The organism is Methanohalophilus sp. RSK (genome assembly GCF_003722075.1).
GTDB lineage: Archaea > Halobacteriota > Methanosarcinia > Methanosarcinales > Methanosarcinaceae > Methanohalophilus.
Map to the genome: position 1 here is coordinate 1 of NZ_RDSK01000014.1, position 57,671 is coordinate 57,671.

The 57,671-nt window shown below is 44.1% G+C and carries 53 protein-coding genes, 2 tRNA genes and 4 pseudogenes (1 of these 59 running past the window's edge); 45 read left to right on the forward strand and 14 right to left on the reverse strand.

The annotated features are described in order from the left end of the window. From EFE42_RS07115 to EFE42_RS07130, 4 genes and pseudogenes are all read left to right on the forward strand, one after another. Positions 1 to 507, forward strand: a 507-nt coding sequence (locus EFE42_RS07115) for a B12-binding domain-containing protein (protein WP_233564770.1), incomplete at its 5' end; no start/stop codon positions are given. 11 nt (positions 508 to 518) lie between these two features. Continuing rightward, positions 519 to 1,922: pseudogene (gene mtbB, locus EFE42_RS07120) on the forward strand ([dimethylamine--corrinoid protein] Co-methyltransferase). Between the two features lie 97 nt (positions 1,923 to 2,019). Continuing rightward, entirely contained in the window at positions 2,020 to 3,639 is a 1,620-nt protein-coding gene (locus EFE42_RS07125; RefSeq protein WP_123136596.1) for an APC family permease, read from the forward strand. Between the two features lie 14 nt (positions 3,640 to 3,653). After that, positions 3,654 to 4,094 carry a universal stress protein gene (locus EFE42_RS07130; protein WP_123136597.1) on the forward strand — a complete coding sequence of 147 codons (441 nt, stop codon included), beginning with the start codon at positions 3,654 to 3,656 and terminating at the stop codon, positions 4,092 to 4,094. Between the two features lie 279 nt (positions 4,095 to 4,373). On the opposite strand, the pseudogene EFE42_RS11005 reads toward EFE42_RS07130, so the two are convergent. After that, positions 4,374 to 4,496 (reverse strand): annotated as a pseudogene (locus EFE42_RS11005) (IS5/IS1182 family transposase); the annotation flags it as partial. 193 nt (positions 4,497 to 4,689) lie between these two features. Between EFE42_RS11005 and EFE42_RS07135 the strand changes: the two are divergent. The 4 genes from EFE42_RS07135 (at position 4,690) to EFE42_RS07150 (ending at position 9,413) form a co-directional block, all read left to right on the forward strand. Then, a complete protein-coding gene (locus tag EFE42_RS07135) occupies positions 4,690 to 5,922 on the forward strand; it encodes a peptidase U32 family protein (protein WP_123136598.1) in 1,233 nt (410 codons plus the stop codon). A 1-nt stretch (position 5,923) separates the two neighbouring features. After that, on the forward strand, positions 5,924 to 6,367 hold the full coding sequence (locus tag EFE42_RS07140; protein ID WP_123136599.1) for a nucleoside deaminase: 444 nt from the start codon (positions 5,924 to 5,926) through the stop codon (positions 6,365 to 6,367). Between the two features lie 89 nt (positions 6,368 to 6,456). After that, the gene (locus EFE42_RS07145) at positions 6,457 to 8,310 is read left to right on the forward strand and encodes a DNA topoisomerase VI subunit B (RefSeq protein ID WP_123136600.1); all 1,854 of its coding nucleotides are present in this window, start codon (positions 6,457 to 6,459) and stop codon (positions 8,308 to 8,310) included. Continuing rightward, positions 8,310 to 9,413, forward strand: coding sequence for a DNA topoisomerase IV subunit A (locus EFE42_RS07150; protein ID WP_123136601.1), 1,104 nt, complete (start codon positions 8,310 to 8,312; stop codon positions 9,411 to 9,413). The genes EFE42_RS07145 and EFE42_RS07150 overlap by 1 nt, the downstream gene beginning before the upstream one ends. A 5-nt stretch (positions 9,414 to 9,418) precedes the next feature. Here the strand turns inward: EFE42_RS07150 and EFE42_RS07155 are convergent, their stop codons facing one another. Next, entirely contained in the window at positions 9,419 to 9,667 is a 249-nt protein-coding gene (locus tag EFE42_RS07155; protein WP_148039265.1) for a hypothetical protein, read from the reverse strand. A 101-nt stretch (positions 9,668 to 9,768) separates the two neighbouring features. Here EFE42_RS07155 and EFE42_RS07160 point away from each other — a divergent pair, with 101 nt between their 5' ends. From EFE42_RS07160 to EFE42_RS07170, 3 genes are all read left to right on the forward strand, one after another. Next, positions 9,769 to 10,761, forward strand: coding sequence for a bifunctional N(6)-L-threonylcarbamoyladenine synthase/serine/threonine protein kinase (locus tag EFE42_RS07160; RefSeq protein ID WP_123136603.1), 993 nt, complete (start codon positions 9,769 to 9,771; stop codon positions 10,759 to 10,761). Beyond that, positions 10,746 to 11,336: a Kae1-associated kinase Bud32 gene (locus EFE42_RS07165; protein ID WP_233564771.1), complete on the forward strand. Its 591-nt coding sequence runs from the start codon at positions 10,746 to 10,748 to the stop codon at positions 11,334 to 11,336. The genes EFE42_RS07160 and EFE42_RS07165 overlap by 16 nt, the downstream gene beginning before the upstream one ends. A gap of 71 nt (positions 11,337 to 11,407) precedes the next feature. Then, positions 11,408 to 11,962: an XTP/dITP diphosphatase gene (locus EFE42_RS07170; protein ID WP_123136604.1), complete on the forward strand. Its 555-nt coding sequence runs from the start codon at positions 11,408 to 11,410 to the stop codon at positions 11,960 to 11,962. On the opposite strand, the gene EFE42_RS07175 is transcribed toward EFE42_RS07170, so the two are convergent. Further along, the gene (locus EFE42_RS07175) at positions 11,951 to 12,553 is read right to left on the reverse strand and encodes a cyclase family protein (RefSeq protein ID WP_123136605.1); all 603 of its coding nucleotides are present in this window, start codon (positions 12,551 to 12,553) and stop codon (positions 11,951 to 11,953) included. The genes EFE42_RS07170 and EFE42_RS07175 overlap by 12 nt on opposite strands. A 14-nt stretch (positions 12,554 to 12,567) precedes the next feature. After that, complete coding sequence (locus EFE42_RS07180) at positions 12,568 to 13,203, reverse strand: histidinol phosphate phosphatase domain-containing protein (RefSeq protein WP_123136606.1); 636 nt, start codon at positions 13,201 to 13,203, stop codon at positions 12,568 to 12,570. A 133-nt stretch (positions 13,204 to 13,336) separates the two neighbouring features. Here EFE42_RS07180 and EFE42_RS07185 point away from each other — a divergent pair, with 133 nt between their 5' ends. Then, positions 13,337 to 13,639: a DUF211 domain-containing protein gene (locus EFE42_RS07185; RefSeq protein ID WP_123136607.1), complete on the forward strand. Its 303-nt coding sequence runs from the start codon at positions 13,337 to 13,339 to the stop codon at positions 13,637 to 13,639. A 3-nt stretch (positions 13,640 to 13,642) separates the two neighbouring features. On the opposite strand, the gene EFE42_RS07190 is transcribed toward EFE42_RS07185, so the two are convergent. Together EFE42_RS07190 and EFE42_RS07195 are read right to left on the reverse strand one after the other, a co-directional pair. Then, positions 13,643 to 14,437 carry a 23S rRNA (uridine(2552)-2'-O)-methyltransferase gene (locus tag EFE42_RS07190; RefSeq protein WP_123136608.1) on the reverse strand — a complete coding sequence of 265 codons (795 nt, stop codon included), beginning with the start codon at positions 14,435 to 14,437 and terminating at the stop codon, positions 13,643 to 13,645. Between the two features lie 34 nt (positions 14,438 to 14,471). After that, complete coding sequence (locus tag EFE42_RS07195) at positions 14,472 to 15,029, reverse strand: hypothetical protein (protein ID WP_123136609.1); 558 nt, start codon at positions 15,027 to 15,029, stop codon at positions 14,472 to 14,474. Between the two features lie 116 nt (positions 15,030 to 15,145). Between EFE42_RS07195 and coaBC the strand changes: the two genes are divergently transcribed. Together coaBC and EFE42_RS07205 are read left to right on the forward strand one after the other, a co-directional pair. Continuing rightward, positions 15,146 to 16,354 carry a bifunctional phosphopantothenoylcysteine decarboxylase/phosphopantothenate--cysteine ligase CoaBC gene (gene coaBC / locus EFE42_RS07200; protein WP_123136610.1) on the forward strand — a complete coding sequence of 403 codons (1,209 nt, stop codon included), beginning with the start codon at positions 15,146 to 15,148 and terminating at the stop codon, positions 16,352 to 16,354. 8 nt (positions 16,355 to 16,362) lie between these two features. Further along, on the forward strand, positions 16,363 to 17,238 hold the full coding sequence (locus tag EFE42_RS07205) for a pantoate kinase (protein ID WP_123136611.1): 876 nt from the start codon (positions 16,363 to 16,365) through the stop codon (positions 17,236 to 17,238). Between the two features lie 25 nt (positions 17,239 to 17,263). On the opposite strand, the gene EFE42_RS07210 is transcribed toward EFE42_RS07205, so the two are convergent. Beyond that, a complete protein-coding gene (locus EFE42_RS07210; protein WP_123136612.1) occupies positions 17,264 to 18,115 on the reverse strand; it encodes a DMT family transporter in 852 nt (283 codons plus the stop codon). A gap of 199 nt (positions 18,116 to 18,314) precedes the next feature. Between EFE42_RS07210 and mtaA the strand changes: the two genes are divergently transcribed. From mtaA to EFE42_RS07255, 9 genes are all read left to right on the forward strand, one after another. Beyond that, a complete protein-coding gene (gene mtaA / locus EFE42_RS07215; protein WP_123136613.1) occupies positions 18,315 to 19,355 on the forward strand; it encodes a methylcobamide:CoM methyltransferase MtaA in 1,041 nt (346 codons plus the stop codon). An 83-nt stretch (positions 19,356 to 19,438) separates the two neighbouring features. Further along, on the forward strand, positions 19,439 to 20,182 hold the full coding sequence (locus tag EFE42_RS07220; RefSeq protein ID WP_123136614.1) for a 4-phosphopantoate--beta-alanine ligase: 744 nt from the start codon (positions 19,439 to 19,441) through the stop codon (positions 20,180 to 20,182). Positions 20,183 to 20,193: 11 nt separating this feature from the next. After that, positions 20,194 to 20,826 carry an HD domain-containing protein gene (locus EFE42_RS07225; protein ID WP_199724105.1) on the forward strand — a complete coding sequence of 211 codons (633 nt, stop codon included), beginning with the start codon at positions 20,194 to 20,196 and terminating at the stop codon, positions 20,824 to 20,826. Positions 20,827 to 20,841: 15 nt separating this feature from the next. Continuing rightward, positions 20,842 to 22,176: an amidohydrolase family protein gene (locus tag EFE42_RS07230; protein ID WP_123136616.1), complete on the forward strand. Its 1,335-nt coding sequence runs from the start codon at positions 20,842 to 20,844 to the stop codon at positions 22,174 to 22,176. A gap of 447 nt (positions 22,177 to 22,623) precedes the next feature. Next, positions 22,624 to 23,823 (forward strand): methionine adenosyltransferase, encoded by a 1,200-nt coding sequence (gene metK / locus EFE42_RS07235; RefSeq protein ID WP_123136617.1) that lies wholly within the window; start codon positions 22,624 to 22,626, stop codon positions 23,821 to 23,823. Between the two features lie 106 nt (positions 23,824 to 23,929). Further along, positions 23,930 to 25,336 carry an adenosylhomocysteinase gene (gene ahcY, locus EFE42_RS07240; RefSeq protein ID WP_123136618.1) on the forward strand — a complete coding sequence of 469 codons (1,407 nt, stop codon included), beginning with the start codon at positions 23,930 to 23,932 and terminating at the stop codon, positions 25,334 to 25,336. Positions 25,337 to 25,498: 162 nt separating this feature from the next. Next, the gene (locus tag EFE42_RS07245) at positions 25,499 to 26,290 is read left to right on the forward strand and encodes a class I SAM-dependent methyltransferase (protein WP_123136619.1); all 792 of its coding nucleotides are present in this window, start codon (positions 25,499 to 25,501) and stop codon (positions 26,288 to 26,290) included. A 24-nt stretch (positions 26,291 to 26,314) separates the two neighbouring features. After that, the gene (locus EFE42_RS07250; protein WP_123136620.1) at positions 26,315 to 27,151 is read left to right on the forward strand and encodes a class I SAM-dependent methyltransferase; all 837 of its coding nucleotides are present in this window, start codon (positions 26,315 to 26,317) and stop codon (positions 27,149 to 27,151) included. A gap of 78 nt (positions 27,152 to 27,229) precedes the next feature. Beyond that, the gene (locus tag EFE42_RS07255; RefSeq protein ID WP_123136621.1) at positions 27,230 to 28,165 is read left to right on the forward strand and encodes a carbohydrate kinase family protein; all 936 of its coding nucleotides are present in this window, start codon (positions 27,230 to 27,232) and stop codon (positions 28,163 to 28,165) included. 181 nt (positions 28,166 to 28,346) lie between these two features. Here EFE42_RS07255 and EFE42_RS07260 read toward each other — a convergent pair. Beyond that, a pseudogene (locus EFE42_RS07260) lies at positions 28,347 to 29,358 on the reverse strand (IS1634 family transposase). A gap of 252 nt (positions 29,359 to 29,610) precedes the next feature. Next, a pseudogene (locus EFE42_RS11010) lies at positions 29,611 to 29,751 on the reverse strand (IS110 family transposase); the annotation flags it as partial. Positions 29,752 to 30,170: 419 nt separating this feature from the next. Here EFE42_RS11010 and EFE42_RS11015 point away from each other — a divergent pair. Then, positions 30,171 to 30,434, forward strand: a complete 264-nt coding sequence (locus EFE42_RS11015) for a GyrI-like domain-containing protein (RefSeq protein ID WP_123136622.1) — start codon at positions 30,171 to 30,173, stop codon at positions 30,432 to 30,434. 180 nt (positions 30,435 to 30,614) lie between these two features. On the opposite strand, the gene EFE42_RS07270 is transcribed toward EFE42_RS11015, so the two are convergent. Together EFE42_RS07270 and EFE42_RS07275 are read right to left on the reverse strand one after the other, a co-directional pair. After that, the gene (locus EFE42_RS07270; RefSeq protein ID WP_123136751.1) at positions 30,615 to 32,447 is read right to left on the reverse strand and encodes an ethylbenzene dehydrogenase-related protein; all 1,833 of its coding nucleotides are present in this window, start codon (positions 32,445 to 32,447) and stop codon (positions 30,615 to 30,617) included. A gap of 194 nt (positions 32,448 to 32,641) precedes the next feature. Further along, complete coding sequence (locus EFE42_RS07275; RefSeq protein WP_123136623.1) at positions 32,642 to 32,845, reverse strand: hypothetical protein; 204 nt, start codon at positions 32,843 to 32,845, stop codon at positions 32,642 to 32,644. A 626-nt stretch (positions 32,846 to 33,471) separates the two neighbouring features. Here EFE42_RS07275 and EFE42_RS07280 point away from each other — a divergent pair. The 16 genes from EFE42_RS07280 to EFE42_RS07355 all read left to right on the forward strand — a co-directional run bounded on the left by EFE42_RS07280 (position 33,472) and on the right by EFE42_RS07355 (position 48,983). Then, complete coding sequence (locus EFE42_RS07280) at positions 33,472 to 34,707, forward strand: adenosylhomocysteinase (protein WP_123136624.1); 1,236 nt, start codon at positions 33,472 to 33,474, stop codon at positions 34,705 to 34,707. A 219-nt stretch (positions 34,708 to 34,926) separates the two neighbouring features. Beyond that, positions 34,927 to 35,003: transfer RNA gene (locus EFE42_RS07285), tRNA-Lys, on the forward strand. A 48-nt stretch (positions 35,004 to 35,051) separates the two neighbouring features. Continuing rightward, positions 35,052 to 35,288 carry a DNA-directed RNA polymerase subunit H gene (locus tag EFE42_RS07290; protein WP_123136625.1) on the forward strand — a complete coding sequence of 79 codons (237 nt, stop codon included), beginning with the start codon at positions 35,052 to 35,054 and terminating at the stop codon, positions 35,286 to 35,288. Positions 35,289 to 35,415: 127 nt separating this feature from the next. Next, complete coding sequence (locus EFE42_RS07295) at positions 35,416 to 37,056, forward strand: DNA-directed RNA polymerase subunit B'' (protein WP_123136626.1); 1,641 nt, start codon at positions 35,416 to 35,418, stop codon at positions 37,054 to 37,056. Next, positions 37,049 to 38,863 (forward strand): DNA-directed RNA polymerase subunit B, encoded by a 1,815-nt coding sequence (gene rpoB / locus EFE42_RS07300; protein ID WP_123136752.1) that lies wholly within the window; start codon positions 37,049 to 37,051, stop codon positions 38,861 to 38,863. The genes EFE42_RS07295 and rpoB overlap by 8 nt, the downstream gene beginning before the upstream one ends. An 11-nt stretch (positions 38,864 to 38,874) precedes the next feature. Then, the gene (locus EFE42_RS07305; RefSeq protein WP_123136753.1) at positions 38,875 to 41,520 is read left to right on the forward strand and encodes a DNA-directed RNA polymerase subunit A'; all 2,646 of its coding nucleotides are present in this window, start codon (positions 38,875 to 38,877) and stop codon (positions 41,518 to 41,520) included. 30 nt (positions 41,521 to 41,550) lie between these two features. Then, entirely contained in the window at positions 41,551 to 42,678 is a 1,128-nt protein-coding gene (gene rpoA2 / locus EFE42_RS07310; RefSeq protein ID WP_370448681.1) for a DNA-directed RNA polymerase subunit A'', read from the forward strand. Between the two features lie 74 nt (positions 42,679 to 42,752). Then, on the forward strand, positions 42,753 to 43,040 hold the full coding sequence (locus EFE42_RS07315; RefSeq protein ID WP_123136628.1) for a 50S ribosomal protein L30e: 288 nt from the start codon (positions 42,753 to 42,755) through the stop codon (positions 43,038 to 43,040). Between the two features lie 19 nt (positions 43,041 to 43,059). Further along, complete coding sequence (locus tag EFE42_RS07320) at positions 43,060 to 43,485, forward strand: NusA-like transcription termination signal-binding factor (RefSeq protein WP_123136629.1); 426 nt, start codon at positions 43,060 to 43,062, stop codon at positions 43,483 to 43,485. 42 nt (positions 43,486 to 43,527) lie between these two features. Further along, positions 43,528 to 43,956: a 30S ribosomal protein S12 gene (locus tag EFE42_RS07325; protein ID WP_123136630.1), complete on the forward strand. Its 429-nt coding sequence runs from the start codon at positions 43,528 to 43,530 to the stop codon at positions 43,954 to 43,956. Positions 43,957 to 43,961: 5 nt separating this feature from the next. Then, the gene (locus tag EFE42_RS07330; RefSeq protein WP_370448679.1) at positions 43,962 to 44,522 is read left to right on the forward strand and encodes a 30S ribosomal protein S7; all 561 of its coding nucleotides are present in this window, start codon (positions 43,962 to 43,964) and stop codon (positions 44,520 to 44,522) included. Between the two features lie 37 nt (positions 44,523 to 44,559). Continuing rightward, positions 44,560 to 46,752 carry an elongation factor EF-2 gene (locus EFE42_RS07335; protein ID WP_123136632.1) on the forward strand — a complete coding sequence of 731 codons (2,193 nt, stop codon included), beginning with the start codon at positions 44,560 to 44,562 and terminating at the stop codon, positions 46,750 to 46,752. Positions 46,753 to 46,864: 112 nt separating this feature from the next. Then, positions 46,865 to 48,133 carry a translation elongation factor EF-1 subunit alpha gene (gene tuf / locus EFE42_RS07340; RefSeq protein ID WP_123136633.1) on the forward strand — a complete coding sequence of 423 codons (1,269 nt, stop codon included), beginning with the start codon at positions 46,865 to 46,867 and terminating at the stop codon, positions 48,131 to 48,133. A gap of 36 nt (positions 48,134 to 48,169) precedes the next feature. Continuing rightward, positions 48,170 to 48,481 carry a 30S ribosomal protein S10 gene (rpsJ, locus tag EFE42_RS07345; RefSeq protein ID WP_096712932.1) on the forward strand — a complete coding sequence of 104 codons (312 nt, stop codon included), beginning with the start codon at positions 48,170 to 48,172 and terminating at the stop codon, positions 48,479 to 48,481. 113 nt (positions 48,482 to 48,594) lie between these two features. Further along, positions 48,595 to 48,795 (forward strand): helix-turn-helix domain-containing protein, encoded by a 201-nt coding sequence (locus tag EFE42_RS07350; RefSeq protein WP_123136634.1) that lies wholly within the window; start codon positions 48,595 to 48,597, stop codon positions 48,793 to 48,795. Positions 48,796 to 48,911: 116 nt separating this feature from the next. Continuing rightward, a tRNA-Arg gene (locus EFE42_RS07355) sits at positions 48,912 to 48,983 on the forward strand. 20 nt (positions 48,984 to 49,003) lie between these two features. On the opposite strand, the gene EFE42_RS07360 is transcribed toward EFE42_RS07355, so the two are convergent. Continuing rightward, positions 49,004 to 49,435, reverse strand: a complete 432-nt coding sequence (locus EFE42_RS07360; RefSeq protein WP_148039266.1) for a hypothetical protein — start codon at positions 49,433 to 49,435, stop codon at positions 49,004 to 49,006. 431 nt (positions 49,436 to 49,866) lie between these two features. Between EFE42_RS07360 and EFE42_RS07365 the strand changes: the two genes are divergently transcribed. The 3 genes from EFE42_RS07365 to EFE42_RS07375 are packed head-to-tail and all read left to right on the forward strand — an operon-like array spanning position 49,867 to position 54,498. Next, the gene (locus tag EFE42_RS07365; protein ID WP_233564772.1) at positions 49,867 to 51,609 is read left to right on the forward strand and encodes a 2-oxoacid:acceptor oxidoreductase subunit alpha; all 1,743 of its coding nucleotides are present in this window, start codon (positions 49,867 to 49,869) and stop codon (positions 51,607 to 51,609) included. 1 nt (position 51,610) lies between these two features. Continuing rightward, positions 51,611 to 52,465 carry a 2-oxoacid:ferredoxin oxidoreductase subunit beta gene (locus tag EFE42_RS07370; protein ID WP_123136636.1) on the forward strand — a complete coding sequence of 285 codons (855 nt, stop codon included), beginning with the start codon at positions 51,611 to 51,613 and terminating at the stop codon, positions 52,463 to 52,465. A gap of 8 nt (positions 52,466 to 52,473) precedes the next feature. Continuing rightward, the gene (locus EFE42_RS07375) at positions 52,474 to 54,498 is read left to right on the forward strand and encodes a thioredoxin domain-containing protein (protein ID WP_123136637.1); all 2,025 of its coding nucleotides are present in this window, start codon (positions 52,474 to 52,476) and stop codon (positions 54,496 to 54,498) included. 4 nt (positions 54,499 to 54,502) lie between these two features. On the opposite strand, the gene EFE42_RS07380 is transcribed toward EFE42_RS07375, so the two are convergent. Together EFE42_RS07380 and EFE42_RS07385 are read right to left on the reverse strand one after the other, a co-directional pair. Continuing rightward, positions 54,503 to 55,120 carry a 4Fe-4S binding protein gene (locus tag EFE42_RS07380; RefSeq protein WP_123136638.1) on the reverse strand — a complete coding sequence of 206 codons (618 nt, stop codon included), beginning with the start codon at positions 55,118 to 55,120 and terminating at the stop codon, positions 54,503 to 54,505. A gap of 2 nt (positions 55,121 to 55,122) precedes the next feature. After that, entirely contained in the window at positions 55,123 to 55,470 is a 348-nt protein-coding gene (locus tag EFE42_RS07385) for a helix-turn-helix domain-containing protein (RefSeq protein WP_123136639.1), read from the reverse strand. Positions 55,471 to 55,625: 155 nt separating this feature from the next. Between EFE42_RS07385 and iorA the strand changes: the two genes are divergently transcribed. Both iorA and EFE42_RS07395 read left to right on the forward strand, forming a co-directional pair. Then, on the forward strand, positions 55,626 to 57,431 hold the full coding sequence (gene iorA / locus EFE42_RS07390; protein ID WP_123136640.1) for an indolepyruvate ferredoxin oxidoreductase subunit alpha: 1,806 nt from the start codon (positions 55,626 to 55,628) through the stop codon (positions 57,429 to 57,431). After that, positions 57,428 to 57,671: the 5' portion of an indolepyruvate oxidoreductase subunit beta gene (locus tag EFE42_RS07395; RefSeq protein ID WP_123136641.1), read on the forward strand. It continues 350 nt past the right edge of the window; only the first 244 of its 594 coding nucleotides appear in the window; the start codon lies at positions 57,428 to 57,430; its stop codon lies beyond the right edge, outside the window. Before iorA ends, EFE42_RS07395 begins: the two co-directional genes overlap by 4 nt.

Sequence of the window (57,671 nt, forward strand, 5' to 3'; positions counted from 1 at the left end):
GCAGGTATGAATGAAGTCGGTACCCTTTTTGAAAGGGGTAAATTATTCCTTCCACATGTTATGATGGCTGCAGAAGCCATGCAGGCCGGTGTGGACGAACTTAAAGACGATATGCCTGAATCATCCGAAAAAGCTGCCAGTGTAATTGTCAATGGTACAGTAGAGGGAGATGTCCATGACATCGGTAAGGCTATTGTATCCACAATGCTCCAGACATCCGGATTCGAAGTCTATGACATCGGTCGTGATGCACCTGTAGCAGATTTCATTGCCAAGATCAAGGAAACCAATGCAAGCATGGTCGGAGTTTCCGCACTTATGACCACCACTCTCCAGGGCCAGAAGGAAGTAATCGAAGCCCTCGAAGAAGAAGGTCTCCGTGACAAGGTAAAAGTCATGGTAGGCGGTGCCCCTGCAACCAACTCATGGGCCAAAAAGATCGGTGCAGATTGTTATGCAGAAAATGCAACAGAAGCTGTCAACAAGGCAAAAGAGCTTCTTTTATAAGGTGATTATTAATGGCAAATGAATATTTTTTAAGAATGGGGGATGGCGAACGTATCTCCATGACCAGGGAGCAGATCATTGCAGACCTTCAGGAAGGTAGTGCAGATGCAGCAGACCTTGGTGACATTCCTGAACTTTCCGGGGATGAAATCGACAAGCTCGCAGATATCATTATGGATCCCAATCGTATAGTCAGTGTCGAACCAGGTATGGAAATCCCTGTAACCCACGACATTGGTTCAATCAGGATCGATGGTGATCAGGGTAACAGTGGTGTAGGAATTCCATCCAGTCGTCTCGTTGGCTGCATGATGCACGAGAGAGGTTTCGGTGCTGACACAATGGAACTTGGTCATATCGACTACAGTTTCAAACCAGTCAAACCGGTTATTGCCCAGGAACAGCAGGCAATGGAAGTTTGCCAGCAGAATATGACTGTCCCCCTTCTCTATGGAGCAATGCCAAATCTTGGTCTCTATTATACACCAGATGGTCCATTCGAAAATCCTGGTGACCTCATGAAGGCTTTCAAGATCAACGAAGCCCGTGAATCCATCGAGCATGCCGGTGACCATGCAACCCGTGACATTACCTGGATCATGCAGCACCTGCAGAAAGTAGGCTGTGACGGTGTCAACTTCGATACCATCGGTGCTGCAGGTGACGGGGACGTATATGCATCCCTGTATGCGATGAAAGCACTCAGGGAAGAATTCCCTAACATCTACATCGAAGCAGGTATGGCCGGAGAATGTACCCTTGGTATGCACGGCGAACTTGAGTTCGAAGGTAAGGCTCTTGCAGGTCTGTGGCCACATGAGCAGGTGCCACTTGCTGAAGAAGCCGGTGCAAATGTGTTCGGTCCGGTCTGTAACACCAATACCAGCAAGTCCTCCGCATGGAACCTTGCCCGTGCAGTAACCTTCACCAAAGCAGCCGTTTCAGCTGCAAACATCCCCTGTCATGTTGACATGGGTATGGGTGTCGGCGGTATCCCAATGTTCGAGACTCCACCAATCGATGCAGTAACCCGTGCCAGCAAGGCAATGGTCGAGATTGCAGGTGTCGACGGTATATAGATCGGAGTTGGCGACCCAATCGGTATGCCAATCTCACACATCATGGCTTCCGGTCTCACAGGCATGCGTGCAGCCGGTGACCTTGTTGCCAGGATGCAGTTCTCCGAGAACATGCGCATAAATGAAGCCAAGGACTATGTTGCCAGGAAACTCGGCGTTGAAGCACTTGACCTGAGTGACGAATATGTCATGAGGGAAATCCGTGAGGAACTTGATATTGGTGTACTTACATCCGTTCCAGGATGCGCCAAGGGTATCGCATCCAAGATGAATATTGAGAAACTTCTGGATGTTGAAATCAACTGCTGCGATAAATTCAGGGAAATCACAATGTAAGAAGAACATTTGTCTGCCTTTTATTTAAGGCAGATAAATTGAATAATTTCGGAATAGAATCGATGAAACAGAGAACGTATAAAAGAAGGTGAAATATATGGATGAAAACACAATTCAAGCACCTGCTGAAGATTCTACTGAGCTGGAATCAGGTAAGAGCGCAAGAATGAAGAGGGTAGCTAATTGGTGGGATGGTGTAGCTTTGGCAATGGCGGTTCCTGCCCTATTGTTGTATTCTTTGGGTGATATGGCCGCAATTTTAGGTGTTGGTTCAATAGTTGTATGGGTTATTTCCACTTTCGTAGCTGTATGGCTAGTATTTGGGTATGCGGAACTGGCAGGAATTTTCTCAAATAAGACAGGAGGAATGGGAGTATTTCAGTATGCCGCCTGGAAAAATTCTCAGGTTGTAAAGAAACATCCTATAATTGGGGATATGATTGGCGTAATTGGTATATGGGGTTATTGGTGGGCATGGAGTCCAGTACTTGCAATTGGCGGTTTGGTCGTAGGTCACTGGTTCATGACCCTTATCCCTACAATTCCAGAGACCATATTGTTTATTATTCCAAGTGATGTTGCTATTGGCGCAGTTTTCCTTTTAATTCTATATGGTATCAATTATTATGGATTGATGGGAGGAGCAAAGCTTGCTCAGGTACTTGCCCTGGCAACTATTATTCCTATGGCAATTCTTGCTCTAGCACCATGGTTTACTGGAAACATTGATTTTGGCAACTTTACACCATTCCTTCCCTTGAATTGGGCTACCGGTGAATTGGAATCTTCTTGGTTTACATTTGATGCAATTTATGGTATTCTGGGAGGATTATTCATCGCCTGGTGGTGTGTTGTTGCTTATGAAGCTGTAGCAGTTTATACAGCCGAATATAAACACCCTGAAACTGATACTTTTAAAGCTGTAAGTGTAGCATCGGTTCTTGTTGCGTTTTTCTATATCCTTCTTCCAATAACAGCACTTGGTGTTGTAGGTATTGAAGGGATTCAGGGTGATCCACTCCTTGCCATACCAAACATTGGAATCACATGTTTTGGTGAACTGGGTGGACATATAATGATGGTAGTGATGATGCTTGGTATTCTTCTGGCATTGAATCAGGCTACCAATGGGGGAGGACGTGCTCTGTACCAGATGGCTGAAGACGGAATGCTTGTTAAACAGTTTGGAATATTGAACAAATATGATATTCCAGCTGTTGGAATGGGTTTTGATATTATCTTTAACATTGTACTGATGTTCCTCAAAGCCCCAATTATTATCCTTGCAGCTTCAGCTATAGGATACAGTCTTGTTAACATACTGGCAAACCTTTCGGTTACATATATGAGAAGGAAATTCCCGGACGCATATCGACCTTTTAAAATGCCTGGCTGGATGTATGCATTATTTGCACCGGCTTTCTTGGTTATTGGTGCAAGTTTATTTGCAGCTCCGGTATTTGGTGGAATTTCAGGTACAATGGTAGGTCTTTCGATCAGTATAATAGTGTTACTGGTTTATACATATCGTAAGAAATACCAAGAAAGACCTGGATGGAAAATATGGGGTGAAAGTTCAATGCCAGACTATATGAAAGGAATACCATTTGAGGATGGAAGGCCGGCAGAAAATGGTACAAGAGACGCCGTCCTCACGACTGTCCTTATGCTGGTTATTCTTGGATATGTAGCCATGATAGGAATTTATTTGACCTAATGGGGGTGTGAAGTATGGAATGTAAAGAATGTGAAAAGATTTTAATAGCCACAGATGGATCGGAAAATGCTCAAAATGCTGTATCCTATGCTATGGGATTTGCAAAAACATCTGGAGCAGAATTATATGCTGTATATGTTGTACCTCATACGTCTATCTATGCAGGTATCAGAGATGTTTCTTGGGCAGAATCGATGGATAGTTTCTTTACCAATGTTGGTAAAAAAGCTACTGAAGAAATTGCTAAAAAGGCCAAATCAATGGATATTGAGGCCAAAGAAGTATTGCTTGAAGGAAATCCAGCAGAAGAGATCGCAAGTTTTGCGTCCTTACATGATATGGATATGATTGTGATGGGTACGCGAGGTAGAACCGGTGCAGCCAGCCATATTCTAGGCAGTGTAGCTGATAAGGTGATCCGGCATTCCAATAAACCGGTGTTGGTAGTCCCCTGAGCGTTCAATTTGCATGTATATCAATTGATATACATGCAACTTTTAAAGACTTAATTTTGATATATGGCAATGTTTCCATAGAAGCATTGTCTTTTTTATTTATTTTTTATTATATCTATTGACGTTCATTTCCCAAACTTCCTGTGAATTTTGGCCCTCTATTCTTCCATTCGTCGGTTTTCATTTAAATTTGCTAATTTTCTGCTTATTTTTTGATAGTTTCCGCTCTCAGTTCATTACCTCCTTTCTTTTTGATGTTCTCATTTGGGCTCTGTAGATTCTGTATTTTCTTGCCCTCAGTTCTTCACCATAATTTCCTTTTCAAAACAGAAAATATCGTCTCTACCAGGTTTCTATAATGGTAGACATCTTCATCAATTCATCTCTCATTTTTCGACGGTATACCATTAAATCACAGATTTAATGGGAGTTCCAGATTTCCAATCTGGAACAAAACACATTCTTTCACTTTGTGTTTTCATGGCTAAAATTACATTGGCACCTCTCCTTATAAAATGTTAATGTGTTAGCGGAAAGGGTTTTCTACAGAGCCCACACAAAAGTAATTTAACATTGTATCCACTTTTTTAAATCCATGAAATGTAGAACAACTATTAATATTCCTGAACTTGCTATGGGAGTTAAGAATAGAGCCGCTCTAGTTGCCTGTAAAGATAATGCAGATGCGGTCTATTTTTCTCTTGACAGGTTCAGTTTGCGGGCTCGGGCACGTGCTATCTCTCTGGAAGAGTTTGATGATTTTGTAGCTTTTATCCATTCTTATGACATTAAAGCATACCTCACTCTGAATTCGGTGATATATCCGAACGATCTGGATGAATTGGATCGGATAATGGACCATGTGACCTCTTCAGATGTGGATGCGGTCATAGCTTGGGATCCGTCGGTGATAATGAGGGCATCAGATGCAGGACTCAATGTGCATATATCCACTCAGGCCAACGTTTCCAACCAGGAATCGGTTGAATTCTATAAGCGTCTCGGGGCTAGCAGGGTGGTCCTTGCAAGGGAATTAAATCTGGAGCAAATTAAATCCATTCGCAAAAGCACTTCTATGGAACTTGAGGTCTTTATTCACGGGGCTATGTGCCAGGCTATTTCAGGACGCTGTTATCTGTCGGCCTATTTGCTGGGCAAGTCCGGTAATTGTGGGGAGTGTTCTCAGCCTTGCCGCTGGGACTGGAGTCTTGTAGGTGAGGATGGATCAACCGTAGATATTGAGGGGCACTATCTTCTCAGTGCAAGGGATCTCTGTATGATCGAACATATACCAGAGCTTGTAGAGGCTGGGATTGATTCTTTTAAGGTGGAGGGTAGGTTGCGGGATACAAGATACACTTCAGTTGTTTCAAGCTGTTATCGCAGGGCACTGGATGAATATAGGAATAACAAATTTGACAGTAGGCATGTGAACATCTGGATGAAGCAACTCAGTAGTGTCTACAATCGTGGTTTTTCCACAGGTTTCTATTTCGGTATTCCTTCCCGGGAAGGTTTCATTGTGGAAAAAGACATGAATGCATCGCAAACCCTCAAAGAACTTGTAGGCGAGGTTGTAAATTATTATAAAAATCAGAGTGCTGCATATGTGAAACTTACTGATTCTGGCCTTAATGTAGGTGATACAATTCTGATTGAAGGGGAAAATACCCATCTTGAACAGCATGTATCTTCCATACAGGTGACAGGTAGTAATATTAAATCAGCTGCAAAAGGTATGGATCTGGGGCTTGCGGTAGATGGTAGGGTCAGGCCCAATGATAAAGTATTCAGGATAGCAGATTCTGATAAATGCGGGAGTGAATGAAATGGATAAATTCATGAAAGAAGCGATAAATGAAGCCATGGCAGGCCGCGATAAAGGTGGCATCCCCATAGGCTCTGTCCTTGTGAGGAATGGAAAAATTATCGGAAGAGGGCATAATCTCAGGGTTCAGGAAGACGATCCGCTGTCACATGCGGAAATTTCCTGTATGAGGGATGCGGGCAGAATTGGAAGTTATGCGGATACAGTGTTGTATTCTACCCTTATGCCCTGCTACCTGTGTGCCGGTGCTGTGGTGCAGTTTGGTATAAAGAAAGTGGTTGCAGGCGAATCAGAAACCTTTGAAGGCGCACAGGATTTCCTGCGTAGCAAGGGAGTTGAGGTGGTGGACCTGTGTGTACCTGAATGTAAAATGCTGATGAAGGAATTTATTCGGGATTACCCTGAACTCTGGGATGAGGATATAGGGGAAAGTGAGCCATACTGACAAATATATAAATATATGCTGACTATATTGTAGCGTCTCCTGTGGTCTTAATTTTGCAGGAAATTTGTTTTTAAGGGGATGAAGGTTCAATGCCAGCACCAATTGCAGAAGAACTTGCAAAAAAACAACAGTCAATAAGTATAGCCGAATTTTTTGAAAAGAACAGGCAGATACTGGGTTTTGATTCGGCCCCCAGAAGTCTTATTACTACTATAAAGGAAGCTGTGGATAACTCTCTGGATGCCTGTGAGGAATCGGGGATATTACCTGATATTATGCTTCATATCAAACGCTCGGGTAGAAGTGGGGTCGTTGTGATTATAGAGGACAATGGTCCGGGTATTGTGAAAGATCAGATCCCGCGGGTTTTTGCCAAACTGCTTTACGGTTCCCGCTTTCATGCTCTCAAACAGAGCAGGGGTCAGCAGGGTATCGGTATCTCTGCAGCGGTCCTCTATTCCCAGCTGACAGCAGGCCATGCTACCAGGATCATTTCAAAGATTGGCTCCCCGTCCCCGGCTCACTATTATGAACTGATGATCAATACCCGCACCAATGATCCCGAGATATTGAAAGATGAAATAACCGAATGGGATCGTCCCCATGGAACCCGGGTGGAGATGGAAATGGAGGCCACCTATGTAAAGGGGCGCCGCCAATCTGTAGAGGAATATCTCAAAGCCACAGCCATTGTAAATCCCCATGCCCGTATAAAACTCATTGACCCTGAAGGTGATGAGAGGATATTTGAAAGGGCCACTGATAAAATACCCGAGCCTGCAAGCGAGATTTTACCACATCCCCATGGTATCGAGCTGGGTACTCTTATGAAAATGCTGCGTTATACCGGCAGGCAAAGACTTGCTCCTTTTCTGAGATATTCTTTTTCCAAGATAGGTTTGCTCACAGCAGAAGAAATCTGTAGTGCCAGTGGACTTGATGTGGATATGGACCCGCACACCATTGAAAGGGAAGATGCGAAACGCCTTCTTGATGCCTTCCAGAAAGTAAAAATCATGTCCCCTCCGACAGATTGTCTTTCCCCAATAGGTGAAGAATTGATCTATAAAGGTCTGGAGAAAGAATTCAAAGTAGATTTTATTGCAACTACCACGCGTACTCCCTCCGTTTATTCCGGTAATCCCTTTGTCGTGGAAGTTGGGATTGCTTACGGAGGCAACCTGCAAAAGGATGACAGGGTCAATATAATGCGGTTTGCCAACCGGGTCCCTCTTCTTTATCAGCAGGGAGGCTGTGTGACCACACATGGCGTGGAAGGTATCAAATGGAAGCAATATGGTATTAACCAGCCGGGCGGGGGGCTGCCCATTGGTCCTTTGGTACTGCTTATACACGTGGCCTCCACAAATGTGCCTTTTACATCTGAATCCAAGGACGCTATTGCGGATATCCCGGAGATTCAGGATGAGGTGGAACTGGCACTGAAAGAAGTGGGAAGGAAACTAAATCGCTTCCTTAAAAAGAAAGGTTCCCTTAAAAAACGCAAGGAAAAGGAAGTTATTATTAACAAGGTATTGCCCAGGATGGCTGAAAAACTGGCAGAAACACTTGACAGGGAAGTACCGGATATCAATCCCGTTGTTGCCAGGGTAATGGGCAACCTGCTTGTTGACAGGCAATTCGATGATGGTGATACCAATGTATCCCTCAGGACAAAGAATTTTGGGAGTAAAAAAGTAGAATTCAAATTACATGAGATGTTGCCTTTCCAGGTCGAGGCAACTCCATCACCGAAAGTGGTCAGTATGGGCAATGATTATGATTACATATGGAAAATTGTTCTCAAGCCAGGTGAGGCTTTTGCCGTCAATTACCAGTTACCGGACCCATCGGATTTGGATTCTATAAAAGAGACACCTATTGTTGAAGGGGTGGAGGAAGAGATCGTTACAGGTGCCAGAGCGATAAAAGGGGTTGTATAATGGCTAAGAATGAACACCGTAAAGAGCATGACAGGCTTGCAGAACAGCGATTGACGGGTCTTGCATCGGAGTTGTATTCGCATTTTGTGGATGGAAAGATACCTTATGTGAATATGCCCAGCAGAACCAAGAACAATATTGAATTTAATGAAAACAGTGATGTATGGGTGTATGGCGACAGGGAAAGTGAAAGAAGTGCTAAGACTGTAAAAGGTGCATTCCAGTTATTGAAAACCTCTCATGTGCTTGATTTTCTTTTAAAGAACCATATCGGGAATAATCGTGGTTCAACTTTGAGGGAATTATACTACATTTCCGAGAACTGGGATATTGCCAAGTTCAAGGAACAACCCGAAAGTGATCGCCTGGTTGAGGATCTTGAGATTATTTCCAGTCTCCAGAGGGAATATTTCCATATGCGTCCCGAAGAAGATGGTGCTACACTTTTTGGCCCCCTGCGGCTGCGGGAAGAGACCAAGCGCGGAGATCGTGATATCCATTGCCAGGAGGATGTGGGTGAAAGTGGTTATCAGATCCCTTTCAATGTGGAGAATATCGATTTCATAGATCATGATGCCAAATTCATAATAGCCATTGAGACCGGTGGTATGTATGCCCGTTTGATTGAGAATGGTTTTGATGAACTAAATGATGCTATACTTGTACATCTCAAAGGCCAGCCTGCTCGCTCAACCCGGCGTATGATCAAGCGTATGAATGAGGAGCTGGGTATTCCGGTTGTGGTCTTTACTGACGGTGATCCCTGGTCCTATCGTATCTATGCTTCAGTTGCATACGGCGCTATCAAGAGTGCCCACCTTTCCGAGTTCATGGCAACTCCTGCGGCCAAGTTTGTCGGAGTGCAGCCTTCGGATATTGTGGAGTATGAATTGTCCACCGATAAATTGACCGATAAGGATGTCGATGCCCTGCGAAGTGAACTTACAGATCCGAGGTTTGAAACCGATTACTGGAAAGAACAGATTAACCTGCAGCTTGATATCGGGAAAAAGGCAGAACAGCAGGCCTTTGCGGGCAAGGGTCTGGACTTTGTCACAAAGACATACCTGCCCGACAGGCTTTCAGATATGGGTATAATTTAAAAAAGTTATTCAAAGAATTTTGTGCGTTGCAGAAGGTCGTCAACACTCTTTTTTGTATGGAGGCCTTCCAGCATCCTGTCCCTGTCAATCCACATATCAGCCGCACTCTGAAGGCCGCTTGTTTTGTGGGGAACATAATTAATGCCTTCATCAGGTGTGGCCAGACGATCGGAAAATCCCATTTCCCCTATCTTCCATTCTTTTACGGATGCCTGTGCCTCTGTTTTTGTTTGCTCGGTTTTCTCTTCTGACATGGTATCCCTTTTTGCATTTCCCTGAATATATAACTTACCTGGGTGTGCATCAGTAAACTTAATATTCCCCACTTCCCATTACCGCTAAGGAGTTATTGCAAGTGACGCTGGTTCTTGGCATAGAGGGCACCGCATGGAATCTGAGTGCGGCTGTTGTTAACGAAGATGAAGTGGTTTGTGAGGTTACGCATACATACAAACCGGTTACAGGGGGCATTCATCCTCGAGAAGCTGCTCAACATCATGCCCAGTTTGCTTCCTGGGTGATGTCCAATCTTTTCGACGAACTGGCTGAGAAAAACATAAATCCCAATGATATTGAAGCGATCTCCTTTTCACAGGGTCCGGGTCTGGGTGCCTGTTTGAGGACCGTGGCAACTGCTGCCAGGGCCCTTTCCCTTTCCCTTGAAATTCCTCTGGTGGGGGTGAACCATTGTGTGGCCCACGTGGAGATCGGCAGGTGGAAAACACCTGCAAAGGATCCTGTTGTGCTCTATGCAAGCGGTGCTAATACCCAGGTACTGGCCTACAGGCGTGGAAAATACCGCGTATTCGGAGAGACTCTGGATATAGGTGTAGGAAATGCCCTTGACAAATTTGCCCGCAGCGCAGGCCTGTCCCATCCGGGTGGGCCGCAGATCGAGATGTATGCAAAGGATTCGGTGAATTACGTAAACCTGCCTTATGTGGTGAAGGGTATGGATTTCTCTTTTTCCGGGCTTTCAACTGCAGCCACCGACGCCCTGCAAAAACATACGCTTGAGGATGTTTGTTATTCCCTGCAGGAGAATGCTTTTGCAATGCTTGTGGAGGTGACCGAACGGGCTCTGGCACATACCGGTAAGACTGAAGTGTTGCTCGGTGGTGGTGTCGGTGCGAACATGCGCCTGCGGGAGATGCTTGATATTATGTGTGATGACCGCGGTGCATCCTTTTATGTTCCTGAAAAACGTTTCATGGGAGATAATGGTGCTATGATCGCCTGGCTCGGTCTTCTTATGTATAAGGCAGGCGATACAATAGAGGTCGAAGATTCTCATGTAAATCCCAATTATCGTCCTGACATGGTGGATGTGACATGGCTGAAGGAGTAAATGAAATGATCAGGGATGGTGCAGAAGCAAAGGTCATCCGGAGAAATAAGCGTCTGGTCAAGAGTCGTATCCCTAAACGTTATCGTGTGCGGGAACTGGATGAGCGGATACGCAGGGAACGTACCCGTGCAGAGGCCCGTTTGATATCACAAGCCCGCAGGGCCGGGGTGGCGACACCTGTAATCTATGATATTTATAATTCCACCATAGAGATGGATTACATTGAGGGTAAGCCATTAAAATATGTCATTTCTGAAGGTTTATGTGAAAAACTCGGGGAACTTGTGGGCAGGCTCCATGCTGCAGGTATAATTCACGGAGACCTTACGACCTCGAATATCATCTGGGATGGAAGCAAGATGTGGCTTATCGATTTCGGGCTTGCTTTCAGTGCAGAGGATATTGAATCCCGCGGTGTAGATATTCATGTGCTCTTCCAAACCCTTGAAAGCTCCCATCCCAACCACGAGGCACTCATAGCTGCCTTCTGTAGGGGTTATAATCGCACTCTTGAATCTGCGAAAGATGTACTGGAAAGGGTTGTTGAAATCGAAACGAGGGGAAGGTACGCCTGAGTAATTTTTATCATACATTTTTGTTCTTGTACAGTCAGATATAATCTATTAACAACTCGTAGTGTGATACCATGCGCAAAATCGTATTCGTTACCGGCAACAGCGGCAAGTTCAGGGAAATTAAGGCAATCCTGGGACAGAGGGGAATTGAGGTCCTCCAGAACACCGATGGTTATCCTGAGTTGCAGGAGGATGACCTGGAACCAATCGCAGCCGATGGTGCCCGCCGGGCCTGTGAAAAGCTGGGAATGTCCGTGATGGTGGATGATTCCGGGCTTTTCATTGATACCCTGAATGGTTTCCCGGGCCCCTATTCTGCCTTTGTGGAGGATAATCTTGGCAATCCCAAAGTCCTGAAATTGATGGAGGATGAAGAAAATCGCAGTGCTTATTTCAAATCCGTCATTGGCTACTGTGAGCCGGGTAAAGAACCCCTGACGTTTACCGGTACTGTTGAAGGCAACATCGCTTATGAGGAAAAAGGGGAAGGCGGCTTTGGCTATGACCCTATCTTTCTGTATGGTGACCGGACATTTGGTGAGATGGGAGATGAGGAAAAGAATAAAGTATCCCACAGAAAGCGTGCTGTGGACAAGTTTGTGGAATGGGTTGACTCAAACGTATGACTGGAGAAGTATTGCTCGTGCCGGTGCCCCGTCACACCCTTTTATTTTTAATGGCAGACATACAAACCCATAATAACCCGGCTCAACCTTTTTAAGATCCAGATTCTCAATTATATTTATCCCTTTTCCAAGCAATATCATGTGGTTATCCAGTCCTTCCCCGGAATCCACCGAATCCGAATCGATTCCTACTGTCAGGAAGCCATTTTTTGCAATCCATCTTGCGGCATCTGGGAGTATCTTTGCAAATTTTTGGTCTGATGATTCAGTTTTCAGCAATATGATTTCACTGCTTTTGTCTTTGAAGGAAAAAGCTTTTTCCATTTCGTCATTTCCTATTTCGGTTTTCCCGGAAAGATCGATCAGATAAGCCCTGCCTACAAGAGAGGACAATTCCAGTTCATCCACTGTGCGCCCGTCCTCAAATATATGGGCAGGGGCATCGATATGGGTTGCAGTGTGACTACCCATTTCGAGTTTTGAGACACTGTATCCGCAGGATTCGATGGAAGCAACTCTCTCGACAGTAACGTTTGGATCCCCGGGATAAACTCTGGTTTCAGGACCGATAGGTCGTGCTATATCTATAATTTTCTATGTCATTTTTAGATAAAGACCCTTGAATTTTCCAGCACCTGCTTTGCTTCATCCTTTTCAAGGCCTGCTCCCATTGCCACTTTCAATGCAGTGCCTGTTGTTATCAGGTCAGAAGGATGGTGTGAATCAGTATCCACTACCATTGTCGCACTGCTAAGCTTTGCGATTTTTGCAACATGCCCATTGGTACGGTTATGCCCGCCCCTGGAGGTTATTTCCAGGCATACATTGTTGTCCGCTGCAATTTTAGCTTCTTCTTCAGTGATAAATCCGGGGTGTGCCAGGATATCTATATCCGAACATTGTGCAGCTGCACGGTTTGTGCCGGGCAAAACAGGTTCTACCGGACTTTCCCCGTGTACAACAACAATTTCGGCGCCCAGTTCTCTTGCAAGCTTTGCAAGGGTTGCTATTTTTTCAGGGGGCACATGTGTTATCTCAATGCCGGGAAGCACCTTTATATCCATTAGCTCTTCCAGGTATTTTGCCTTGGTAACACAGTTGAGTATGTGTTCTACATTGGTGAAATCGGCATGGTCTGTTAGGCCGATTGCCTCATATCCGAGAGTTTTTGCCCTGCGGACCTGCTCACTTGGAATAAGTTCTCCGTCGCTGAATATTGTATGTGTATGTAGATCTATCATGATAATTCCTGTTGTGTTTTGTACAAAGTATTTATTGTTTGTATTGATAATATCTTCTGTGCTAGATGTCCATATTTTTATATCATATGCATGGAATGGATATCTAAATAATTCTTCATGTTGGAGATAATGAATGATGAATAATAAGTCAGGGATTCGCAGGTTGGTTCTGGATGTTCTGAAGCCACATAATCCTTCCATAGTTGAACTTGCAGGTGTGTTGGGTGATGTGGAAGGAGTTGATGGTGTCAATCTTAGTCTTTATGAAATGGATCAGAAAACCGAAAATGTAAAAATCACCCTGGAAGGGCTTGATCTTGACTATGAACTTATCCGTCAGGAAATAGAGAATATGGGTGCGGTGGTCCATAGCGTAGATGAGATTGCAGCCGGTAAAAGAATCATCGAAGAAGTGGAGACTCACCAGGACAGGTGATTCTTATTTTTCTTCTTCTTCAGGACTTTCCAGTCTCTGTATAACATCTGCAAAAGCAAAATTGGGTTTTACGTCTCTTACCTTTATGCGCACTTTTTCTCCTTTTTCAGTGTCACAGATGAATACTACAAACCCTTCCACAAAAGCAGTACCGTCGCCGCCGGATCCTATTCTTTCGATAACAACGTCATATTCCTCCCCTTTCCTGATCGGTGCGGTAAGGAATTTTTTGCCTATGACGTATATTTCGGCACTTTCTGACCTTGAAGCCTCTGGCGAATGGGCCCTGACATATGTAAATTCGCCTCTTACTTTTTCCAGGTATTCCTTGAACATATCTCCCTGGAATACTTTTACAACAAAATGTCCCTGGGGTTTAAGGATGCGGGTTGCACATTCAAGTGCTGATTCGGCCAAATCGATGGAACGTGCATGATCCAGGTTCCAGTTTCCTGAAAGATTGGGTGCAGCATCACATATAACAGTATCAGCTCCTTGTTCTCCTACTGCTTCCTTGATCTGATTTGCAGTCTCTTCCCGGGTTATATCGCCGCGGATGATGGTTATTCTGTCCATTGGCTTGATGCGCAATATGTCTACACCGACAACTTTCCTTTTCGTCAATTCTCTTGCGACTTCAAGCCATCCACCGGGTGCGGCTCCGAGATCTACAACATCACTGTCTTCTCTGATAACGTTAAATTTCTTGTTAATCTGCTGGAGTTTGTAGGCTGCTCTTGAGCGATAACCTTCGGCTTTTGCACGCCAGTAATATGTATCTCTTCTATGCCTTGCCATTGGATTGCTTCCTTCATTATGTAAGTATAAAAGGTTATGCCTCTTTAAGTTCCTCTATCCGTGCACTCAATGAGAATATATTTTCTTCTATCTCGGTGAGTGCATCAGGGACCCATGAATCAAAATCATAGTAAATATTTACAAGGTCCATGTATTTTTCCTCCAGATCCTGTATGTATTCAGGTTCTGCAGGGGTCTGCACTTCATTGATCAGGTTCTCCAGATGTGTGGTCCGCATCTTCAATCTTCTTTTAAAGCGTGTTGCTACTTTTCCCATGTCCAGTTCTCTTTTTTCTAACCCAAGCATATCAAGTGCATCACTCAATTCCTGTGGATATTCAGGAAACGCGTCTGGTCCCAGAATAAAATATGTCGCCTCCTCTGTGTTTTCCATCCCTACTATTTCTTCACAGGTTACGTTTTCCAGAAAATGTCTGGAACAGGCCTTTTCACACATCTTTAATATATCTTCCTCTGTAGGGGGTTCATCATCCCTTGCATAGGTGATTTCCTGGGCAGTGCAGGTAATCTCGTGGACTGTGGCTGCTCCCAGTACATCAATTATCCCGGAAAGTTCTTCGATTGAAATCATGATTATTTCTGTATCATTTTATGGCTTAATAATGTCATGCCCGTGACGTTCAATGTGTTATATCAGGCTATTTTTAAATAATTGGAGACTTACACCTCATAACACAGGCGAAAACCATGCATTCTACACTATGGATCAAAGGAACTAAAAGTAAATCCCTTGAGGGGAAGACCGTTGTGCTGGCAGTTACTGGCAGTATTGCAGCCGTAAGGGTTGTGGAACTGGCACGTGAACTAATACGCAACGGTGCAAATGTCTATGCTGTGATGAGTGAAGCAGCCACTCATATTCTCCATCCTGATGCATTACATTATGCTACCGGTCATGAAGTGATAACGGATATAACCGGGGGGGTGGAGCATGTGGGGATGTGCGGGATGCAGGGTATGGCAGATCTCTTATTGATAGCTCCGGCAACTGCGAATACTATAAGCAAAATCGCAATGGGGATTGATGATACGCCTGTAACAACGTTTGCAACAACCGCTATTGGTAGCGGGATGCCCACGATAGTTGTACCTGCAATGCATCAGTCCATGTATGACCATCCTGCGGTGCATTCCAATCTCGAAAAACTTGAGAGTTATGGCATCAGTTTGGTTGGTCCCCGTGTAGAGGAAGGGATTGCCAAGATATCTCCCAGTGATGATATTGTCCTGGCAGCTGAGCGGCAACTTATGGGGAAAAAACTTGCAGGCAAGAAAATAGTGCTGACAGCCGGTGCAACTGCTGAAGCTATTGATCCTATCCGTATACTCACAAACCGGGCTTCCGGCAAAACCGGTCAGGAACTGGCCAGGGAGGCCTTCCGACGGGGTGGGGATGTTACAATAATCCACAGGAATGAACTCGATGTGGATGGTATAAATGAGGTTTATACAGAAAGTGCAGCCAGTATGCTGGATAACTGCATGAAAGAAATAGACCGGGGTTGTGATGTATTCATAAGTTCGGCTGCGATTTCGGATTATACACTTGATTATTCAAGGTCCAAAATTAAATCAGGTCAGAACCTTATTCTTGAAATGCATCCCACTGAAAAGATATTGCCACAGGTACGAGGTAATCATCCCGGCATAGTGATTGTAGGTTTTAAAGCTGAAACCGGTGTTGGTGAAAAAGAGCTTGTGGGAAGTGCGACCCATATGCTTGAAGAATACGGCCTTGACATGGTTGTTGCCAATGATGTGGGGGGAGGGGGAATGGGCACCTCTGACAATTCCGTATATATCCTGCAGGATGGGTCTTCACCATATCATTATAGTGGTTCCAAACGTTACCTCGCATCTGTAATAATGGACCGGCTTGAGCAAATCCTGTTATGAGGGTTTCTATGGATCCAAAACAAGAATGTGTAACATGCTTTGCTCCTGGCCATATTACAGGTTTTTTTAGAATCCATGAAAACGATGATCCGGCCCTGAAGGGCACTACAGGTTGTGGTCTAGTTCTTAACAGAGGGGTCACTGTAAAAGTAGGTGTGGGGCCCGATATTACAGAGACAGAGATATTCCTGAATGGTTCAAAGAAGCAAGCACCTGTCACTTCCCATCTGGTTACTTCTCTATGCTGTGAACCTGTAAGGATAGAATCCCATGCTGATATTCCTGTAGGCTGTGGTTTTGGTGCTTCCGGTGCAGGTGCACTGGCAACTTCCTATAGTTTAAATGATCTTTTCTCACTGGGCCTAACTCAAAATGAACTTGTGGAAGCCGCTCATATTGCCGAAGTTGTAGGAGGAGGTGGACTGGGTGATGTGGAAGCCCAGGCACACGGCGGGATTGTTATCAGGAAAAGACCTGCTCCGGTTACAAAAGGGGGCCTGCTGGATCGCATCGTATCTCCCTCTTTTAGTGTACACTGCGTGGCTCTGGGTACGTTGTCTACAAAAAAAACCCTTGCCGATTCCTCTGTGACTGGAAAGATCAATATTGCAGGCAAAACCGCAATGAAAAACTTGCTACAGAATCCTACCATTGAAGAATTTATGCGCCAATCCCGCAGTTTTAGTTTTGAACTGGACCTTTTGAGCAAGGGGGCAAAAGACATTATCGAGGCTGTGGAAAATGTCGGTGGATTTGCTTCACAGGCTATGCTTGGGGATGCAGTTTTTGCGGTTGCTGGTCCGGAGTGTACTGATACTGTCCTCAGGGAAGTGATGGGTGAATTCGGAACAGTATTTAGCAGTACAATTGCAGGTACTGATTGACATCTCTGCAACTCCTATCTTTTTTTCATATTGACATAAGAATTATTGCAAAAAGGGCGGATACCACTCCTAACCACTGTCTGGGGGCAAGCTTTTCTTTAAGTATAAAATATGCAAGCAATACTGTTGCACCGGGGCTTAATGAGGATAAAATTGTGGTAATATCCAGCCTGCCTGCTTCTGAAGCCAGTGCAAAGAACGTACATCCGCCGGTATTGAAAAGTCCTGCAAGAACAATTACGGGAAGTACGTCAATGGAAGAGGGTTTCACTTTTGCTGATCCTGTCAGTACAACAAAACCTAAAAACATCAATAGGGCTATTCCTCTGGCAAAGGCCAGTGGCCAGAATACGGCAGTTTCACTGAAATTATCTATGGATATAAAAAAGAGTCCAAAACCCATTCCCGCAAGCAGAGGATACTTTAGGTCGTTTATTTTGACTTTTGGCCCGTTATCCATACTGACAATAAACCACACTGCTATAAAAGCAAAAATGAATCCTGCAATTCGCAGGATTTCCGGAAATCCTTCATAAAACGCAGAGTAAATTACCGGGACAATGGCCGATATCACTGCAGCCACCGGGGCAACTATACCCATTTTTCCTTCAGCCAATCCCTGATAGAGGGCTAACAATCCGGATGTTCCAAAAAAACCTGCCAGGCATCCCCATAACAATTTACTTAATGGGGGCAGGTTTTCTGAGAAAACGAATGCGAGTATTGGAAAAAATACAACTCCTACAATCTGGGTTACCAGAACTACTGAATATACGTTAGTGCGTCTGGAAGCACAGCCGCCGATAAAATCACCCGCTCCCCAGGAAACGGCAGATGCAAGGCCAAAAAAGATTGCCATAAGCTCAACAGGGATCATTTTGGATTCTCCGTTTCATTTTGGGATTCTCATTGGCTGATTGGTGTATTTGATGTTATATCTGTGCTTTAGTCGATAGATTGAAGTAGTCTTCAGGTGAGATTATTTCATAAAATCACTCTCATATACTACATCTGGACTTCATATTTGGATTTCCTTAGAGAATTGCGGTTTGATAATTTGTATCCGGAGATATTTAATGGCAGGCATCACACTAAAACAAAGATTTTTGGATTCCCTTGCAGGAAAGGATGTTGACAAGGTACCAGTATGTTCAGTAACCCAGACAGGCACTATTGAACTGATGGAAGCCACGGGCAGCTATTGGCCAGAGGCACATTATGATGCTGAAAAAATGGCTGCACTGGCTATAGGCGGGTATGAGGTGGCCGGCCTGGAAGCTGTGCGTTATCCTTTTGACGGTACGGCTATAGCCCAGACGCTGGGATGTACGATAAAGGAAGGAACTTTTGATTCTCAGCCATCTGTTCTTAACAATCCCTGTAACAATAAGGAGGATGTAGGAAAGTTCAATCTCCCGGATAATTTCCTGGAAAGTGAACGCATATCCACCATACTGGATGCCACGGAAATTGTCCGGGAAAGGGTTGGGGAAGACATTCCTGTTGTTGCAGGCATGCTTGGTCCTGCTGCAATTGCTATCTCTCTTGTGGGTGCAAAGAATTACCTTATGTGGTCCCTCACTGAGCCGGAAACTATGCGTGAACTGCTCGGTATGGGTGTAGAAGTATGTGTTGAATATTCCAATGCCCTTTTCGAAAGGGGTGTGGATGCAATCTGTATGCCTGATTCCGAAGCAGGGCCGGACCTGTTACCTCCTGAATATTTTAAATCCCTGGTTCTTCCGGAATATGGAAAAATCTGTGCCGGCACTGATGGACCAATGATTTTGCACATATGCGGGGATGCCACCGCAATCCTCGAACCTATGGCACGTTCCGGATTTGAGGGTTTGAGTATTGAAGAAAAAGTGGATGCTAAATATGCCAAAAGGATAATTGGGGACAGGGCTTGTTTGATAGGCAACGTCTCGCCTGTAGATATCCTCCTTTCGACTCCTGCGGAAGAAGTGAAAAGACAGGCTAAGATGTGTATTGAAGACGGTGTGGATATTCTTGCTCCGGGCTGTGGACTTGCACCATATACTTCGCTTGAGAACCTGAAGGCTTTTGTGGAAGCAAGGGATGAGTACTATAAGGGTTTAAATCCCGAGTTATAAGAAGGTGCAAATACCTGTTTTTCTTTTGAAGCAACGATTTATGATCTATTTATGTTTGTTCAGATTATAGAGGTGTATAACAATTGACTGGCATTCCCCGAACACATCCTCGTTATCATTCCCTGATTGCAAGGGAAAATATTGTTGAAGGTGTGAATAAAGGTATTACGAGTATGCAGGGTCTTGTGGCTCAGGGCAGAGGTGAATGTTTTGACTATCTGCTTGGTGAAAGGACTGTTCCTTCGGCCTTACTTGCAGAAAAGATAGCTTCTGCGCTGCTTCTTCTGGCAGATAGGCCGGTCATTTCGGTAAACGGCAATACATCTGCCCTTGTCCCTGAAAAAATGGTTGCGCTTGCATCTGTCACAGGAGCATCCCTTGAAGTCAATCTTTTTCACCGTACCGAGGAGAGAGTATCTCGTATAATTTCTCATCTGGAATCCTTTGGTGCGACCCGTGTGCTTGGGGCACGAGGGGATGGCAGGCTTGATCTTGAACATGCCCGGGCTATTGTGGATCAGGAAGGAATCTACAGTGCAGATGTGGTTCTTGTTCCCCTGGAAGACGGGGATAGATGCCAGAAATTGGTGGAGATGGGTAAAACGGTTATTGCAATCGATTTGAATCCTTTCTCGCGCACATCAAAGACAGCCACTCTTACGATTGTAGACAATGTGGGCCGTGCGATGGTAAACCTAATCAGCTATTCCCGGCAACTTGGAATATGTAGCCATGAAGAGCTTGAGGAAATTGCAGGAGATTTTGATAACGCTACCTTTCTCAGAGAAGTTGTTGGAGAATTAATGCAGAATCTTAAGAATCAGTGAAAGTGATCATTATGGATATTATTGAAATCACAAGAGATTATGTGTCAGATATACTCTCCGATGAACCCGGTAGCCACGATATGGGTCACGTGGAGCGGGTTGAATCCCTTTGCATGTATATAGGGGAAAAGGAAGGGGGAAATCCTGATGTATTGAGGCTTGCCGGCCTTTTGCATGATGTGGGGGTTGTCCGGGAACATGAGGAAGGTGGTGATCATGCATTCTATAGTGCTGAAATCGCAAGTTCTTTTCTGGCTGACAAAGAAGTTGATGAAAAAACCATTGAACATATTGTATCCTGCATACGTACTCACAGGTTTAGCCGGGGTATGATTCCTGAATCACTCGAAGGGCAAATTTTACAGGATGCGGATAGGATTGATGCCCTGGGAGCTGTGGGGATTTTCAGGTCACTGGTTTCAATGGGGGCTTTGCGAGGATTAAAACATGCCAATGGTACTGTGAAGGAAAGTTCCATGAATGCCTATGCGCAAAACCCTTTTGAAGGTTTTGAAGAATATATGGAAAGGAAGCCTTTTAAGATAATGGATCGTCTGAACACACATACTTCCAGGGAGATTGCAACAGAGAGGCTGAAAATTATGGAAACTTTCCTTGAACAGCTCAAAAAGGAAGTTTATTGATGTTGGAGGGGTTTTATGGCTGATATTTTGATCAAGAATGGTTACATCCTTACTATGGATCCTGATTCAGGAGATCTCAAAAAAGGGGAGGTTGCCATTGAAAATGGCAGGATTGTCTATGTGGGTCTTTCTTATAATGGCAAGGCAGACAAAATAATAGATGCAAGCGGTTCGGTGGTCATGCCCGGTCTGGTAAATACCCATAATCATGCAGGAATGACACTTTTAAGGGGCTATGCCGATGATCTGCCACTTGCAGAATGGCTGGAGGATTATATCTGGCCCGTGGAAGCAAAATTGGGTCCGGAAGAAATCTATGCAGGGGTTAGGCTGGCATGCCTGGAGATGGTAAAATCCGGAACAACCACCTTTGCTGACATGTATATTCATGAGCAGGCAGCTGCCCGTGCAGTTGAGGATTGTGGTATGCGTGCAGCCCTTTCCTATGGTATGATTGATTTTGGAGATCCTCAAAGGGCAGAATCTTCCCTCTTAAAAGGCAGGAATTTTGTAAAGGATTTCAATGGTGCAGCCAATGGGCGCATATCTGCCATGTATGGCCCTCATGCTCCTCATACTTGCTCTCAGCAATTCCTGCATGATGTGCGTGAGCAGGCTCGCAAGGATGATGTAAAAGTTCACATCCATGTGCTTGAGACCGAAGCTGAACTTAACCAGATGAAAGAGAAATATGGCAAGTGTTCGGTTAACATGCTTCATGACATTGGTTTTTTTGACAGTGATGTACTTGCTGCTCATTGTATATGGCTTTCAGAGGGGGATATGGATATTTTGGCTGAAACCGGAGTTCATGTGAGCCATGATCCTGTGAGTAATATGAAAACGGCAGCAGGTATAGCACCGGTACCACAACTGCTTGAAAAGGGTGTGAATGTGTCCCTGAGTACCGATGGATGTGCTTCAAACAATAATCTTGATATGTTCGGGGTAATGAAAATGACTGCACTGCTCCATAAGGTAAACAGTATGGACCTAACTGTCATTGATGCCCGGAAAGTGCTTGAGATGGCCACTGTAAACGGGGCAAAGGCACTTGGAATTGAGGCCGGTATGATCAAAGAAGGCTACTACGGCGATTTGGTTGTTGTGGATATGAAACGTCCGCATCTCACTCCATTGTATGATGTAGATTCGCATCTTGTATATTCGGCTCTTGGTAGTGATGTCACTACCGTGTTGGTGGACGGGAAAGTGCTCATGGAAAACGGTCAGGTTCTATGTATGGATGAATATGAGATAATGGTGGAAGCTTCTAAAGCTGCAAAAAAAACTGACAGTCAGCATCTGATTGATGTTCTGGGTTTGAATAATCCTTCATCTGATCAATAATTTCAGTTTGGCCAGAAATACATAAAAATTAATTCTATTTATTATTTTTGAATTAGAATATATATTTGCTTCCTTATGTACTGTAAAAATATTTTAAAAACCTTCAATTTGAAAACACATATATAGTATGGCGTAGTATGTGATGTCAATCAGTTACGATTAAAATTATGGTGGAATTATTATGTTCGTGGCAAACAATGATTTTCATTGGTTCCCGGATTTCCCACTATATTATACTATAGGGATGTTACAGTGTGGAATTATCCATTCTTGACATTTGATTGCGAATTCAGATCGAAATGTATGTCCGTTCATCCGGGCCTTTAACGTATCCGTTCAATCGGGCCTTTAACGTATCCGTTCAATCGGACCTTTAGTGTATCCGTTCAATCGGACCTTTAGTGTATCCGTTCAATCGGACCATTAAGATAAAACAGGAGTGTGAAGATGAGTAAACTCAAATATGACCACGTATTTACTTCAGAAGCGGTCGGTGCAGGACATCCAGATAAGATATGTGATCAGGTATCTGATGCAGTTCTGGATGCATGTCTGGCAGCTGATCCTAACAGTCGTGTGGCATGTGAAACACTTGTAGCCCATGACCTTGTGGTAAATGCAGGTGAAATTACCTGTAAAGGTATGGAACAGATTGATACAGAGAATATAGCACGTGAAGTTGTTCGTGATATAGGATATGATCATAAGGACCTTCTTTTCTGGGACAAATCCTTTGAATACATATCAAAAATCCATGAACAATCCCCTAATATTTCTATGGGAGTTACCGAGGGTACAGGGTTATATGAAGAGCAGGGTGCAGGGGATCAGGGTATGATGTTTGGTTATGCTACCAATGAAACAGATGAGTATATGCCTGCTCCAATTGCGTTTAGTCACAGGCTACTCCGGTATCTGGACTCTATCCGTCAGGAAGGTAGGGTATCCTACTTAAGGCCGGATGCCAAATCACAGGTTTCAGTGAAATATGTAAATGGAAAACCAGACCACATAACAGCTGTAGTTATATCACAGCAGACTGACGACATCCCACTTGAAACAGTTCGTAATGACATGGTAGGATTTATCAATGAAGTCCTTGAGCCAACCGGCATGTTGAGGTCAGATACCGAGTATTACATAAACCCAACAGGCGCGTTCGTTCTGGGAGGTCCCTATGCAGATGCAGGACTTACCGGACGTAAGATCATCGTGGATACCTATGGAGGAGTAGGCAGCCATGGTGGGGGAGCTTTCTCGGGTAAAGATCCTTCCAAGGTTGATCGCTCAGCAGCATACTATGCAAGATATGTCGCCAAAAACATAGTTGCAGCAGGTCTTGCTGATAAATGCGAAATTCAGGTAGCTTATGCCATTGGTGTCGCAAAGCCTCTCAGTATCAATGTTGATACCTATGGTACAGGTGTAATTGAAGACCAGGAAATCCAGAATGTACTGGAATCCGGTGAAATATTTGATTTCAGACCGGCAGCCCTGATACAAGATCTGAATTTATTGCATCCTAAAGGTTGGTCATATAGGCAGGCATCTTCTTATGGTCATTTTGGCAGGAATATTTTCCCCTGGGAACAACTTGACAGGGTGGATAGCCTCAAAGGAAAATTCAATCTCAACGTAGTGAAATGATTTTTGTCTAAATCACAATAGTCGCTATTTAGATTGGGATCAGGGATTTAGAAGTATATTTGGAATTTTAGCATTGCTAAGAAGATGATTAATTATTGGTGAAAATATGGTTACAAATAAGGATTATAAAGTTAAAGATATTGGACTTGCTGACGCAGGTCGCAAGCAGTTAAATATAGCTGAAAAGGAAATGCCGGGTCTTATGGCCACACGTGAAAAGTACGGGCCTATGAAACCACTTAAAGGAGCACGTATAAGTGGCAGTCTTCACATGACTGTTCAAACTGCAGTACTTATTGAAACACTGGTTGAACTCGGTGCAGATGTGCGTTGGGCATCATGTAATATTTTCTCGACCCAGGATGAAGCAGCAGCCGCAATAGCAGAAACAGGTGTCCCGGTTTTTGCATGGAAAGGTGAGACACTTGATGATTACTGGTGGTGCACCAAAAAGGCATTGACCTGGCCAGATGGTAAGGGTCCAAATCTCATTGTGGATGATGGTGGGGATGCAACCCTGATGATGCATCGTGGGTATGCAGTAGAAGATGACGCTTCTATCCTTGATGAACCTACAGACAACAAGGAACTTATAGCCCAGAACGAAGTGCTTAAAAAAGCCCTGAAGGAAGACCCTCAATTCTGGCATAAAGCGGTTGCTGACTGGAAGGGTGTGTCCGAGGAAACAACTACCGGTGTGCACAGATTGTATCACTGGGAGAGGAAGGGCGAACTTCTTACACCTGCTATAAATGTCAATGACTCTGTAACCAAGAGCAAATTCGACAATGTCTACGGATGCAGGGAATCCCTTGTGGATGCCATAAAGCGTGGTACTGATGTGATGATTGCAGGTAAGGTCGCAGTAGTCTGTGGTTATGGTGATGTCGGTAAAGGCTCAGCAGCAGCACTGGCTAATCACAAGGCAAGAGTGATTATAACAGAAACCGATCCGATCTGTGCCCTGCAGGCATTGATGGAAGGATACTCTGTTATGACTGTTGAGGATGCACTGTCCTACGGGGACATTTATGTGACCACAACAGGAAACTGTGATGTCCTTACAACCGAACACATGTCTAACATGAAAGACCAGGCAATTGTCTGTAACATAGGCCATTTTGATAATGAGATTCAGGTTGATGCACTTAACAAGATGGATAATGTGAAAAAGGTCAACATCAAGCCACAGGTAGATGAATACCAATTCCCTGATGGCCATTCCATCTATGTGCTGGCAGAAGGCAGGCTTGTCAATCTGGGTCTTGCAACCGGTCACCCGAGTTTTGTCATGTCAAACAGTTTCACAAACCAGACACTTGCACAGATCGATCTCTGGGAGACTCCAAAGGAAGTTGGTGTTTATCGATTGTCAAAAGTGCTGGATGAAGAGGTCGCAAGGTTGCACCTCGAAAAACTGGGTGCCAAATTGACCAAGATGTCACAGGAACAGGCTGAATACATTGGTTTCCCTGTTGAAGGGCCGTACAAACCAGAACACTACCGCTACTAAATAATTAAGTTATGGATGTTCTGAGGAGGGCTCCCGGGGTGGGAGTCCTTATTTGATTTCACTTAATCCATTCTGGATTCATGGTATGCATGAGCCAGACGAATAGCAACAATCGACTGTATTTGTAAATATACTACATTAAATAACAATAGGAGGATCTACATGAACCAATACGGAAAACAGGATTTTGGAGATAATCCAATAGAAGTAAGGGAATCGGACCATTATGAGGAAGAGTATGTTCCTGGATTTGTTGATAAATGGGACGAACTCATCGATTGGGAAAGCCGTGCCCAAGGCGAAGGGGATACTATCATAAACATCCTGAAAGAAAGGGGTGTTAAGAAAGTACTCGATGTGGCAACAGGCACCGGTTTTAATTCTGTTCGTTTACTTCAGGCAGGTTTTGATGTCGTAAGTGCAGATGGCAGTGCAGAAATGCTTGTCAAGGCCTTTGATAATGCCCGTGATCATGGATATTTGATGAGGACCGTGCAGGCTGATTGGAGATGGATGAATAAAGATATCCATGACAAATTCGATGCTGTTATATGTCTGGGTAATTCATTTACACACCTTTTCGATGAAGACGACCGCAGAAAAGCTCTGGCTGAGTTCTATGCGCTGCTGAAACATGATGGTGTATTGCTTCTTGACCAGCGTAATTATGATGCCATAATGGAAGATGGTTATTCCAGTAAACATGCCCATTATTACTGTGGCGATACTGTATCAGTCTATCCGGAACATGTCGATGAGGGGCTTGCCCGTTTCAAATATGAATTCTCGGATGGTTCAGTCTACAGTCTCAATATGTTCCCCCTGAGAAAAGATTACACCAGGCAACTTCTGCACGAAGTTGGTTTCCAGGAAATAAATACCCTTGGGGACTTTAAAGAGACCTACAAAGATGACGAGCCTGATTTCTTTCTCCATGTTGCAGAAAAAAATTAAAAAATATGGGAAGATGAAATCAACATGTCTGAAAACCAAAAAACTGCAGTAGATAAAGCACAGGAATATTACAATAGCGATGACGCCGACAATTTTTACTTTACCATCTGGGGCGGCGAGGATATCCATATCGGTCTTTATAATTCAGAAGATGAACCAATATTTGACGCCAGTCGACGTACGATTGAAAGGATGGCATCAAAAATAAGCAATCTGGATAAGGATAGTAAGATTCTGGATGTCGGAGCTGGTTATGGTGGAGCTGCCAGGTATCTGGCCACAAAATATGGGTGTCAGGTAGTTGCTCTTAATTTGAGTGAAGTGGAAAATGAACGCGACCGAAAAATGAATGAGGGTCAGGGTCTTGACCATCTTATAACAGTTGTGGATGGTAGCTTTGAAGAAATTCCCTACCCGGATTTCTCTTTCGATGTCGTGTGGTCCCAGGATGCAATCCTTCATAGTGGTAATCGTGAACAGGTTATCAAAGAAGTTGCACGTGTCTTAAAAAGTGGCGGGGACTTCGTTTTTACCGATCCGATGCAGACTGATGATTGTCCGGAAGGAGTTTTGCAACCAATTCTTGACCGTATACATTTGGAGTCCCTCGGATCACCTGGATTTTACAGGGAATCTGCCAAAAAATATGGTCTAAAAGAAATGGAATTTGAGGAACATGCTTCCCAGCTGCCGACCCATTATGGAAGAGTGTTGAAAGAAACTGAGGATCAGGAAGATGAGCTCTCCAAAGTAGTCAGTCAGAACTACATCAATAATATGAAACAGGGTCTCGGTCACTGGGTAAATGGTGGCAATAACGGATATCTGACCTGGGGTATATTCCATTTACGTAAAAAATAATTGGAATAATTACCTTTTTTTATTTTCATATGGATGGTCTATAATTCAAACTAGAATCATAATTTAGGAGTATATATAATGGACAAAGCTTTAATTTGTGGATCTTTTGCTTTTGATAATATCATGGTTTTTAATGACCAGTTCAAGAATCATATTTTGCCGGATAAAGTGCATATATTAAATGTGTCATTCCTTGTACCTGAACTGCGTCGTGAGTTTGGAGGATGTGCGGGAAACATAGCCTATAATCTCAAGTTACTTGGTGGTAATCCTCTCCCAATGGGGACGGTTGGTACAGATTTTGAGCATTATGCAAAATGGATGGATGAGAAGGGTATCAATCGGGAACATGTGAATGTGGTAGATGACACATTTACAGCGCAGGCTTTTATTACAACAGATATGGATGACAACCAGATAACTGCCTTCCATCCCGGGGCAATGAATTATTCCCATAACTATTCGGTACTTGATGTAAGTGATCCTGCAGTGGGCATTGTAGCACCGGATGGCAGGGAGGGTATGATTCAACACGCCCGGGAATTTGTGAGTGCTGGTATACCTTTCATCTTTGATCCCGGTCAGGGTCTACCTATGTTTGATGGTGATGAATTGATGAAATTCATAGAGCAGGCTACCTGGTTGACAGTTAACGACTATGAGTGGCAATTGATTCAAGAGAGGACTGGCAAGAGTCAGGAGGAAATCTCTGCAAAGCTCAAAGCTCTTATAGTTACAAAAGGTCCGGAAGGTTCATTGATCTATAAAGACGGTGAAGTAATCCATATTCCTGCTGCCAAACCAGCTGTTTTGCAGGATCCCACGGGTTGTGGGGATGCATATCGTGCCGGTTTGCTCTATGGTCTAACAAATGACCTGGATTGGGATACCACTGGGCGGATTGCTTCTCTTATGGGTGCTATAAAAATTGAACACCAGGGTACCCAGAACCATCACTTTAAGCTAGCGGATTTCAAGAGGCGTTTCAAGGAAGCCTTCGGTACGGTCTTTTAAAAAAATAGGACAAATCTCAGGGGAAGAAGTTCTGGTGTATTACACCATAATTTCTTCTTATTTTCCCAAGTTTGACAGTATCCACTCCTTTCTGAAGAAATCGTCTCCTCTTCCAACCTAAAAATTTCACTTTTTTGTCAGGAAAACCCATTTGACAGTCTTAACTATTTCACGTTAATTTCTACGATTTCATCCCTTTTTGCCTTAAAATCAGTGTATTTATGGCATCAAAATTAGCGTAAATGTACCTTTTTGCCTTATTTTTCATGTAATCCACGGTAACTGTCAAATTCAATAAGCTATTTTTAATGAATTTTGTAGACTTAGATTTGAGTTCATCGTACTCATATCGCATCAGCGATATGAACAATTGTGCAATGAATCCAATAATCACAGCTCCATAAACGCTAGCATCCGTCCACACTCGCAATGGTTTGATCTCAATCTCATTCTTCAACGAATTAATGATTTTCTCAATAGAATCCTTCTTCCTATATGTAGAAAGAGCCTCTTTTAGTGTCAAATTCCTGCTTGATTTCAGACAGAAAAATCCTTCCCTGCCTGTAATCACCTTCTCTTCCAGTAGTTTGATACACTCTTTTTCATCCATATCCACCAGTTTTGTCTGCAAAGAATAAGTCACATCAACAAGTGCATTGTTGATTCTGAATTTCTTGGGCAGTTTCTTATTCTTATCAATGGATTTCTGTATATCCTTTGCCTGTTGTATCTGCCTCATAACCTTTCTAGCTCTGGAATCAAGTTGTTCCTTCTGCAATTTCTTTGAAAAATAGAAGTAGTTGACACTACTTGGTTTCACGATTTTTAGCCCGTATATTCCATTCTTTGCATTAATCAGTTCAGGAGCCGATTCCCAGAACGTAGCTATTTTCTTATCATCACTTTTGTTCAGTTTCCTTGCAGTCAGATAATGCATCTCATCTTCTCTTATCAAGGACTTCCTCCCGATTGATCCATTCGTGAGCTTTACTTATGCTGAAATTATCCGTCAGTTTGTAACTTACAAGGGCTTTGAGCAGGTTGTTGATGTCAATCCCATTCTTTTTGTGTTTACCAAAAACTGAAGGAAGATCAAGGATTTCGTAAAGTTGGTTTACAGCCAGGACGGTTCCAATAGGAAAGCATATATTCTTGTTAGGAATAATCTCATATGTTCTTAGTTTTGTTTGCATTTTTCATCGAATACAGCAAAGCTAAGAACACTATTATTACTTTTGACTGTCAAAGTCGGGTTCTTCCTTTAATTTCATTAATTTTTCCATACTGTTCTTAGAAGACATGAAATTATAGAAAGATTATTTCAATTTCATATGGCACTTCTGCGTCCCTTTTTTAATAGGTTCATCAGCCCATTTAAGCCTCACAAATGTTATTCTGGCTCAAGATTCCCTAAGGATGCACAAGAACGCCTATCGTCTTCAGTAACGCAAGGGCTCACGCTGGTCGGTCTTGACCCTTTCGCCCGGCCGTTGCGGGGCTAAAGAGGGTGCCACAACCATGCAGGCCACCCCGCTAGCAGTCAATTGGCGGTATAAGCTATAGCCACAGGGATCCCGCTTCATAACAGTTCTTCGGACTTTCCCAGCTTCCGCATTAACCTGGCCACGGCATTTGGATTATTCGGAATGGTTCCCAACGACTCCGCTTAACTCAGCCACTTTGTGCTGCAGCTGCTGCAGTTGAATCTTTGTGTACATCCAGCCTTAAAGATTTGCAGTACTGCATAGTGTCGGCTCCTTTCGTTTGGCGTGTTAACTGGTCTTTACAGTTACTAACATACGCCTTCGAAGGGGCCGACCCGGGTTGAAACCGATGAGGGTGGCGTATTACCTGGTTATTGGGAAGAGCCCGGAACTGGAAGCTTGGGATGTGTTGCTCGAGTGGGCCGCCAGAGCCAAAGGGTTGCTTACCGCGGGGAAATACAGGGGCTCCGGGTTCGACTGTGCCGAACCCGGAGCGGGAGGACTAGGGGTATGAGGTATGGATCACAGTTAATGATTCAGTTGAGGGCGATGAAACCGTAAGGATAAAGGAAGTGCCGGGAGGGCTCTATGCTGTGACCAGCACTACCCTGGGTGAGATAGGTGAAGCCTGGCGCAGGCTGGGAGCCTGGCTAGAAACGAGCGAATATGAGATGGGCGAGCATCAGTGTCTGAAAGAGCCGCTGCTCACTAAAGATGGACGTATTGATGAAGAACCGGATCGGACAATACATATTTACTTCCCCGTTAGCAGGAGAGGGAGCTAGTTCGATTGTTCCTCCTCTACACCGCTACCTGAGATTCCAGCCATACTCTAACAGGAGCTTTTCCAAGAATGAAAAACCAAAAAGCGAAAAACCAAAAAGCGAAAAACCAAAAAGCAGGAGGCAGTTCCAGATGAGACTCTGGAACTGCCTGCAAATCCTCACTTTTTGCCTTGCTCTGTCTTACTTCCTTCTTCTCAGTACGAGGTAGGCTACGGCTAACAGGCCTGTAATGGCAAGCAACGCTCCGAAGCCGGGCGTTGGTGTCGACGGCGCAGGCTTAGATGTTTCTTGTGCAAAGCGAAGAACCTGGTACTGACCGTCGCCATAAGTTGTGTGTCCCGGTGGAATTTCACCTCTTCCACAGTTGTCAAATACAGCCACAGAATAGTCATACTCTGTTGCTTTAGTAAGATCAAACTGCACATCATCTGCATTTCCAGTTACCAATGGCCGCCGGAATTCATTGACCCAGACGCCATCCTTCCAGACGGCTGTGTTCAAAACATCACCACGGCTTCCCTCGGGTTTCCTCAAGATACGCTCGGGAACCACGGTGCCCAAGTCAGCATATTTATTCCATGCATCTGCCACAGTCGCTGCATCGTATGCAGAATCGGTTGGATCTGCCACTATCGTTTCGCCATTGTCTATTTCAGTCTGGGTTAGAGCCATCGCGTCTGCCCAGGAAGTTGGATTTGTTTCGATGAATTTGGGTGCGCTCTTGGCTTTGTTCCGGTTGTGACCGTAAGCGCTCTTGCCCGCGTCACCACGCCTTCCGGAATCCTCGGTGTTGTAGCCGTCAGCCGTGTCCATGTACCACACGAGCCGCTTGTCGTCCGCTACGCCTGAGAATTTGACCGTGCCAGCGGTGGCCTCAAATGCGTCATTCTCTGTGCTTATTGTCAGATCGCCATTGTCCGTAGCGCTATACGCTCCGAGAGCCCTTGCAGCCTTGTTGTGCCAGATATCCATGGTAGCACCTGACTCGTCCGTGAATTTGGCAGAGCCCGGTACATTGCCGTGACACGTAATTGCGCAACCATGGCGTGCTTTGAAATTTGGAGTGTCGATATTCCAGAAGAATGCAAGGCGATCTTCCGACTGCTTGTCATTCTCAGTGGTTGCCTCAGGATGCTGCCACTTGCCGTTATCCTGAATCCAGGAGCCGCTTCTGGTGAGGCTGGCAGTGGGATCTTCCCACTCGGCACGGATGTAGAGGTATTTATCGCTGTACAGAGCCTTCAGTTTGATCTTGTCCGTTGCCGTGTAGACTGTCGGGACCACAGATATGACGTGTTCTTCTGCCTTATCCCAGGCGGGATTGTCGGTACCGTTGACGAGATCGTTGATGTCAAAGTCTGTAGTATTGACAGCCTTCAGGTATGGATCGTAGCCCAGGGTACGATCATTTGTGTACGTGGAATCGATCCACTTCGTGATGGTAGCAATCTCGGCATCATTGAGGTACTTGGCCATGAAGCCACCCGGTTGAATCCACGAACGCAGTGTACCCTTTTCCGCTGCTGCGATGATGTCCGCATCGGTTTGCAGGGATGGGAAGCCCTTGCCCGTTGATAGTGGTCCGGTGGTGAAACCCCTGCCTCTGTTCTCTCTGTGGCAGCTAATGCAATCCTGCTCGGCATTAGCAGTCAATTTGGTCTGATCGGTATCATCACGCATGAAGAAGTGTGTTTTTTCAACAGATGTGTGACAATCCGTACAGTCCGTAGTAGTTGCAGTGTGCTTGTATGCGTCAGTGTTCCCGTAAGGAACATGACACTGACTACACTGGTCAGAATTCTGAGCACCGGGTGTAGTGTCCGTATGCCAGGACGGGCGATCCACGTGGCAATCAGCACAGTTGTCTGCAATTATGTTAGATACTTCTGCAGGAACAGAAGGCGCAGCGCTCGCTGACCCTGCTGCGGTGAACAAGACCAGTATCGCCAGCGCCAATAACGCCAGGAATATTCCGTTTACAGTTTTCGTTCTAGTTCGTTCCATTAACACCATCCTCCTTCGTTCTAGTTCGTTCCACTATCACCATTCTCCCTTTCCTTCGTAGCCCCATACGGTATCCCTTTCCTTCCAAATGGTTTATGGGGTCATGTTCCAGTTTTTCGATTTTTTCAACATTCTGGATAGATTGGTATTGTCAAGGAACCTTAAGAATTTGGCAGCCTGCCTGGAATACTTTATATCAAACATTATAATCCTAATTCTTTTTTTAGTTCCTCGTGGGAGATAAGTGTACCAACCCTCTTCTCAGACCTGCATTGATTCAAAGACAGATTGTCATCTTCCGTCATAATTGAATCTATATCCATCATATGACTTTTGATGAAATCAAGATCTTCCCTTGTTGCTTTTAATTCATGCACAATCTCTACAGAGTCGATCACTTCTGACATAATTGAAAATTGGTTTGTGATTACTTAAATATATCTCATTTTAGGTAATGCTCAACTTTGACAGTTTTATTTTTAATCAACTGAATGTCTCTCTTTTTAGGTTCTATTCTAATCTCTATGTTTATCTTTTTTATTCTAGTCGTTCGCTAGCATCTTTTTTGCATCCATTTTAAAGGAAAACCGATGAAATCGGAGTTTTTCACATGAAATTGTTTGAACTGTCAAATAGCTTTTCCTGACAAAAAAATGAAAATTTTGGGTTGAAAGAGAAGACATTCTCTTCAAGAAAGAGTAGAAACTATCAAACTGGGGTTATTTTGTTTATTCGGAGATATTTGCATTTGTATTTGTGGAGTTGCTTATCTTACAATTTCATATGCAAATAAATTGAGAATTTTGGGGTTCTTTGCATTTTTGTTTAATTTGCAAGTGCGGGTTGTAATATTGCAACCTGTCGTGACTTTTATGATCGTATTAATAAGGTTTAAGTATTTTACAGACAAAACATATTCATTCGTCAGTTTTGTTTTTCCCAAATTTTGTCGGTGTTTCCTTTGTGTGGGATTGTGGGGAATTAGAAATTGTAAATAGTTTTTCTATAGAGTCATTATCAAATGAGGTATTGTATGATCGATGAGGAACTTATTGGATATGGTGAACAAAAGATCGAGTGGGCCAGGAATCATATGCCTGTTCTTTCTATAATCAGGAAGGAATTCGAAGAAGAAAAGCCTCTGAAAGGTCACAGGATAGCAATGGCACTTCATGTAGAGGCAAAGACCGCCGTATTGGTAGAAACCCTTGCTACAGGAGGCGCTGAGGTTGCTATTACCGGCTGTAATCCTCTGAGTACCCAGAATGATGTGGCTATGGCTCTGGATATGAAGGATAATATCGATTGTTTTGCAAAATATGATTGTTCCAGCAAGGAATATTACGGCTCTATTGACAGAGTACTTGATATTGATCCGGATATAACCATCGATGACGGTGCGGACCTGATTTTTAAGCTTCATACGGAAAGGACCGAACTTCTTGATTCAATACAGGGTGGATGTGAGGAAACTACCACAGGGATCCATCGTCTCAAGGCAATGGAAGTGGAAGGGGCCCTGAGGATGCCGGTAATTGCCGTAAATGATGCTATGACCAAATTCCTTTTTGATAACCGTTATGGTACGGGGCAATCTTCCTGGGATGCGATCATGAGGACTACCAACTTGCTAGTGGCGGGTAAGACTGTTGTCATTGGCGGCTATGGTTGGTGTGGTCGTGGTGCTGCCATGCGGGCTTCAGGTCTGGGTGCAAACCTCATTGTGACGGAAGTGGATCCAATACGAGCTCTTGAAGCAAAAATGGATGGCTTCAGGGTCATGCCTATGCAAAAGGCCGCCCTTTATGGTGATATCTTTGTGATGACTACTGGAAATACTGATGTATTGAACAGGGATCATTTTGAGGTGATGAAAGATGGTGCAATACTTGCCAATTCCGGACACTTTAATGTGGAAATAAACCTGGAAGACCTTGTTGCATTGTCTTCTTCAGTCAGGGATGTCAGGAAAAACATCAAAGAATATACGGTAGACGGTAAACATATTAATGTTCTTGCCGATGGGAGGTTGGTAAACCTTGCTGCAGGTGATGGTCATCCGGCTGAAGTGATGGATATGAGTTTTGCAAACCAGGCTCAATGTGCACGTTATATTGCCGAGAATAAGCTCGAGGCAGGGGTGCATGCGGTACCTAAGGCTCTGGATGTGCGTGTGGCCAGGCTCAAACTGAAATCTCTTGGTGTCGAAATTGATTCGTATTCTGCCAAACAGGCAGAATACATGGGTGGCTGGGAATGTGGCACATAATCCGGTAACTTTGTAAGTTCGGAAAATGATGCTATATATATCTTGTTTGTAGTAGTGTTCTACTGCTTCCTTATTTTCCGAAATCATGGTTCATTTTTATGCGTTGGAGGCATTTGATTTTTGGTAAAGCCGGCCTCTACAACAAACCTTATATACAATGCCACTCATGTATTGGCGCTGCCTAAGGGTGGCATGAAAGGTGTATGCGGCAAACATTGTGGGCTCGTAGCTTAGTCAGGCAGAGCGTCTGGCTTTTAACCAGACGGTCTAGGGTTCAAATCCCTACGAGCCCGCCACAAAATTATGGGAAACATTTACCTGCAGATTTTTTAGGAGGATATTATTTGAGTAAGTTCAGCCTGCTTGATCATGAATTCATTCCCCATCATGAGATTATTGATGAGGATGAAATAAAATCTGTTCTTAAAGAGTATAATATTGGTAGGGAACAGCTACCTAAAATCAAGATAGAAGATCCTGTTATTAAAGAAATTGGTGCTGAAGTGGGAGACATAGTAAAAATTACCCGCAAAAGCCAGACTGCAGGAGAGGCCCCCTATTATCGGTATGTAATTGAATGACATGCATAACTCATATTCGCCGGGTTCTGTCCCGTTCATTGATTTTGTTCTTACGCTTACATTCGCATGCTCTATGTTGTTTGCCTGAATATTCTATATTAACTTAAAAGAAGGTGCTAGCATCGCTTTGGATACCAGTTTTCTGTCGGAAGCCTATTTTACAAGGGATAAAATCGTACAACACCATATCGATTCATATAACAAGTTCTTAAAAAGCGGTCTTCAGAAAGTTATCGATGAACAACATGTCATCGAGACTGACATTGAGGATATATACGTCAAGTTAGGCCGCATCAGGGTTGAAAAACCGGTTGTCAAGGAGGCGGATGGTGCAATTGAAAACCTCTACCCCAATGAGGCCAGACTCCGAAACCTTTCTTATTCTGCTCCTCTTTTCCTCGAAATGTCCGTGGTCAAAGGTGGAGAAGAATCCGAACCAAGGGAAGCCAAAATTGGACAACTACCGGTTATGATCAAATCCGAGATATGTAATCTTGTTGGAATCGATGATGAGGAAATGATCGAACACGGTGAGGATCCGCTTGATCCAGGGGGCTACTTTATCGTTAATGGTACCGAAAGGGTAGTTATGACCCTGGAGGATCTTGCACCCAACAAGATACTGGCCGAAATCGGAGAGCGTTACGGGGATCGCATAGAAGTTGCAAAGGTTTTCTCCCAGCGCAGAGGCTACAGGGCACTTGTGGTGGTTGAAAGAGGCAGGAAAGCCCTGCTGGAAGTTTCTTTCCCCTCCATCTCCGGAAGGATTAATTTCATCACTCTTCTCAGGGCTCTTGGTATTGAAACAGATGAAGATGTCGTCAAGACGGTTTCAACAGACCCGGAAATAATGAAGTTCATGTTCGAAAATCTCGAAGAGTCGGAAGTAGATACAGTAGAAGAAGCGGTTGAGAAGATCGGTATGAGGGTGGCCTCCGGTCAGGCAAGCGAGTATCAGGTCAAGAGGGCAAATTATGTTATTGACAGGTATCTGCTTCCTCATCTTGGTAATGAACCGGAGGACAGGGTGGCAAAAGCCCATTTCCTGGGTCGCATGGCCGAATCATGTTTTGAACTGGCTCTTGACCGCCGTAGTGCGGATGATAAGGATCACTATTCCAACAAACGCCTGAAACTAACAGGTGACTTGCTGGAAGATCTCTTCAGGGTGGCTTTCAACCGTCTGACACGTGATGTCAAATACCAGCTTGAAAGAGCAAACATGAGGAACAGGGAATTGAATGTTTCCACGTTGGTCAGGGCAGATGTCCTTACAGACCGCCTCCAGCATCCCCTTGCAACAGGGAATTGGGTTGGAGGAAGGAGTGGTGTATCCCAGTTGCTTGATCGTACTGATTATATTTCTACACTTTCCCACCTGAGACGAGTAATATCTCCCCTCTCCAGAGCACAACCTCACTTTGAAGCCCGTGACCTGCACTCTACTCAGTGGGGCAGATTGTGTCCTTCAGAAACACCAGAAGGTCCCAACTGTGGTTTGGTGAAAAATTTTGCCCAGATGGTGGAACTATCCACAGGGGCGGATGATTTCGATAAAGTGAAAAATGTGCTTTATGGTCTTGGTGTGGCACCGGCGCAGCTTCATGTGCCTGAAAAGATCCTTAATTATTCCAATGAGCTAGGAACTGATGTAGAGGAACATGAAATGCCAGTAGATGATTTGATTAAAACCCCTGGTTATCAGGATATTACTGATGATAGTGGTAAGGAATCTCTCGGTAAAGGGGGGGTGATTCTTGGTGACTGATGCCAAAGTATTCCTGAATGGTGAATTAATAGGCACACATCCTGATCCTGTCAATCTTGTGGAAGATATTCGCAAGCAAAGAAGGGCCGGTATGCTTTCCAGACAGGTAAATGTAACCCTTCATGAAGATATTCATGAAGTGATCATCAATTCCGATATAGGTAGGGCAAGAAGGGCACTTGTAGTAGTGAAAAGCGGCTTGCCTCTTGTTACTGAAGATCATATTGATAAGCTCAAAAGCGGAGATTTGACGAGTGCAGATCTCATCAGACAGGGTCTGATTGAATATCTGGATGCCGAAGAAGAAGAAAATGCATATGTGGCTCTCTATGAGAGTGACATTACTCCCAAACACACACACCTTGAAATTGATCCCTCTCTGATTCTAGGAATCTGTGCAGGTATGGTCCCGTACCCGGAACATAATGCATCACCCAGGATTACCATGGGTTCGGCTATGATCAAACAATGTATTGGTGTGTCCACTTCCAACCTGAAACTCAGGCCTGATACTCGTGCCCATGTGTTACATTATCCCCAGAAAGCACTCACACGCACGCAGACATGCGAATCAATTCACTTTGATGAAAGGCCTGCGGGTCAGAACTTCGTTGTGGCTGTAATGTCCTATGAAGGTTATAATATTGAAGATGCACTGGTTTTCAACAAAGGATCCATTGAAAGAGGCTTGGGTAGAAGCCACTTCCTCAGGACTTTTGAGGGCGAAGAACGTCGTTATCCCGGTGGACAGGAAGATAAATTTGAGATTCCCGATTCTGAATACAGGGGTGCACGTAGTGCGGAAGCCTATGCGAACCTGGATGTTGACGGGCTTGTCAATCCGGAGACCAAAGTTGGGCCTAATTCAGTATTGATTGGTAAGACCAGTCCTCCGCGTTTCCTTGAAGAACAAACGGATTTCGGTATCACCGTAGAACAGAGGAGGGAAAGTGCAATCACCATGCGTTCCAATGAAAGGGGTGTGGTTGATACTGTCCTGCTTACAGAATCCATTAACGGTACCAGGCTCACCAAGGTAAAGGTCAGGGATCAGAGGATTCCTGAGATCGGTGACAAGTTTGCTTCAAGGCACGGTCAGAAAGGAGTAATCGGACTTATAGTTCCATATCACGATATGCCCTTCACAGAATCCGGAATGGTTCCGGATCTGGTGATCAATCCTCATGCAATCCCTTCACGTATGACAGTTGCACATGTTCTGGAAATGATCGGTGGTAAAGTAGGATCTGTAGAAGGAAGACGTATCAATGCAACTGCCTTTTCCGGGGAAAAGGAAGATGACCTGCGTTCAGGTTTACAGAAACATGGTTTTTCGCACACCGGTAAAGAAGTCTTTTACGATGGTGTGACCGGTAAAAAGGTCCAGGCCGATATCTTTGTTGGTGTTATCCTTTATCAGAAGCTGCACCACATGGTAGCATCCAAGATACATGCAAGGTCCCGTGGTCCGGTTCAGGTTCTCACACGCCAGCCAACCGAAGGACGTGCCCGTGAAGGTGGTCTGCGGTTTGGTGAAATGGAAAGGGATGTGCTTATTGGCCATGGTGCGGCGATGGCCCTTAAAGAAAGGTTGCTTGATGAATCTGATAAGGTTGAAGAGCTTGTCTGTAGTAATTGTGGCATGATCGCGACCTTTGACCGCAGGCGTAATGTGAGGTACTGTTCAAACTGTGGATCAGAAACGGACATCCACCGTGTAGAAATGAGCTATGCATTCAAGCTTTTGCTGGATGAAATCAAATCCCTTGGAGTAGCTCCGAGGCTCAGACTTGATGATGCTGTGTGATGGTGATATCAATGGATAATACTATACCCTCTATTCCCCAGAGAATTGGTGCAATCAGATTCGGTCTCCTGTCTCCACGGGAAATCCGTAAAATGAGTGTTACTTCTATTATTACTGCTGACACATATGACGACGATGGTTATCCGATTGACATGGGTTTAATGGATCTTAGACTGGGTGTTATAGATCCGGGTCTGAAGTGTAAGACCTGTGGAGGTCGGGCCGGTGAATGTCCGGGCCACTTCGGTCATATTGAACTTGTGGCACCGGTACTCCATGTAGGATTTAATAAGATAATAAGAAAAATACTACGTTCGACCTGTCGTAACTGCAGCCATCTTCTTCTTGAAGACAAACAGAAGAAGGCCTATCTTAATCAGTTTGCCAAACTGGATGTAATGAGTCATCTGCCTGATGATCTGATTAATAATGTATTCAAGGAAGCACGAAAGACCAAGATTTGCCCTTATTGTGGTGAAGAGCAACTTGAAATAAAATTCGAAAAACCCTCGGATTACATAGAGAATGATTACAAGTTGACACCGACTGAAATCCGTGATCGTCTTGAACATATCCCGGATGATGACCTAAAGGTCATGGGTATGGATCCTGTTTCTGCAAGACCTGAATGGATGGTTCTTACAGTGCTCGCAGTTCCTCCTGTAACAGTTCGTCCTTCTATTACTCTGGAATCAGGTCAGCGTAGTGAAGATGATCTAACTCACAAACTTGTGGATATTATTCGTATAAACCAGCGTTTTCAGGAAAATCGTGATGCAGGTGCGCCACAACTTATTATAGAGGACCTCTGGGAACTGTTGCAGTATCACCTTACTACATTCTTTGACAACGAAGTTTCAGGTGTCCCTCCGGCAAGACACAGGTCTGGTCGTCCCCTAAAGACTCTTACACAGCGTCTTAAAGGAAAGGAAGGTCGTTTCAGGGGAAGTCTTTCCGGTAAACGTGTGAATTTCTCTGCACGTACGGTTATATCTCCGGATCCCAATCTTAGTATCAATGAGGTGGGTGTACCCTATGCAATTGCCAAACAAATGACAATTCCTGTAAGGATTATCTCCAGAAACCTTGAAATGATGCGTGCATATGTTGCAAGAGGGGGAGAAACTCATCCTGGTGCTAATTATGTATTCCGTGAAGACGGTCGTCGGCTCAAGATCACTGAAGCCAACAAGGAAGAACTTGCTGAAAAACTTGAACCTGGCTGGACAGTTGAAAGGCAGATGCAGGATGGGGATATTGTTCTCTTTAACAGGCAGCCTTCTCTTCATAAAATGAGTATAATGGCACATAAAGTCAAGGTTTTGCCAAATAAGACGTTCAAACTTAATCCATCTGTCTGTCCTCCTTACAATGCGGACTTTGACGGCGATGAAATGAATATGCACGTTCTGCAGACGGAAGAATCACGTGCAGAAGCAAGCATTTTGATGCAGGTTCAGGAAAACATCCTGTCTCCTCGTTTTGGGGGTCCTATCATAGGTGGTATTCATGACCATATTTCAGGTATGTTCCTGCTGACGCGTAATGAAAAGATGATCAGTAAGAATGATGCTCTGGAACTTTTACGTAAATCAGAAGTACGTGAGCTCCCGGAGCCTGCAGGCCATAATGATACAGGGGATCCTTTCTGGACAGGCAAACAGATTTTCAGCCAGATTCTTCCAAATGATCTCAATCTTGAATTTAAGGCCAATGTATGTTTCAAGTGTGATGTATGCAAGGGCAGGGATTGTGAGTACGATTCTTATGTGGTGGTTGAAAATGGTGAACTGGTGGCCGGAACTATCGATGAGAAAGCAATCGGTGCTTTTAAGGGCAAGATTCTCGACTCCATTGTGAAAAGATATGGTGCAACCGAAGCTGCCCGGTTTGTGGACGATGTAACCAGGCTTGCGATTCGTGGTGTGATGCGTACTGGCCTTAGTTTCGGTATCAGTGATGAGGACATTCCTCGTGAAGCAAGACTGAATATCGATGAGGAACTTGAACGTGCTGAAAACGAAGTTGCAGAACTTATTCAAGCTTATGAAGCAAAAGAACTTGAACCCCTTCCGGGTCGGACTCTCGCTGAAACCATCGAGCTTAAGATCATGCAATCTCTGGGTAAGGCGAGGGATCATACCGGTACCATTGCAGGAAACCATCTGGGTCTGGAAAATTCTGCTGTGATTATGGCAAAATCCGGTGCACGTGGTTCCATGCTGAACCTGACACAGATGGCAGCCTGTGTGGGTCAGCAGGCTGTGCGTGGTGAGCGTATCAGGAGAGGCTATGAAGGCCGTACACTGCCACACTTTGATAGAGGTGACCTTGGTGCTGATGCACATGGTTTCGTAAAGTCCAGCTATAAGAGTGGCTTAAACCCTACGGAATACTTCTTCCATGCAGTGGGAGGTAGGGAAGGTCTCGTTGATACTGCGGTGCGTACATCCCAGTCCGGTTATCTTCAGCGTCGTCTTGTAAACGCTCTTCAGGACCTCGAAGTACAATATGATCGTTCAGTACGTGAAACACGTGGTGTTATCGTACAGTTCAAGTACGGAGAGGATGGTATAGATTCCACCAAGAGCGATTACAACAGTAAGGATACGGTACATAACATAGTAAGTTCTGTTACTGGTAAGGAGGTGAAATAAATGGTACTTCAGGAAGCAACAATTGAAGGTATGGTCAAAGACTTACCTCTTCCCAGTGATGTAAAGCAGACTCTTATTAGTGATTCGGTGAAAGCGAGTGTAAATAAGAAACAGATGGGGGAGATTATTGAAAAACTCCTGGAAACTTATGATAAATCCTGTGTGGAACCCTGTGAAGCTGTAGGTGTTATTTCTGCACAATCGATTGGTGAGCCGGGTACACAGATGACAATGCGTACTTTCCACTATGCTGGCGTGGCTGAGATCAATGTTACACTGGGTTTGCCCAGGTTGATTGAGATTGTTGATGCACGTAAACGTCCCAGTACACCAATGATGACCGTCCATCTTGACAAAGAGTATCTCGAAGACAGGGCTTTTGCAAACAAGATTGCCTGGATGATTGAAGCTACACATGTTGAGCACCTTGCCGATGTCACTACTGATCTTCCTAATATGCAGCTTGTTATTGATTTGAATGAAAAGGCAATGAATAAAAGGGAAGTAGGTATTGAATCGGTAATGGAGAAACTTGAGCATGGTCTTGGTGTTTCCGTTGTCCAGGCCAGTGAAGTTTCCAACCAGCTTCTTATTAAACTGAAAGAACCCTCCTATCGTGAGCTATTACAGCTTGCAAAGAAGATCAATACCATTACTTTGAAGGGTATTGATGGCATCAAGAGAGTAGTTGTCAGAAAAGAGGATGGTGAATACAGGCTCTATACAGAAGGTTCCGAACTCAAGAAAGTTCTTGAGATTGATGGTATAGATCCCGCAAGGACAAGCACCAATAACATCGGGGAAATCTATGAGGTCTTTGGAATCGAAGCTGCAAGAAATGCAATAATCAAAGAGGCTACAGATACCCTGCGTGAACAGGGTCTTGAAGTTGATGTGAGGCATATTATGCTGGTGGCGGACATAATGTCCTGTGACGGCGAAGTAAAACAGATAGGGCGTCATGGAATATCCGGTGAAAAAGCCAGTGTGTTTGCACGTGCAGCTTTCGAAGTAACTGTAAATCATTTGCTTGATGCAGGTTTGCGTGGAGAGGTCGATGAATTGAATGGTGTTACTGAGAATATTATTGTCGGCCAGCCAATCAAACTCGGAACAGGAGATGTTCATCTCGTTTCCAGAAATCCTCTACAGGGATGAAACTGTAACCAGAAACTAGATATAAGGAATCAGGTATTAAAGTACCAATCTTAAATTCAAAAGGGTTGATCTATATGGATATTAATGTTGATAAGGCATTGCTGAAAGTCATTAGGACAGGAGATGTTGTGGTCGGGGCAAACAGGACCATTGATGTAGCTACAAACGGAGATGCAAAAATGGTAGTAGTTTCTGCAAACTGCCCGGCATACATCAGGGAAAAGATCGAGGTAACAGATTTACCAGTACTTAAATACGCAGGTTCAAGTATGGATCTTGGCACTGTTTGTGGTAAACCGTACACAATCACCGCCATGGCAATCGTTGATGCTGGTGAATCTGATATTATAGGATTAGTTTAAAATAGAGGGTGTTTTATTTTTGAGTGATATCAAACTTTCAACAGATGCTATCAGATATATAGCCCTGTTTGAAAGTATGACCGGGGCGCCCATTAAGGATTGTCTTATAGACGATGATCGAATTATCTGCGTGGTCAACAATGGCGATATGGGTGCTGCAATCGGGAAGCATGGAGATAATATTAACCGCTTCAAAAAAGCAGTCGACAAGCACGTGGATTTAATAGAGTATTCCGATGATCCGGTAACCTTCATCAAGAACGCATTTGGCACGATTCCTACAGAATCTGTAGAAATCAGTGATAAAAACGATAAAAAGGTTGCCTATGTAGAGGTTTCCAGTATGAATAAAGGTCTGGCCATCGGGAAAAGCGGTCGAAATATTGATAAGATAAAAAGGATTGTAAACCGTCATCATGATATCGAAGATTTAATATTACAATAATCCGGGTTTCAAATATTTAACTCATCTATTGGAGGATACTAAATGACAAATGGAAAATATGCAGCTCATAAACTTAAAGCGACACGTAAAAATGCAAGGTGGAAAGATACTCGCTACAGCAGGCGAACCCTTGGACTGAATGTAAAGTCTGATCCTTTATCAGGAGCTCCCCAAGGGCGCGGTATTGTGCTGGAAAAGGTAGGTATTGAAGCCAAACAGCCCAACTCTGCTATCAGGAAATGTGTAAGGATTCAACTGATCAAGAACGGTAGGCAGGCAACTGCTTTCTGTCCCGGGGATGGTGCCATCAATTTCATTGATGAACATGACGAAATAACAGTGGAAAGGATTGGTGGACGCATGGGTGGTGCAAAGGGTGATATTCCCGGTGTGCGCTTTAAGGTCACAGCTGTTAATAACGTCAGTTTGAATGAGATGGTCATCGGCAAAAAGGAGAAGCCAAGGAGATAATTCTTATGAATAAATTATTCGGAAAATGGGATATGACTGAGGTTGAAGTGGCCGATCCCGGTCTCAGAAGGTATGTGAATGTCGATCCAATTGCAATTCCCAATACAGGTGGCAGGCACGCAAAACAGCAGTTCAATAAGTCCGATCTTTCAATTGTTGAAAGACTTATTACCAGTCTGATGCGCGGAGAGGAGAATACAGGTCAGAAGCAGTGCACAATGACTGGTGTAAAAGATGCTTTTGATATTATCCATTCCAAAACGGACAAAAATCCTGTTCAGGTACTTGTTGAGGCAATTTCCCATACTGGTCCAAGGGAAGAGGTAGTACGTCTTAAATACGGTGGAATCTCTGTACCAAAAGCGGTGGATACAGCACCTCAGAGAAGAGTAGACTCTGCACTGAGGTATATTGCTATGGGTACCAAACAGACATCTTTCAAATCCAAACGTTCATTTGCCAGCTGCCTTGCGACAGAACTTATCGCAGCATCAAACGGGGATGCAAAGTGCTTCTCTGTGAACAGGAAAGATGCAAAAGAACGGGTTGCAAAGGCTGCACGTTAATCTTATATTATAGTGAATTACTGCGTAGGTTGTAGTTATGGGACGAAGGAAAAAAATGGTAGAGCGTGTAAAAGCGCTTATGAGTAATCCCGATATGGTCCGAAATATCGGTATTGTAGCACACATCGATCATGGTAAAACCACTTTATCAGATAATCTTTTGGCAGGCGCAGGGATGATTTCCCAGGATCTTGCCGGAAGACAACTTTTCATGGACTCTGATGAGGAAGAACAGGAAAGAGGTATTACCATTGATTCAGCTAACGTTTCAATGGTGCACGAATATGATAACAATGAATACCTCATTAATCTCATAGACACCCCCGGTCACGTTGACTTCGGTGGCGATGTTACACGTGCCATGCGTGCAGTGGATGGTGCTGTTGTTGTAATAGATGCTGTTGAAGGCACAATGCCACAGACTGAGACTGTTCTGAGACAGGCACTTAAGGAACACGTAAGACCCGTACTTTTCATTAACAAAGTTGATCGCCTGATTAATGAACTTCAGGAAGGCGGACAGGAAATGCAGATGCGTCTCGGGAAGCTTATTGATCTTGTTAACAAACTCATCAAAGGTATGAATGAGGAACGTTATAAGGCCGGTTGGAAAGTCGATGCTACAGGCGGTACTGTTGCATTCGGTTCAGCTCTTTATAACTGGGCAATCAGTGTTCCAATGATGCAGAAGACCGGTGTAAGTTTCAATGACGTTTATGAATACTGCCGCAATGAAGATATGAAGACACTTGCTGAAAAATGTCCTCTCCATGAAGCAGTCAACGATATGGTAATCAGGCATCTTCCAAGTCCGATCGAGGCACAGGAAGGACGTGTCGGTGCCATCTGGCATGGCGATAAGACCTCTGAAATAGGCAAGTCAATGAAAGATGCCGATGCAAATGGAGATATTGCTTTCATGGTTACCGATATTGCAATGGATCCACATGCAGGTGAAGTTGCTACAGGAAGGCTCTTCAGTGGCTCCTTAACCAGGGGTATGGAAGTTAACGTTTCAGGAACAACCGCCAAAAACAGAATCCAGCAGGTTGGTGTGTTTATGGGTCCTGAAAGGCTGGAAGTGGAAAAGATTCCCGCAGGTAACATTGCTGCTGTAACAGGTCTTAAGGATGCTATCGTAGGTTCTACTGTCACAACCCTGGAAGATATGATGCCATTTGAAAGCATCCAGCATGCAAGTGAACCTGTGGTAACAGTGGCTGTTGAAGCCAAACATATGAAGGATCTTCCAAAATTGGTAGAGGTCTTACGTCAGGTAGCTAAAGAGGACCCAACCCTTCAGATCAAACTCGACGAAGAAACCGGTGAGCACCTTCTGGCAGGAATGGGTGAATTACACCTTGAAGTCATTGGCCACAGGATTCAACGTGACAAGGGTGTAGAAATCACTACCACCCCTCCAATCGTTGTTTACCGTGAATCTGTAAAATCTCATGCAGGTCCGGTTGAAGGAAAGTCCCCTAACAGGCATAACAGGTTCTATATCGAGATTGAGCCACTTGACCCTGAAATCATCAAACTTATCAAGGACGGCGAAATCAGCATGAGGATGCCCGAGCTTGAAAGAAGGGAACTGCTAATGAATGCCGGTATGAGCAAGGAAGGGGCCAAAGGCCTTGTAGATATTTATGAAAGCAATATCTTCCTTGACATGACCAAGGGTATTCAGTATCTGAACGAAACAATGGAATTGATTCTTGAAGGTTTCACAGAGGTTATGAAAGAAGGTCCTCTTGCCAGGGAGCCATGCATGGGTGTAAAAGTCAAACTTATGGATGCCAAACTCCACGAAGATGCTGTCCACCGTGGTCCTGCACAGGTAATTCCTGCATCAAGACAGGCTATCCAGGCGGCAATGCTGCTGGCAGAAGATGTTCTCTTTGAACCGTACCAGAAAGTATTTATCCAGGTGCCACAGGAACAGATGGGCGGCGCAACCAAAGAAATTCAGGGTCGTCGTGGAATCATAGTGAATATGACATCTGAAGGTGACACTACAGTGATCGAATCCAAGGCTCCGGTATCAGAACTTTTCGGTTTTGCAGGTGATATACGTTCTGCAACCGAAGGTCGTGCCATGTGGAGTACTGAATTTGCAGGATTTGACTCTCTGCCTGCCAATATGGTTGCAGAGATAGTTAATGAGATAAGAGAAAGGAAAGGTCTCAAGGCAGGCGTCCCGCAGCCTGAAGATTTCCTTAGTATGTGAGGAGGGAACCCCCTTCTTACTTTATAATGTCGTTAGAAAGATTTAAACCTATTAACGACTATTACAGACAAAAAACCCTATAATAACATCAAATTAGAAGGAGAATCGATATATGGCAGACAAACCACATATGAACTTAGCAGTTATCGGTCACATCGACCACGGAAAGTCCACTCTTGTCGGTAGGCTTATGTACGAAACCGGTGCAATTCCACAGCACGTTATCGACAAATTCAGAGAAGAAGCAAAAGAGAAAGGAAAAGAATCATTTGCTTTTGCATGGGTCATGGACTCTCTCAAAGAAGAACGTGAGAGGGGTATCACCATTGATATCGCCCACAAGAGGTTTGACACAGACAAGTACTACTTTACGATTGTGGATTGCCCAGGTCACCGTGACTTTGTTAAGAACATGATCACCGGTGCATCCCAGGCAGATGCCGCAATCCTTGTGGTAGCAGCAACAGACGGTGTAATGGCACAGACAAAGGAACACGTATTCCTTTCCAGGACCCTCGGTATCAACCAGCTCATTATTGCTGTTAACAAGATGGATGCAACTGACTACAGTGAGGACAAGTACAACCAGGTCAAAAAGGATGTATCCGAACTTTTGGGTATGGTCGGTTTCAAAGCTGCAGATGTCCCATTCATTCCAACTTCTGCCTTTGAAGGTGACAATGTATCTAAGAACAGTTCCAATACTCCATGGTACAACGGTCCAACTATCCTCGAGTGCCTGAATAGTCTAAAACTTCCAGAATCTCCAGATGATCTGCCTCTCCGTGTGCCTGTACAAGATGCATACACAATTTCCGGTATCGGTACAGTACCTGTAGGTCGTGTAGAAACCGGTGTAATGAAGAAAGGCCAGATGGTCACATTCATGCCAAGTGGAGCAAGCGGTGAAGTAAAGTCCATTGAGATGCACCACGAAGAAGCACCCGAAGCCAGACCTGGTGACAATATCGGATGGAACGTCAGAGGTGTCGGTAAAGCCGATGTCAGGCGTGGAGATGTCTGTGGTGAATCCAAGAATCCACCAACAGTCGCTGATGAATTCACAGGTCAGGTTGTTGTTCTGCAACACCCATCTGCAGTCACAATCGGTTACACACCTGTATTCCACTGCCACACAACCCAGACTGCCTGTACACTGATGTCCATTGACAAGAAACTGGATCCAAAATCCGGTCAGGTCAAAGAAGAAAACCCAACCTTCATCAAGGCTGGTGACGCAGCAATCATAACAGTCAAGCCAACAAGGCCAATGGTCATTGAACCTGTCAAGGAAATCCCACAGCTCGGAAGGTTCGCTATCCGTGATATGGGTATGACCATCGCTGCCGGTATGTGCATGAGTGTTAAAGAGAAAAAGTAAACACTCAATTTACCCTTTTTAGGGGGAAAATGAATAATGGCACAGAAAGCAAGAATAAGACTGTCGGGAATTGATCCGGTAAACCTGGACGGTGTCTGCGATCAGGTAAAATCCATCGCTGAACGCACAGGTGTAAGTATAGCCGGGCCTGTCCCGCTGCCCACCAAAAAAATGGTGGTACCAGCACGCAAGAGCCCAAGTGGTGACGGAACCGCTTCCTGGGATCACTGGGAAATGCGTGTGCACAAACGCCTGATCGACATAGCTGCAGATGAGCGTGCTCTCAGGCAGCTAATGCGCATTCAGGTGCCCAAGGACATCAATATTGAAATCGTTCTTCAGAATTGAGGGAATTTCCCTCTCCTTCTTTTGTTTTTAATAATTGTTATTTCTCTATTCCTGCACATTTTCACACCGTTAATTATATTTATTAAATTTACTTCTTATCCTGAGTGATCTATATGTCAGAAATAATAAAGGATGAAACCGAAGGTAAGGTCTATAATGCATTAAAAGAAAGCGGCAAACCAATGCGATCCGGTGAGGTTGCCGAAACTGCAGGTATTGATATGAAAATAGTCAGCAAGACAATAACCAAACTTAAGAAAAAAGGGCTAGTAAGTTCCCCTAAAAGGTGCTATTACTCTGTATCTGAGAAATGATTGCTTTCCCGAGCATAAGTGCAGGCCATTTGTACTTGTACTGTCCGACCAAGGATCTCACTTATTTATCAGGATAAACTTTATATCCATCTTTACTCAATAAAAGCAAATCTGATGGACCTGTAGTGTAGAGGATATCACTTTAGCCTCCGGAGCTTAGAACCCGGGTTCGATTCCCGGCAGGTCCTTAAAAAAGAGATGCCTGTTTTTACAGGCCGTACAGTTCACATAGGGCATTCTTTATTTTCTTAAAAAGATGAATCCTGTAGACATTTGTATTTTTGATGTCAAATATGACTACTCCCTGCGTATGCCATGAGACGTTTTCAATCAAGCCCAATTCGTCCATTTCATCCACAAAGAATCTGGCCTTGCTGTAATTGAGGTTATTTCTCCAGTCCCCAACCTGCATCTTAGATTCGCCACTTTTTTCAAGTTCGAGTTCTTCCAGACCAAACTTGTATATTTCAAACCATTGAATATCTTCCTTTGTAGCTTTGATCCTTCCCTTCTTGGTATCCTCATTGAGCATTTTAATAACCAGGTCTATATCAGAAGGCGTTATTGTGCAATCATTGATTTTATTCAGATAAAGGTCAATTTCTTCCATATTGTTACCTCGTTCTCTTTTTTTCTTCATATGAGGTTTGTATTTTATGCAGTATAAGTATTTCTTAACTCAATCAGGGAAAAGCACATAAATCTTACTGTTTTGAAGCCAGATTTGGCTTCTGGGTGACAAACCGCCTTTTTACTTTAGTATGTTCATACTATAAATGTATAATATATTGTATTCCAGTGAAAAATTGATAAAGGATATATTTATTCACTTTCATCTGATTCTTCATCAGCTACGTAACTTTTAGGTCTGAGTAAGCTGATTAGTAACCTGGTTACTTTTAATTGTATATATAGAAGATTAAATGGAAGTCTTTAGGCAAACTCAGAATAAGCGTGTCTATATAGGGTATTTAGATATTGATTTTGTGTAATTTGAACATGCTATAGCTGAAAGTCTCTTTTAACCATCATTATTTATATTTCAGGTTTCAACATTATTACAATGGCTTTTTGTTTAATGGTGTTATTTTAGGGGGAATCATTATCGTCGATATAAACATAAAAATAGGTGGAGAAGCCGGTCAGGGCATACAAACCATAGGATCGGTTCTTTCAAGAACATTGGTAAGGGATGGTTTCTATGTTTATGGAAATCAGTTCTATCTTTCCAGGGTGCGGGGCGGACACAATTATTTCCACATAAGGGTGAGTAATCATCCTGTATATGCACTGGATGAAAAGATAGACATATTGGTGGCCCTGGACAACCAGACAATTCCTGAGCATATTGATGAGGTCAAAGAAGGCTTTGTGCTTGCCGATGAATCCATTGTCGGGGACAATGTAGATGAAAAGATCATATCTGTTCCTTTCACGGAAATCGCAAAGGATGTAAGTGGTAAAAAATTATTTTCAAATACCGTTGCTGTAGGAGCTGTATTTGGCCTGCTTTGCTGTGATCTTGTAACACTTAAAAAATTCCTTTCCGAGACTTTCAAAAGGAAAGGCGATGAGGTTGTAGAAAAAAACATCAAGGCAGCAGAAGCAGGTTATGATTATGTAAAAAATGGTAAATTCGAAGGGATTTGTAACTATAATCTCAACCCACAACCGACTAACAGGCGGATTTTGATAAATGGTAATGACAGCGTGGGAGTGGGGGCCCTTGCTGCAGGAGTGCAATTCCTTTCAGCCTATCCCATGACCCCTTCAACCGGTGTGATGACCCGTGTAGCAGCACATGCGGATGATTTCAATGCTGTTGTGGAGCAGGCCGAGGATGAGATAGCTGCCATAAATATGGCCATCGGAGCATCCTTTGCAGGGGTGCGTGCCATGACCACTACCTCAGGTGGAGGTTTCTGCCTGATGACAGAAGGACTGGGTCTCTCCGGCATCACTGAGACACCGGTTGTCATCTTTCTGGGCCAGCGTCCCGGGCCGGCTACCGGTCTTCCCACAATGACCGAACAGGGGGACCTTAATTTTGTGCTTCATGCGGCACAGGGGGAATTTCCCCGTTGTGTACTTGCCCCTCGTACGGCAAAGGATGCCTTCAACCAGACAAGACGGGCATTTGACATAGCTGAAAAATACCAGATTCCAGTCCTGATATTGAGTGACCAGCATCTTGCAGATGGTCTTTTTACCTATGAGAGGTTCGATACATCCGACCTGAAGATTAACAGGCATCTTCTGGAAGACAGATTTGTGGGCAGTGACTACCAGAGATATACAATTACCGAATCGGGTATATCACCGAGGGCTATACCCGGCCAGAACGGTGCACGGGTGGTTGCAGATAGTGATGAGCACAACGAAGCAGGTCATATCGATCAGACTACTGGTAACCGCATTCGTATGAATGAAAAACGTCTGCGCAAGGTAGATGGCCTTACGGATGAAATGCAGATGCCAGCTATTCATGGTATAGATGGAGCAGATGTTTCCCTGATAGGCTGGGGATCTACCTATGGTCCCCTTGCAGAGGCAGTTGACATCCTGAATCGTGATGAAGTACCCATAAATTTGATTCATTTTAGTGATATTTATCCATTTTCTCATGATACTGTCAGTTTACTGGATGGGTTGAATACCACTATATGCGTGGAAAATAATGCAACAGGCCAATTTGCACACCTGCTGCGGGCTGAATTAGGGTTTGAAGTTTCAAAGAATATGTTAAGGTATGATGGCTTGCCCTTTACACCACAATCGGTAATCAGGGAACTTAAAGGAATGGGGGTAATCTGAAATGGTAACAATGGAAGACTATAAAGACGGTGAAACTGAATGGTGTCCCGGGTGTGGCAATTTCAACATACTTGAGGCTGTGAAACACTCTCTTGTGGACCTTGGCAAAAAGCCCCATGAAGTTTTAATGGTATCAGGAATCGGCCAGTCGGGTAAATTACCACATTACCTGAAATGCAATACCTTCAACAGCCTTCATGGCAGGACCCTGCCTCCGGCTACTGGAGCAAAAGTTGCCAATCCTGAGCTCACTGTGATTGCAGTAGGTGGTGACGGGGATTCCTATGGTGAGGGAGGAAACCACTTCATACATGCCATACGTCGTAATCCCGATATTACTTTGATAGCACATGACAACCAGATATACGGTTTGACCAAAGGCCAGGCCTCCCCTACAAGTGAATTGGGCATGAAAACCAAGGTGCAGACACATGGTGTTCTCCATACCCCTTTCAATCCTCTTGCAGTTGCTATATCCCTGGATTGTCCCTTCGTGGCACGAGGATTTGCCGGGGATGTCGATCATCTTTCATCATTGCTCTCACAGGCGATTTCCTACAAGGGATTTTCCCTTGTGGATGTTCTTCAGCCTTGTGTTACCTTCAATAAACTCAATACATACAAGTGGTATCATGACCGAGTTTACAAAATGGAAGACGATGGGCATGATCCTGCAAACAGGATGGCAGCCTTTGAGAAAGCTCTTGAATGGGGTGACCGGATTCCCACAGGTGTGTTCTATAAGCGGGATTCAGAGCCATTCGAGTCCAAACTGGATGTACTTAAAAGCGGGCCACTTATAGCAAAACAATACGATTCCACAAAGCTGGATAGTGTGTTTGAGAATTTTTCCTGAGGGTAATCATGAGTTCCAATACCAACAGACTTGCCCGGGAAAACAGTCCCTACCTGAGACAACATTCCACAAATCCTGTTGATTGGTATCCATGGTCAGAAGAAGCTTTTGAGCAGGCAAGAAGGAAAAACCTCCCGGTCTTTCTTTCCATTGGTTATTCAACATGCCACTGGTGTCATGTAATGGCAGAGGAATCCTTTGAAGATGCACAAATTGCCAATCTTTTGAACTCCAATTTCATACCTGTAAAAGTAGACAGGGAAGAGAGGCCGGATGTCGATGAGTTTTACATGGAAGTCTGTCAGGCAATGAACGGCAGTGGTGGCTGGCCGCTGACCATAATTATGACGCCTGAAAAAAAGCCTTTTTTTGCAGCCACTTATATACCAAAAGAAGCGGCAATGGGGCAGATGGGTTTGTCCGATCTGTTGATGCAGGTTACAAATATCTGGGATAATAAAAGGGATGAGATTAGACAGCAAGCGTCTCAGCTGGTTTCAGAAATTAAAAATGTACCTGCCGGAAAGGAGCCGATAACCCTGTCCATTCTGGAGGATGCTTTTTCCGCACTTTTCGGTATGTTTGACTGGAGAAATGGAGGTTTTGGCCCGGCTCCCAAATTTCCTTCTCCTTCGATTCTTATCTTTTTGCTCAATCGCTGGAAAACGGATGAACGACCTCAGACCCTCATGATGATAGAAAATACCCTGTCTTCAATGGCAGATGGGGGTATTTACGATCATCTGGGTGGAGGTTTCCATCGCTATTCTACAGATGCCAGCTGGAATATTCCCCATTTCGAGAAAATGCTCTATGATCAGGCAATGCTTGTGGTTGTTTATCTCATGGCTTATCAGGCCACAGGGAATGTGCATTACAGGGCCGTGGCTGATTCAACAATTTCCTATATGGGGACAGTACTTCACCATCCAGAGGGTGGATTCTATTGTGGGGAAGATGCTGACAGCGAAGGTCAGGAAGGTTTATTCTATCTATGGTCCAGAGGCCAAATCGAGGACTCTGTTGGAAAAGAGAATAGTGATTTTTTCCTGCAGTTATATGATATTATTCCCCTGGAAAGGGAATCTGAAAATGCAGGAGTATTGAGCCGGAATGAATATGATATAAATGAAACTTCAGATGCAAAATTAAAAGAAATAAAAGCACACCTTTTATCCATTCGTAGTGCAAGGATAAGACCGTCTCTTGATAATAAGATTCTTACAGACTGGAACGGATTTGCAATAGCTGCTCTTTCAATGGCTTCCAGAATTTGCGGGGATATTTCGGCTCTCGAAAAAGCCAAAGAAGCTGCTTCATTTATTCTTTCCTATATGCGCAGGTATGATGGAAGGCTTTATCACCGTTTCCATGAAGGCAATTCTGGAATTGATGGCTTTCTGGATGATTATGCTTTTCTTGCATGGGGTTTGATCGAACTTTATGAAGCTACATTTGAGACAAAATATCTGGATACAGCAATTGAAATTGTGGATATAATGGTTGACATGTTCTATGACGCAGAGCAGGGTGGATTTTTCTTCTCTGCATCAGATGTATCTGACATCCCTCACAGGACAAAAAAAGTCTTTGATGGCCCCTATCCAAGCGGGAATTCAGTGACTGTATACAATCTCTTCTGGTTATTCCATATTACCGGTAATGTGCGCTACCGTGAGTTAGCCCGGGAAACCCTGTCGGCTTTTGGTGGAATGCTGAAGCGTTCTCCACAGGCCTATAGTTATATGTTAACCGGTCTTATGCTTGGAGTAGAGTCCAACCTTGTGGTAATAGTTACAGATTCTGGTAAAATCGGATTTAAGGAAATGCTGGATGTTGTAAGGAAAAATTATCTTCCCAAAACAATATTGTTATCGAAAAATCCCGAATCTGCCAGAGATCTGGCCAGGATTGCCCCTTATACGTTTGATATGGATGTAAAAGAGGGAAAGGCTGCAGCTTATGTCTGCAAAGGACAAAGCTGCACCCCTCCGGTCAACGACTCCCGGGAATTAGAAAGCCTGTTGTTTTGATTGCTTAAAAGTACAGGGCATCTTTTGGACAGGCTTCTACACACCGGCCACATTTTATGCAGTCGGGATTATTGCCTATATCCCTGACCTTAAGTTGCATGGGGCAAACTTTTTCGCATTTCTTGCAATCTATACAAAGTTCATGTGCCATTTTAAGCTGGTAGCGGTCTCCTCCGATTATTCTTTGTGCAGTTCCCATGGGACATACCGTACACCAGGCTCTGGTATTATAAAATCCGCCAAGCAGGATTGCTACCACAGTTGTCACGATACACATGGATACCAATATCACTCCAATCTTTTCGAAAATATTACGGGTGGCAAATACAATTGATACCCTGTATATCATCAATGACATGATCAGAATGAAAAGAGGCACTCTTACCCACAAACTTCTGAGAACACCAGGTATATTCCTTTTCCTCGAGATTTTGTTCATTACAAAATCATTGAAACTTCCACGCGGGCAGAGGTTTCCACAGAACCAGCGTCCACGAAAGACAGCAGTGATCATCAGGGTTAGCATTACTACAGCCATGACATATCCCAGGTATGGATACCACAATCCTCCAAGGGTAACAATAAGTACAAGTACCCACAAATAACGTGTAATCTTCAGCATTTTCACCATGCCTCCAGTTCTTTATCGACTTTGTTTACCCACTTATGTACAATTTGCATAATAATTTCCTTTATTTCGTTTTTTTCCTTCAGTTTATAGATATAGGTGTATCCTCCACGATCCAGGTTTGTTTGGGATTTGGCAAGGATTTCTTTTTCATGTAATTTTTTAACGGATCTCTGGACAGTCGATAGGTCAAGCCCGGTATCATTTGCTATATCTTCGGTATTCACCCATTTATCCGGAGCATCAAAGAATAACCCGATGACCTTCATGTCGGCTCTTGTAAGTTTCAGGGCACATTTGATAACATCATTTAAACGAAATTCTTTGCATGCAAAGTCTATCATCACAATACCTCTTTTAATGTACAGTACTGTTTATAAATCACAGCATATATAAACGCTTTTAACAACTGCTGTATGTTGCCAAAAACCAGCAGTACTCCTGGTATTACGAGATATATTTATCAATAATGTATATTATGAATTAGCAGGCGATTACCATGAGCGGTCGTGAATATATGCTAGGCAACGTTGCCATTGCCCGCGGTATTGTAGAAGGGGCTGTGGATGTTGTGTCCGGTTACCCAGGGACCCCTTCTTCTGAAATAGTGGATACTCTGGCTTCTATGAAAGAAAGGGACTTCTATATTGAATGGTCCGTCAATGAAAAGGTTGCAATGGAAGTGGCTGCCGGTGCCTCTATGGCAGGAGCCCGTTCCGTGGTTACCATGAAACACGTAGGTCTGAATGTAGCTGCTGACCCTCTGATGACTCTGGCATACATGGGTGTCAAGGGAGGCATGGTTATTATAGTGGCCGATGACCCTTCCTGCCACTCTTCCCAGAATGAGCAGGATTCCCGCAGATATTCCGTGTTTTCACAGATTCCCTGCCTTGAGCCATCAACCTCCCAGCAGGCCAAGGACATGATTCCTTATGCCTTTGAATTATCTGAAAAATATGAAATACCGGTAATCTTTCGCTCCACAACACGTATATCCCACGGGAAGTCGGATATCGAACTGGCCCCCATCAAGCAAAAAAAGAATGAAGTTAAATTTGAAAAGAATCCTGACCGCTGGGTAATGGTTCCTAAAAATGCTAGGGTACGACATCCTCACCTGCTCTCGATACAGCAGGACATTCGCGGCGAGCTTGAAGTTTCCGGCTGGAATGAACTTTCCATAGAAGCAGAAAGTACTGTTGGTATCATTGCTTGTGGAACAGCTGCGGTTTATGCAAAAGAAGCGCTGGACAGGCTTGGTATTACCGCTTCTTTCTTGAAGATAGGGACGTATCCAATTCCAGAAGACAGTGTTCGCCAACTTCTTGCCAAAACAGAACAGGTAATTGTGATCGAGGAACTTGAACCTGTTATTGAGGACCAGTGCAAGGTAATTGCAAGAGATGTAGAGTTTGAAACTGAAATCTTTGGCAAAACAGATGGCCTTCTTCCCCGTACAGGGGAATTCAATGTCGATATTTGCATTGGGGGTATCGCTAAAGCCTTTGGAATTGATTCATGTGAATGTAAACCTGCAAAGCAGGATATGGAACTGCCTGTAAGACCGCCTGCAATGTGTGCGGGTTGTTCCCACAGGGGTACTTTCCATGTCATGAAAAAAGTATTTGGTGAAGATACGGTATTTCCCAGTGACATTGGCTGTTATACTCTGGGCATCCAGCACGGGACGGTTGATACCACTCTCTGCATGGGGGCCAGTATCAGTGTTGCTTCGGGAATCTATGATGCCGGTGAGGAAAAACCCATATGCTGTACAATCGGCGATTCTACCTTTTTCCACACCGGGATTAACAGTTTAATGAATGCTATCTACAATAAATCTGATATCACTGTGCTGATACTTGATAACAGGATTACGGCAATGACCGGTCATCAGCCCAATCCGGGTATGGGTAAGACAGCAACCCGTGAACCAACCGTGGAGGTTGCGTTTGATAAATTGTGCAGTGCAATGGGTGCTGAATTCGTGGAAGTGGTTGATCCCTACGACATGGCCGCCACAGAGGATGTACTTGAGAGAGCAAAAGCACATGAAGGAGTCTCAGTTGTGATAGCCAAACGTGCCTGTGTTATTTCCGCAGCAAGGGGAGGTATACGATACACTCCGTTCATGGTTGACACAGATCTCTGTAAAGGTTGCCGGAAATGCTTGAAATTTGGCTGCCCTGCAATTGAATTTGATGAGGTGTCCAAAAAAGCCTCCATAAATTCGATGTGCAGTGGTTGTGGATTGTGTGCTGAAATATGCACTTTCAATGCTATCATGGAGGTGAAAAAATGACTTCCGATTTATCAAATTTTGATCTTGTGATAGCCGGTGTGGGAGGCCAGGGTGCTGTCAAGGTTTCCGATATAATAGGCAAGGCAGCGGTTTCTGAAGGGATGGATGTCCGGGCAGCAGAAACCCACGGGATGGCTCAACGTGGTGGTTCTGTTGTGAACTATGTAAGACTTGGTTGTGAGTTGGGTTCTCTTATACCCTGCGGCAGTGCCCACGGTATGCTGTCACTGGAGCCTGTAG

Bases quoted from the DNA above. Each gene is read 5' to 3' on its own strand.
- EFE42_RS07125 (WP_123136596.1), top strand. From the start codon at position 2,020: ATGGATGAAAACACAATTCAAGCACCTGCTGAAGATTCTACTGAGCTG.
- EFE42_RS07130 (WP_123136597.1), top strand. From the start codon at position 3,654: ATGGAATGTAAAGAATGTGAAAAGATTTTAATAGCCACAGATGGATCG.
- EFE42_RS07135 (WP_123136598.1), top strand. From the start codon at position 4,690: ATGAAATGTAGAACAACTATTAATATTCCTGAACTTGCTATGGGAGTT.
- EFE42_RS07140 (WP_123136599.1), top strand. From the start codon at position 5,924: ATGGATAAATTCATGAAAGAAGCGATAAATGAAGCCATGGCAGGCCGC.
- EFE42_RS07145 (WP_123136600.1), top strand. From the start codon at position 6,457: ATGCCAGCACCAATTGCAGAAGAACTTGCAAAAAAACAACAGTCAATA.
- EFE42_RS07150 (WP_123136601.1), top strand. From the start codon at position 8,310: ATGGCTAAGAATGAACACCGTAAAGAGCATGACAGGCTTGCAGAACAG.
- EFE42_RS07155 (WP_148039265.1), bottom strand. From the start codon at position 9,667: ATGTCAGAAGAGAAAACCGAGCAAACAAAAACAGAGGCACAGGCATCC.
- EFE42_RS07165 (WP_233564771.1), top strand. From the start codon at position 10,746: ATGGCTGAAGGAGTAAATGAAATGATCAGGGATGGTGCAGAAGCAAAG.
- EFE42_RS07170 (WP_123136604.1), top strand. From the start codon at position 11,408: ATGCGCAAAATCGTATTCGTTACCGGCAACAGCGGCAAGTTCAGGGAA.
- EFE42_RS07180 (WP_123136606.1), bottom strand. From the start codon at position 13,203: ATGATAGATCTACATACACATACAATATTCAGCGACGGAGAACTTATT.
- EFE42_RS07185 (WP_123136607.1), top strand. From the start codon at position 13,337: ATGATGAATAATAAGTCAGGGATTCGCAGGTTGGTTCTGGATGTTCTG.
- EFE42_RS07190 (WP_123136608.1), bottom strand. From the start codon at position 14,437: ATGGCAAGGCATAGAAGAGATACATATTACTGGCGTGCAAAAGCCGAA.
- EFE42_RS07195 (WP_123136609.1), bottom strand. From the start codon at position 15,029: ATGATTTCAATCGAAGAACTTTCCGGGATAATTGATGTACTGGGAGCA.
- coaBC (WP_123136610.1), top strand. From the start codon at position 15,146: ATGCATTCTACACTATGGATCAAAGGAACTAAAAGTAAATCCCTTGAG.
- EFE42_RS07205 (WP_123136611.1), top strand. From the start codon at position 16,363: ATGGATCCAAAACAAGAATGTGTAACATGCTTTGCTCCTGGCCATATT.
- EFE42_RS07210 (WP_123136612.1), bottom strand. From the start codon at position 18,115: ATGATCCCTGTTGAGCTTATGGCAATCTTTTTTGGCCTTGCATCTGCC.
- mtaA (WP_123136613.1), top strand. From the start codon at position 18,315: ATGGCAGGCATCACACTAAAACAAAGATTTTTGGATTCCCTTGCAGGA.
- EFE42_RS07225 (WP_199724105.1), top strand. From the start codon at position 20,194: ATGGATATTATTGAAATCACAAGAGATTATGTGTCAGATATACTCTCC.
- EFE42_RS07230 (WP_123136616.1), top strand. From the start codon at position 20,842: ATGGCTGATATTTTGATCAAGAATGGTTACATCCTTACTATGGATCCT.
- metK (WP_123136617.1), top strand. From the start codon at position 22,624: ATGAGTAAACTCAAATATGACCACGTATTTACTTCAGAAGCGGTCGGT.
- ahcY (WP_123136618.1), top strand. From the start codon at position 23,930: ATGGTTACAAATAAGGATTATAAAGTTAAAGATATTGGACTTGCTGAC.
- EFE42_RS07245 (WP_123136619.1), top strand. From the start codon at position 25,499: ATGAACCAATACGGAAAACAGGATTTTGGAGATAATCCAATAGAAGTA.
- EFE42_RS07250 (WP_123136620.1), top strand. From the start codon at position 26,315: ATGTCTGAAAACCAAAAAACTGCAGTAGATAAAGCACAGGAATATTAC.
- EFE42_RS07255 (WP_123136621.1), top strand. From the start codon at position 27,230: ATGGACAAAGCTTTAATTTGTGGATCTTTTGCTTTTGATAATATCATG.
- EFE42_RS07270 (WP_123136751.1), bottom strand. From the start codon at position 32,447: ATGGTGTTAATGGAACGAACTAGAACGAAAACTGTAAACGGAATATTC.
- EFE42_RS07275 (WP_123136623.1), bottom strand. From the start codon at position 32,845: ATGTCAGAAGTGATCGACTCTGTAGAGATTGTGCATGAATTAAAAGCA.
- EFE42_RS07280 (WP_123136624.1), top strand. From the start codon at position 33,472: ATGATCGATGAGGAACTTATTGGATATGGTGAACAAAAGATCGAGTGG.
- EFE42_RS07305 (WP_123136753.1), top strand. From the start codon at position 38,875: ATGGATAATACTATACCCTCTATTCCCCAGAGAATTGGTGCAATCAGA.
- rpoA2 (WP_370448681.1), top strand. From the start codon at position 41,551: ATGGTCAAAGACTTACCTCTTCCCAGTGATGTAAAGCAGACTCTTATT.
- EFE42_RS07315 (WP_123136628.1), top strand. From the start codon at position 42,753: ATGGATATTAATGTTGATAAGGCATTGCTGAAAGTCATTAGGACAGGA.
- EFE42_RS07325 (WP_123136630.1), top strand. From the start codon at position 43,528: ATGACAAATGGAAAATATGCAGCTCATAAACTTAAAGCGACACGTAAA.
- EFE42_RS07330 (WP_370448679.1), top strand. From the start codon at position 43,962: ATGAATAAATTATTCGGAAAATGGGATATGACTGAGGTTGAAGTGGCC.
- EFE42_RS07335 (WP_123136632.1), top strand. From the start codon at position 44,560: ATGGGACGAAGGAAAAAAATGGTAGAGCGTGTAAAAGCGCTTATGAGT.
- tuf (WP_123136633.1), top strand. From the start codon at position 46,865: ATGGCAGACAAACCACATATGAACTTAGCAGTTATCGGTCACATCGAC.
- rpsJ (WP_096712932.1), top strand. From the start codon at position 48,170: ATGGCACAGAAAGCAAGAATAAGACTGTCGGGAATTGATCCGGTAAAC.
- EFE42_RS07350 (WP_123136634.1), top strand. From the start codon at position 48,595: ATGTCAGAAATAATAAAGGATGAAACCGAAGGTAAGGTCTATAATGCA.
- EFE42_RS07360 (WP_148039266.1), bottom strand. From the start codon at position 49,435: ATGAAGAAAAAAAGAGAACGAGGTAACAATATGGAAGAAATTGACCTT.
- EFE42_RS07370 (WP_123136636.1), top strand. From the start codon at position 51,611: ATGGTAACAATGGAAGACTATAAAGACGGTGAAACTGAATGGTGTCCC.
- EFE42_RS07375 (WP_123136637.1), top strand. From the start codon at position 52,474: ATGAGTTCCAATACCAACAGACTTGCCCGGGAAAACAGTCCCTACCTG.
- EFE42_RS07380 (WP_123136638.1), bottom strand. From the start codon at position 55,120: ATGCTGAAGATTACACGTTATTTGTGGGTACTTGTACTTATTGTTACC.
- EFE42_RS07385 (WP_123136639.1), bottom strand. From the start codon at position 55,470: ATGATAGACTTTGCATGCAAAGAATTTCGTTTAAATGATGTTATCAAA.
- iorA (WP_123136640.1), top strand. From the start codon at position 55,626: ATGAGCGGTCGTGAATATATGCTAGGCAACGTTGCCATTGCCCGCGGT.